This is a genomic window from Vulcanisaeta sp. JCM 16159, from assembly GCF_001316265.1.
In the GTDB taxonomy this organism is placed as follows: Archaea; Thermoproteota; Thermoprotei; order Thermoproteales; family Thermocladiaceae; genus Vulcanisaeta.
In genome coordinates this window covers 1-53,934 of the sequence record NZ_BBDN01000006.1, presented here as the reverse complement: position 1 = coordinate 53,934, position 53,934 = coordinate 1, and the positions used below count along the sequence as shown (strand labels likewise).

Sequence of the window (53,934 nt, the reverse complement as noted above, 5' to 3'; positions counted from 1 at the left end):
ATTTATGGCGGTAGTAAGCACCTAGGCAAATTAATCATTAAGTGCATGAATGTGAACCCGAGATACAGGTCTGTGGCTAGTATTAAATATGATAATAAGATAGAGAATGCACTAAGGGAGTTGGGCATTCGTTACGCCAAGGCTGGTCCTCACGAGAGTTGTAGCGAGGATGATGTCATAAATGCCGTGGCAAACTCACTCAATAAAGACCCGACAATAGAGGCTGTGATTGACCTTGGAGGTTATGCCCTGGAACCCGTCACCTACGTGTTTGGTATTGACTCGATAGACGTAGTATTAAAGGTAATAAAAATAGCCTCAAGGATTTCCTAAGCCTTTACCTTACTGACCAGGTAATTCACTATGTACCTAGCGGGGTTAATGCCGGTGGCCCTCTTGAACCCCTGCCAGGACATTGTTGGGTTAACCTCAAGTATGAAGTAGCCATCTTTAGTCTCGGCAATATCAACGCCGCCATAGTCAAGTCCGAGGACCTCAATAGTCTTCAACGCTAACTCACTTAATTCATCCGTGACCTTAGCGGGCTCAGGCTTAGCACCTTGAGCCACATTGCTCTTCCACGTAATGCCCCTCCTAAACTCGGCGCCTATCACCTCATTACCAACAACCACAACCCTGTAATCACCATTACCAACCTTATCAAGGAACCTCTGCACATACATAGGCTTGTTTAGGTTCGTTAGGTAACTGAATATGTGCATGGCAACATCGGCATCATCGACCTGAAAAACTCCGAATCCCATGGCACCCCTAATCTGCTTAATAACGGACTTACCAAACTCCCTGACCGTATTGTAGGCAACAAACATGTTCTCACTAACCACAGTATCGGGGACAGGCAACCCGTGCTTAGCCAATAGCATTAATGATATGAATTTATCACTGGCCATCATCCAATTCATCACAGGGTTCATTACATAAACCCCACTAAGCTCAAGGGCCCTAACAACCCATAACCTATGCACGAACTGCTCAAAATCCCTAATTATACCGATATGCCTAAGTATCGCACCTGATACACTCAACTCTTCATAATTAGACCTACCAATTAATTGATAATAATTAATGCGGCCCTTACTGAACCTGACACCAATCATGTCGATGTAAATCCTCCTAACCCTATGACCCAAGGACCTAATAGCGTCCTCTAAGTCAACCACGTCCTCAGGATTATACTCAACCTCGTAAGGTCTGATAATTCCAATATCCACAAGTACGACACAGTAAAGTCTCCTTTTATTAATTTAGCCCAGGTATTAATTACAAAGGAATTATAGAATTAAGTATACGTAAAGTAAACGTATACCTACTTAAGCTTAATCTTGCTTAAGTCAACAGAGGCAGGGATAATTCCCTTTCTGAATCTACTTACATTTGAGTGAATCGGCCTTGTAGCATCAATACCAACCTTTGTGGTTATGCCCTGCGCAGGATCAATAGCCACAGGATCAAGCGTGGAACCCCTAGCATACTTAATGATCACTAGATCTTCATCAGCCCTGAACCTAGTCGCTATTGCCCATTCAACCTCACTTGGTTCATCTATGTTTACGTCATCGTCGACGACCACCACGTGCTTAAGGCTTGGGTGGGCCGCGAAGGCTGCCATGATCGCGTTCTTGGGATCGCCATCACTCTGCTTCTTAATGGCGATAACTGCATGCAGCCATCCACAGCCGCCGTCAGTGAGCCTGACAGCCCTAACCTCAGGGACTACGTTACTAACGAACTGCCAGATCTTAGCCTCCTTTTCAATACCCATTAGGAGCTTATGCTCGGAATAACCAGCCACGAGGGCTTGGGCAATTAATGGGCTGTCCCTCCTAACGTAAATCCTCGTGATCCGGACAACCGGCTGTTCCCTAACCTCGTCATACGTACCAGTATGTCCATGCATGGCCCCTCCCTGGCGGTCTCCTTGGCCGATATATAACCCTCCATCACGACCTCCGCATAAGCGGGTGCAGGCACTCCATTGTCTAGGACCTTAACCTTAAGTGAACCATCAAGCAGTGCATTTGCCATATTCAATTCAAAGACGCCGAAGGGTGGTGATGAGGCCGCTGCCACGAGAATGGCTGGATGTAGGCCCCATGAAATCGATATTGGCGTGTCCTTACCGATCTCCCTATTCCTCATGTAAATCCTGTAAAGGTGCCTGGGTACAAGCCTAATAACGAACTTATCAGGGCCTATTGGGGTTAACCTATGGATACTTGCATTCAGTATGCCATCCCTTACATCCATGCCTATCACCACCGCGCTCGTTAGACAGGGCCCCGGTTCAAGTTCGAAGTACCTTGGTATGGGCATTTTAGTTAAGTCGGTGTTAGGTAATGGTTCATAAACGGCATCGCTTACCTCAACTGGCTTGTAGGATGGCGCGCATTCTCAGCCCAAAGAAGTCTCCTGTAAAACTCAGTATCGCTTTTTACATTGAGTGCCTTATACACCTTATCCCTGGTATTAACTACATTGCCAATTACGTGAACATGCCTAAACTCACGTACGTTGGTGAACTCTAAAGTTGGTCCTTTATCGAATCGTGTGATTACATAAGGTATCTCGTAATTAATGCTTAACTCCTCATCGACGAACCTTAACATATCTGAATCTCTTAGATCGACCAAGTACTTTCTTAGGTCCATTGGTTCGGCACTAATTTTTTTAGGTAAATAATTTTACTGCATCGTTAATGAATACGAAATATTATTTAATTGGCATGTTTATCGTGCCTTAACCTGCTCAAATATTGTATAACCGCACTTACCACATGAATAACGTGGCACTGGGACCTTGTGATAAGCCATTACTGAGCCGCACCTCGGACAAATTCTCCTAAGGAACTTTATGGTGCCCTTCTCATAATCAACCTCATACCATGTGTGCGCCCTGGCCTTTACTTCCTTTGGCATTCAGGCATGGGCTTAATTCATCCCTTATAAGATTTTCCTTTATGGTCATGAACCATAAACCCTTATAAGGACTTACTAATTTACTGCTTGCGATGATTAATGTGGCCAGGCTGAATGATGATGTAAGAATCGTTTTATGATACGTGAAGGGTTGTTGTTTTCTTATTGAATAACATGGGCGCTTATTCATATCTTTACATATGCTTATTACTTTATTTCTTAGCGCCTGGTTTAGTGGGCTTAAGGGTTCTTGTCGTGTTGCATTTATTTCCTAGGGTGTGTTTGTTTAATGTGTGAAGATTAATGATGATTGGATGCAGTGAGGGTTTTGGAGCAACTTCAAAAGACTGGTTACAGGGAGGTTGGGCTTGAGTGGGTAGGGCGGGAACTACGTAGTATGCATGTGCATGGATGCAATCAGGAGGTACCCCGAGCTTGCTGGTAAGGTCTGTGAGAAGCTAAGGAGGATACTTGAGGATACAAATAAATGAGGGCAAAGGCAATAGTAAAGGCAAAAAAATGGCGAACTAAACTGCCCAGGACCCACGGGCTTAACAAAATAAACCTAGCTCAAAACCCACGCAAGATCCTATGCTCAAGATCCTAAGCCAGCTCATTAATAAAGATATTATACCTACCTTAATTAGTGACATTGCTAAGTCCATGTAAGTTTAAAGTTTCACAGTTCTCATTAATTTCAGAATTAGAGTAGTGTCGGTTCCGCCCTCGTTGAGGTACCTATTAAGGGTCTAGGTCTTGAGAACCGTGGTCAGCGGCCCAACGGTCCCGACCTAGCCACGTATAAAGAAGCCATACCAATACTGAGGAATAGGGTCTTTGGGATAACTCAAGCCCTTAATAGGTCTCCCTTTCTGATAATCACCATAGTGATACCCACTTCGTGCTTTCACTTTCCCTAAGTACGTCTTGATAAACCTTCTTTGTCCAACGAGCAATAGACTGCCAACTATACCACCGATTCACGGAGTCCCTCGCATTCCTCGCTATGTTTCTCCTCAACTCATCATTGCTGAGTAGTATCTTGGCCACGTTTATTATCTCATCAACGTTATTAGGCGCTACCTTAACACCATTGTACCAGTCACGCACTATCTCATCGGGTCCGCCAACTCTGGTTGTGATCACGGCTAGACCCGCGGCCATTGCCTCGAGTATTGTTATTCCAAAGGCTCATACCTACTTGGTAGTATTGCCAAATCCGAGACCTTTAGTATTGAGTAGAGCGTTTCGTCATCGACCCTGCCCGTGAAGTATACCTTGCTCCAAATGCCCCAGTCATGGGCCAGACCCATTAGGTATTCCCTCATTGGTCCATCACCAACGATCAGAAGCTTCAGGTTCCAATCCCACTTCAGCAATTCCTTAAATGCCGCCAATACTAGGTCTGGTCCCTTCTCATGGACTAGCCTACCAACGAAGACTATTATCTTCTCACTGGGCATTGCATATAGATCCCTGAAGCCGGGCCTTACCTTAATAGAGTCTATGTAGGACACGTCAATGCCGTTGGGTATCATTATCAGTTTGTCCATTGGTAACCCATGCACCATCGAGACCTCACTCATCATATAATTACTACAGACAATTACCTTCCATGCCTCGTATGTTGTCCTCCACTCCCATGAGTGAATTATGGATTGTTCCTCACTATGAATACCACCGCGCCTACCGGTCTCAGTGGCGTGTATTGTAGCAATCAAGGGCTTATGAAGCAGATGCTTAAGTGCGATGCCCGCAGGTCCCGTTAACCAATCATGGACGTGAATCAGATCAAACTCCCACTCATCATAAAGCCTGAGGGCTTCCTCGATCATTTCCTCATTGAAGTTCAATACCCAGGTGATGAAGCCCGTGGACCTAAACCTGAATGGGTCAACCCTCCTAACGTGAACCCCCTCGACCTCCTCAGAGGGCTGTGAGCCAGGTAGTGCTATGCTCATTACGGTGGTATCAACGCCATCCCTGGCCAGATGCCTGGTAATGTGATAAACATGTCTTCCTAATCCACCAACCATATGAGGCGGGTACTCCCAGCTGAGCATTAGTACGCGTATTACCACAGGAACGCATCTATGTACTTATTTAAAAGTAAGATTCTATGGCAAATGGTGATTTAGGTAGCCGTGTAATAAAATTTAAAATTAATGAAGATTTAGCTTTATCACGTGAAGATCGTACTTGTCGCTGTGCCGGGCAGTGGTAAGTCAACAACGCTGAAATTCGTTAAGGAGCTTCTCCCTGACGTAACTGTCGTTAATTATGGCGATTACATGCTCGAAATCGCCAAGAGACAATACGGGATTACAAATAGGGATGAGATGAGAAGGAAGTTGCCTGTGGAGGAATACAGGAAGGTCCAGGAACTTGCTGCTGAAGAGATTGCTAAATTGCCTGGTGACGTTATTATAGATACCCATGCCAGCATTAGGGTTCAGGGTGGGTTTTATCCAGGCCTTCCTGACAGGATAATGGTAAAGCTTAGGCCAGATGCAATTGTGCTCATGGAGTTCGACCCAAAGGATATACTCGAGAGGAGGGCTAAGGACGTGGGGCTCAGGGATAGGGAGCCTGATTCTCCTGAGGAGATTGAAATGCATCAATTGGCCAATAGGTATTACGCATTCGCGGCTGCCAATGCCGGAGAGTGCTCGGTATACATCCTAGACTTCAGAAGGAAACCTCAGTCAAGGCCCTTTGAGCATGCTGAAATCGCTGCTAAATTTATCGTTGATTTAATAATGAAAAGCAGGGGTGCAGGTAATAATAAGTAGTTTCATTATCAAGGCGCGAAATGCTTAAAATAATATGGAATTCTTCGAAGGGTTGTATGAAGGCGTTAATTATTGTTGCTGATGCATCATACAAAGGAGAGTACTCAATGACGGTACAGGCGCTTAGGCAGTTGGGTATGGAGGTTAGTACGGGACTGGTAAGTAAGGCTGTAAGTATTAACTTTGACGTAGACTTAACAGATAGGTTGGGTGAGGGTGTCCTTGATGGCTACGACATTACTGCTTCATAGGTGGTTACTGGGCGTACTACGCCGTTACTGGTAAGGAAATGCCCGGTAAGACCAAGCCAATAGTGAATAAAGAGGCCTTTGAGAAGTTACTTGTTCAATCAATAAGCACTGGTAAGAAGACGATATTACCCCTGGCAACGCCAGCTTACGCGGCTAAACTTGGTCTATTGAAGGGTAAAAGGGCAACTGTTTACCCAACTACGGACCTAATAAGCGTCCTTAAGGGCAATGGTGTTGAGTTTGTTAATGGGGATTTCGTAATTGACGGTAATGTAGTTACCATGAAAAGGGTGACTGTAGATTTGCTTACCAAGGCACTTAGTAAGTAATTGACCTTAGGTTCCATAGATTAAATTAATTTCGTTAATATAAGGGTAAAGAAATAGTTTAAATTACCAATATGCCTGCCTTAATTGGTAATGGCATCACCACAGCGTAAATCGCTGGAGATGTATGAGATTCCTCGGATTGTGGTATTCGGACCTAGTGCCATTAGTAAGGTACCCGAGATATTAAGTAAGTTGGGGCTTAATGGATTAAGGGGTTTAATCCTCATTGGTCCTCACTTCGGTAAGCACCTCATCGATAAGATTGAGTGCAGGATATGCGATATTGAGGAGGTTAATGAGGTAAGTCCTGAAAGGATAATTGAATTGTCAAATAAGTATGTTCATATTACCGACTATATAATAGCCCTGGGCGGTGGTAGAATAATTGACTTTGGTAAGGCCATGGCCCACATAATGAATATTCCATACCTATCCATACCAACGATAGCGTCTCATGATGGAATAGCGAGCCCCTACGTTTCCCACATACTTCAATTAGACCTTAATAGGTATGGAGTCGGTAAGGTCCAGAGATCCCCCATAGCCATCATTGCCGACACTTCGATAATACTCGAAGCACCAAGGAGGTACTTACTGGCCGGCATTGGTGAGTTGGTTGGTAAGTTAATAGCCGTTAAGGACTGGGAATTGGCGGTCAGGGTTAAGGGTGAGGAGTTCAGTGAGTACGCGGCGGCTTGCCAGGGATAGCGCATTAATAGTCCTTAGGAATAGAGATAGGTTGAAGATTCATAATGAGGAGAGCATTAGAATAGTGGTGAAGGCGTTACTTGGTTGTGGGGTTGCATGGCAATCGCAGGTAGTTCGAGACCATGCAGCGGCTCTGAGCATTTATTTAGTCATGCAATAGATATACTGGCAAGGGAGAAGGGATTTAGGCCTGCGCTGCATGGTGAGCAGGTGGCGCTTGGCGCGATAATGATGGCTTACTTACATGGCATGAGGTGGAGGAGGATAAAGTCATTCCTACAGGGCTTGAACATACCGGTCACAGCCAAGGAACTCGGTCTCGATAAGGAGATAGTAATAGAAGCATTAACAATGGCCCATAACATAAGGCTGATAGATTTACCATATTGGGGGCGGGCTTAACGCGTAAGGCTGCTGAAAATCTTGTTGAAATTACGGGTATTGCCTAAATAACCCTGATTAATATATAGCTAAGTGCAAGGCCGATGATTATTGATACTATGAACCCAAGTATTAACTCATTGAAGTATCTAAGGTTTATTATCCTAAATCTATGCGCCGCACCAACACCCACTAGGCCGAAAGACGTGGTTATAGTGACGGGCATCGGTACAGAGAATAGTGTCCCTATTTCCATGGCAATGAATGAGAATAACTGTACTGTGAAGCTGGTCAGTGAGCCTATCGTAAATAAGCCAGAGCTAAGCCTATACAGGGTTCTCCAGCCGATCAATAGTACACCCAGTATTGAGCCAGCAATGACTAGAAGCATACCCTTATAACTAAAGCTTAGTAACGCCCATATTAATCCAAGGTTATTCGCACCAAAGGAGAATGACAGTAAGAATACGGTGATTATCGATAGTGCGCGATAAATCCCGGCATATTTAAATGATATCCTTGAGAACACGCTCAGGGATTTATAAAGGAGGTATGAAAAAAAGCATCACTATTATAGGTAAAGATAACCAGTAACCAAGCACAAAGGCGGCATTTCCCATAATATGACCTACAGCCAGTGAAGCACCAACAAGGCTCGCATATAGTGAGCCTGTTAACGACATTGGAACTCTCATGCTCTCGCCAATTATGAATATCACTATGGTAACGGCCATGGCCACCATGCGACATCGCCACTCACCACATTAGCCTTCATGTAGGTACCCTGCAACCATAGGCCAAGTACATAACCGAGCAATGCAATTGCTATGGCATACTTATAATCAATAGACCTGGACCCAACGGCAGCCCCTGCGTTAGCTGATAGGTTATTCCCAGAGACTAGGAACGATAGCAGGAATGCCAATACGTAATTTATGACCAGCGTATACGCCATATTAAGCAGGTATGACCCTTTAATAGCTTTTAAACCCAACCCACGTACTCATCATCGCTTCAAATCGCTAATTATTAACTCAGCTACCCTCTTACCACTCATTATCATTGAGCCGAATATAGGCCCATCCTCGGCAGCCCATACACGGCTGCGACTGCCATGCCAGTCACGTAAAGACCCTCCATAACCCTACCCGTATACTTAACAACCAAGTCCTCGGCGACCGAGGCATACGCCGACTTCTCACCGGGCACCTTTAAGCCAAGGTCTGGGTTCTTCCTCGCGGCCACCGCCACGACCTCCGCATCATGCCCTGTGGCGTCGACTACGGCCCTAGCCTCTATGAAGAATGGGTCTGTGTGTATGTTAGCCATTTGTATTGATGACCAGTAAACGGCGAGACCCGCTATTCTTGGGGGATTATCCCTAATTATGACATCCTCAACATTAATTCCAAGCAAAAACTTAGCGCCTGCATCGATGGCCTTAGTCGCGAGTTTCGCCATCATTTCGGCAGGGTCAATGACGAATAATCCATCACCCACGTCCTGAAGCCTAACGCCGAAATCCTTACTAAGAATCTCAGAGGCCGGCGTCTCAACGACTATGCTCGGTAAGTGGCTTGCGGCACCGCCAATACCACCACCAAAGGAAAACCTCCTCTCAAGCACCATGGTCTTTAAGCCCGCCTTAGCTAGGTAATAAGCCGCGGTCATGCCCGAGGGACCGGCACCGACAATAGCCACATCAACACTCGAGTACTCATCAAGTATTTTCAGGGCACTCCTCATTATTGCACGGGTTATGCCCGCCTCCGATATTGATGCGCCAGCCATATAATCACCAAGTTATTGATCATTAATAAAAATGTTATGCCAAAAACTAAACAAGGTAGTCAGTGGCTGTGCCTTTATAAATATTGAGTAAGATTAAGATAATGAATTAATGCTTTTTATACTAAACAACGTGTCTGACAATTAAGGTGCTCAAACTGTGAGTGGTTAAGACATGCTGTGTAAATAGACCGTGGGTTTCTGCTTTGAGGTATGTTAATAATGAGTTCTTATTAAAAACAAAGCCAAGCATTGGAATCTCCCTTTCCATTATTGCTTCGTGAATCGTGACCAAATCATCAGTAGTATCTGGAACATTACCGAGGGAATTATCCCTATTCTCCACGAGTTTCGGAGTCTCCGGCATCCTCATTAAGTTCGTATATCATGTATTTTAGCATGAGTAAAGTGTTCATCACCTATTGACTTCTCATTATCCGTAGCTATTGCAATCCTTACCATACAATTTCCACCAATAATCACGCCTAAAGAAGAAAACTAAACCATTCTTATCCAAGGTCCGCGGGCCCAAAACATAATCCCAACAAACAAAAACATAATCATCAATAACCTGCGTGGAGCCCGGCCGGGATTTTGGACCCGGGACCTATCGGTCTTCAGCCGGTCGCTCTTCCAGCTGAATCTGCTGTTTCGTGGTATATGGAAAACGTGTGATAAACCTAATGGGCTGGGTGGCGAGGCTTCGGCTCAATCGCCGACCATCAACGGCTCGACCATGTGCCTCATTGCCTTGCTTGGGGCTCTCTCCACGATGTACACGAACTGCATTGACCTATCGATCACCTTTCAATCAAGTGCTTAAACCGGCTCAGCACCGATTCGGCAGTGGCTTATTAGCCCCGTTGAGGATTAGTCCTATGGTGGATGATTCATGGCTCTAGGGATTTGTGGGGGGCGTTGAAGTCAATGGCTCTAACCGACTCGAGTGCGGCGAATCCGTTGATGATCCAAGAGTCATTAAGGAAACCATGAGACTAATCAACGAGTTCCTTAGTCGAGTAGAGAGGCATAAGAGTGTATTGCTTAGTGATTCGGCGACTCCGTTTGATGAGCCAATAAGGGCGCTAAGCGATTGGCTGCCAAAGATTGAGGCAAAGATTGGGGAGGGCAACGACGAGGATGTAACCAACCTGAGGAGGGCGATGCTCGACATAGGCAGGAAGATGCTTGGGCTCCTAAGCCAAGCCAGAGAGAAGTGGCTAAGCACCTACAAGCTAGAACTTGAGGAGTTGGTTGAGAGGTTAAGGAGTAGCAAGGCGAGGGTAATAATTACGGGAGAACCGCTCAATAAGGACGAGAGCTTCACGGCGCATCTGTACACGAATCACTTGGCGATAGAGATTGAAAGAGTCGCTAGGTCGGAAGGCGTAACAATAAGTATATCGTTTACTGGCCTTGGTGGTGACTATGTTGTTGTGCCTAAACTCTTTGGCGATGGTAAGCTTAGGGCAATGCAGTGCGGCTTACTACTGACGGATGGCTCGATTGATGAGGATGGTTACCCAGAGATGGGCACTAACCAGCTCTGGCAGGTCTCTGCGTGGCTGCTGGCTTGGCCAGGGAAGAATAGCATGTATATAAGTGGCTTGACTCTCAATGATGGTGATATAAGTGTCGTGTGGCAATTAATGGCTGTTGATCACAGGGATGTGTTCAAGGACAAGGCTGAAGTCGCCGAGGAAGCGAGCAGGCTCGGCGATGAGGAGTTCCCAACGTTTATACTATACGTAGTACTCAGCGATGGCGATGCGGATGTTGAGGAGAAAATGGTCAGGCTCACCATGGGTCATTCAAAGCTCGGTTTGTGGAATGGTATAATCGAGAAACTGGAGAGCATGGGATTTAGGATGGATAACGATAATGGGTATACCGTAGTTTATGTGGTTTGGACCTCAAAGGCAATTGAGCTAGCCAGGAAGATGCTCAGTGACCCGATGATTGAGACATTAGTTGAGGACTTAGCCCAATTGCCGGACGCGGATAAGCTTAGGCAGTTAATCGAGCTGGCAAGCATGGAGCCCAAGCCATTGGGCCATTCATCAATCGAGGTTGTTGATGGTGTTTGGATGAATGTTAATGTGAATAATAGCCGGCTCTGTTGAGCTCAGGACCTGGCGTAAGGGGCTTGAGGATGCGGTGGCGATTCAAGAAGCGCTGAAGAGGGTCGGCTACGACGCTGGGATGAGCCGTTGAAAGGCGGATTCGATGTCTACATGGGCATGAGTGAAGTTAAGAAAGACCAAGAACTCACGAAGAAGGTCTGCGGGGTGTTAAGAAGGATGTACGAGGAAGCAATCGACAATGGCAAGGAGAGGAGGGCAAAGGCGATAGCCAAGCTATGGCGAGGTTGAACTGCCCCGCCCAAAGCCCACGGGCCTAAACAAAGTACAATTATTATCAATCTTCGAGGCGCCCCGGCGGGATTTGAACCCGGGTCTGCGGCTCGACAGGCCGCCATACTAGACCGGGCTATACCACCGGGGCTACGTAAATGATTGGCTTTGTTGAGAATTTAAGTTTTTTTGCCCTGATTGTTTACCAGCATTGTGTTAGGAGACTTCCTATGATTTAAGTGGGATGCGGCGTCTTCTCATTGCTGTATTTCCTGTCTAATTATTGACTGAGTAAACGCTTTAAATTGGCAGTTCCCCGCCTTAGGTATGGCGGTAAATAATATGAATAGTAACATGGGTGATAAGGAGGATGAGGAATTGAGCAAGTTGTTGGAGAGGAAGGCTAGGGAGTTGGCTAAGGCCGTGGGTAATGAGCCTGTTGAGTTGAGTGCTGATAATTTTGACGATTTCGTAAGGAGTAGGAAGGTTGTGGTTGTGGATTTCTGGGCGCCTGGTGTGCACCGTGTTTCCTACTTGAGCCAATCCTAAAGGCGTTGGCTAAGGAAATGCCTTGCGTTGGTTTTGGTAGGTTGAATACTCAGGAGTGGCCTGACGTTGCGGCTAAGTACGACGTAATGAGCCTACCGACCGTGATAATATTTAAGGATGGTGAGCCCGCGGATTTCGTGGTTGGTGCAGTGCCTAAAAAAAATAATTGCTGATAAGATAAGGAGGGTTCTTAACGAGAATTAAAAGCAACAAATTTTTTACGTAGGTAAAATAACCCAAATTACTTAATATTCTCCTCCCTCTCAACCTCACCAAGTGACTTGTCAAGTACGTCTATGGCCTTATCAATGTGTTCCTGCTTAACGGTTAATGGCGGTGCAAACCTAATAACATTGCCATTCCAACCACTGGTCACGAAGAGGACACCCCTCTTCAACGCCCTGTTAAGGCATATGTCGCTAGTCTCCTTGGTCGCCGGCTCCTTGGTCTTCCTGTTCTTAACGAGTTCAATACCAATCATGAGCCTAGCCCCCTAACCTCACCGATGAGTGGGTGCTTGTCGTAGAGCTCCATTAACCTCTTCATTGCGTACTCACCCATCCTCTTGGCATTGCTTAACAGCTCCTCCTTATGCATGTTGTAGTAGTCAACGGTTGCCTTAACGGCAGCCATGATCAACGCTGAGGCTCCAAAGGTCGAGTGCTCATCATTCAATTGCATTGCTGAGGCAATCTCCTTCCTAGTCACGACAGCCGATGCCGGTAATCCGCCGGTCATGCCCTTAGCCGCAACAACGATGTCAGGCCTAACATTGAATTGCTCGAAGGCCCAGGTGGTGCCTGTCCTGCCCATGCCTGTCTGGACCTCATCAAATACCAGCAATATCCCGTAGGTATCAAGGACCTTCTTTAGCCTCTCAAAGAAGTCCTTCGGTGGCACTACTATGCCGCCAACGCCCTGTATTGGCTCAGTGATTAGGCAGCATACGTCCTTAATGGCCACGTAATTAATGTAATACTCGATGGTCTCAACAGCTGCCTTACCGCACTCCTCAGGTGGCATGTCACCAAATGGGCACCTGTATGGGTATGGGAATGGGGCTATCAAGGTGCCTGGTGGTAATGGTCCATACTCCTTCCTCCTCATTCCATGGTATGAGCCGGTTAGGTATGTCCTACCGTGGTAACCACCCATTAGGTACATCACATAAGTATTCTTCGTAAACCTCTTCGCAATCTTCAATGCCAGCTCAATCCCCTCGGAACCACTTAACTTGAAGTGAACCTTGTTGTACATACTCTTATCAGGAAATAGGCTCAACACGGCTTTTGCAGCATTCAGTAATTCCTCGGTGTACCAATTATAGCCGTTACCAGCAATTAGTCGCTTAGCTGTTTCAGTAATGGCGTCAGTGAGCCCCGGTGGGTTATGGCCGAGTAATGCCGTGGTTACGACGGTCATGAAGTCCAGGTAAGTATTCCCATCGACATCATAGACATAGATGTCACGGGCCTCCCTAACAACAATCCTATGAGTTGGGTACAGGTTCGTCATTAGGTACTCATCTATTTCCTTAAGGATTTCCTCGGTCTTTCCCATTAAGTTAATTAAGAATTCGTTCCTTTTAAGCTTAATCTATTAATTATTTTTCTGGCATAAAGAATATAATATTTTTACCATAGATTTTTCAAACTTTTTTGAATATTTTTTTCAATACGTTCATAATCTATAAAAATAAATAGATTATTTATTCATTTAGAAAGGTTTTTAAGAACCAAGGTTAAAGGGACGTTGATTCTTATGGAAGAACAAGAGACGCAGCCGCAGGAGGTTAAGGTCGTCTCTGAGGCGTCAACGACCTTCTCACCGCTTGATTTATTATTTAATCCAAGGTCAGTTGCCATAATCGGAGCCACACCTAGGGAGAATAGTGTTGGCGGTGTCATTACAAAGAACCTCCTCACTAAGTTTAAGGGTAAGGTTTACCTGGTCAATCCCAAGTATGATGAGGTTAATGGTATTAAGTACTATAAGTCAATACTGGACATTCAGGATAATATTGATCTGGCAGTCATAGCCGTACCGGCGCCCGCCGTGCCTAAGGTTACGGAGGAGTGCGTGAAGAAGGGTGTTAAGGTCGTGATTATCATTAGTGGCGGCTTTAGTGAGGTTGGTGAGGAGGGTGCGAGACTTGAGGAGGAATTGAGGAGAGTTGTTCAAAATCGCATTAGAGTTCTTGGGCCGAACTGCATTGGTGTTTATAATGCATTTAACGGCCTGGATACGTTCTTTCTCCCCGAGGATAGGATGGGTAGGCCAAGGCCAGGTCCTGTGGCATTAATTAGCCAAAGCGGCGCGGTGGCTGGCGCAATACTTGATTGGGCTGCTAGGAGGAACATCGGTGTTGGATTGGCCGTGAACTACGGGAATAAGCTCGACATCAGTGAAGCCGAGCTTCTTGAATACTTTGCCAGAGATAATAGGGTTAAGGTCATTGTGATGTACATGGAGGGATTGAAATACCCAGGAGAAGGAAAAAGAACGCTCGAGGTTATGAAGGAGGTAACCAGTGTTAAGCCAATAGTTGTTTACAAGGCAGGCAGGACCAAGGCAGCAACGGGCGCTGTTAAGTCCCACACGGCGGCTCTGGCCGGTAATTACGAGGTGTACAGGGCAATGCTCAAACAAGCCAATGTCATAGAGGCTGATAACCTGACTGACGCCTTCGATATGGCCAAAGCCTAGCAACACAACCACTGCCAAGGGGCAACAGGGTACTGGTGCTAACAGACAGCGGTGGAATGGGTATACAGGCCGTTGATGCCCTTGACATGCGTGGCCTACAGGTTCCAGAATTATCCGAGAGTCTTCAGGAAATACTGAGGAAGCAATTACCGCCTCTCGCCGTTACCCGTAACCCCATTGACCTGACGGGTAGCGCCACGGACGCCATGTACAAGTTCGTACTGGACACGGTACTACCAACGAGCTACGTGGACATGGCCTTAATAATAGCCCTGATGCAGATACCTGGCCTGTCAATAAACCTAGGTAATTACATAGTGGAGGCCAGGAGGTTTGGCAAGCCAATAGTTGTTGTCAGCTTTGGTGGCAATGAATATGTGGCTAAGTTCGAGAGCAACCTGGAGGAGAACGGAATACCGGTGTATCACGCGCCACATAGGGCTGCTAAGGCGTTGTGGGCTCTCTATGAATACGCAAAAATTAAAGGTGCGGCTAAGGAGTGGTGGTGGGCATGAACCCAATAATTGCGAAGGCCCTTGAGGAGGGTAGGTATAAACTACTCGAGCATGAGTCCTTTGAGTTGCTTAGGCAGTATAACATACCCGTACCTGACTTCGCACTGGTTCAGGATGTTGATGAGGCGCTCAAGGTGGTTAAGGACATTGGTTACCCAGCGGTACTCAAGGTCGTTTCCCCAGATATAATCCATAAATCCGATGTTGGTGGTGTTATACTCAATATAAACAGCGATGACGAGCTCAAAAACGCCTGTGAGAAGATCAGGAATAATATTAAGGAAAAGGCGCCGTATGCCAGGATTAGCGGCTTCCTGCTACAGAGAATGGTGCCTGAGGGTCTAGAGACGATAATTGGCGCAACCAAGGACCCAATTTTTGGCCATGTAATAGCTTCGGCTCGGTGGAGTAATGGTCGAGGTACTGCAGGACGTGAGCTTTAGGATTGTGCCTATCACCGAGGAGGATGCCAGGGCAATGGTGAGGGAGATAAAGGGGTATAGGCTCTTCAATGGTTATAGGAACATGCCCGTGAGGGATGAGGAGGCGGTCATATACATAATAACGAAATTCTCAGAACTCCTATCCGATAACCCAAACATTGTTGAGGCCGACCTAAACCCAGTCATTGTGCTTGAGAGGGGTAAGGGCGCGTACGCAGCCGATGCGAGGTTTATAATTGGGTCTATGTAATGTACGTGAGTTAGGTTTAAAATTAATACCGTGGTTTTCGCCTTGTATGAACAAGGCATTACTGGTGTTTAGGTTGAAGATGTCACTTGCGATAATAGCAATATTACTACTGGGCGCTGCGTTTACGTACGGCATCATGTGGTGGTTGACGGGAGGGTCGATAGGCGGTATTGCGCTTGTCACTAGTTTAGTTGTTATGGCGTTTTTCCTAACGCTGTTCCAGTGGTTGATTGGCCCATTTTTGATTAATGTCATGTATAGGGCTCACGAGGTTAAGCCTGATGACCCAACCTATGGCTGGGTCTATGACATGGTTGCCGACGTTGCAAGGGCTAATGGCTTTAAGGATGTGCCCAAGGTCTACATAGCCGATGTACCGTTCCCCAACGCCTTCGCCTATGGAAGTCCAATAGCCGGTAGGAGGGTTGCGATAACACTGCCCCTACTGAAGATACTGAAGCCTGGTGAGTTGAAGGCCGTCCTTGGCCATGAGATTGGCCACCTAAGGCATAGGGATGTGGAGGTCTTAATGGCCGTTGGTTTACTGCCCACGGTCATTTACTGGCTTGGTTGGTCACTCTGGTGGGGTGGTTGGTGGGGAGGTTGGTCTGAGGGTAGGGATAACAATGGAGGACTACTGCTCCTGGTAGGTTTGGTGTTAATTGCCATCAGCTTCCTATTCCAGTTATTTGTCTTATATATAAATAGGTTGAGGGAGGCCTACGCGGATATTAACGGCGCATTGACCGTGGAGAATGGCGCCCGTAACCTACAGAGGGCCCTTGCAAAGATAACGCTTTACATGGATCCAAACGTGGTGAAGAGGACTACGAATGGCACATTGAGGATGCTATTCTTCGCATCGCCAGTCAGTACTGAGTATATTGAGAGTAATGTTGATGATTTAATAGAGTATTGGAGCATTATAAGCCGTCAATTTGGGAGGAGCTGTTCATGACGCACCCACACCCAGCAAAGAGGATACAAATGCTTGATAGATTGGTTGAATATTCACCGTAATTCTTAGTTTTTAACTAAGTCTTAGGATTTGAATTTAAACATACAATGGAATTCTTTATTCCTCCTTTATTGCTGATTGAAGATAAAGAACTCTATACTTATTCCTGAACTTAAGCAAGGCAAAGGTAAATATTTGTTCACCACTAACGTCATCGATTGTTGCTGTGACCCTCACGTATCTAGCGCTGCCTAGGTCCTTAACGATATTACCATCTATATCGAAGAATATCAAATCCTTAACACTAAGTCCAATACTCGCCAATGCGTCCTTAATGCAACTGATCACTGATGGTTCATCAATATCATAGCATTTACCACCCATGAACTCACTCATCACTCTGCCATGCAATTCATACACTCGCTTATTCAAATTGCTCATCCAAATGCTATCGCCATACCACTAAATATATCTTATCTGCCATCTCACTATAAGGCAATCATAAGTATTCCCAATGATAAACAGGGATACTGCGGGTTAGGTAATGCTTATTTTTTAACTAAGCATTATTCAAATTTGATGGAGGTCTTAAACACTGGTAGGAATGTCATGGACATGCTCAATGAGCTCCTCAATGACTTAAATAGGGATGATTTATCCCTCATTGAGAGGCTGCCCTATGTGCGTGAGTATGAGAGGTATAGGGACGTGATCACAAACATACTCAGGGAATTTCACATAGCGCTGGTTCTCGTTAGGATAACCTTCAACGATGGTTCTCGCAAGGGCTATGTATTCCTAATAAGAGGCGAGGGTGGTGAGTTGGGTAAAATACCCACGTCCGGCGTTGTCGAAGGTTATGTAGTGAGTGTTAAGGGTAATGATAGAAAGAAGCTTCTATATAACCCTGTAAACTTTAGTAAGTCTGACGACGTGGCTGCTAGGATTATGGAATTTGCAAGTATGTATAGGAAGGCTGAGGAAAGAATATCGCAGCTTCAATTACTCCGCGAAGCCGAGAAGGACTACGCATTATTCTATGAGGAGGCTGGCGATTAATGACTTAAATTACTAGGTATTATTAATTAAGGGTGGTGAGGAACACGCCCTTACCTGAAGGTATCAAATGATGAGTACCGCAGACTGAGTTTACCTATCTACCAATTGCGACTGCGACCTTAACCTACCCTTTATTTCCTTAATCATTAGGTAGGTCTCTTCGGGACTTGGTATCTTTAACCTAGTCCTGTAATACCTATAAACCTCTTCTTCAAAGTTCAGTTCGGTCATTACTCCCCTGCTATTTAGTATCTTCATGGCATCCCAAGGATCCTTTGCATTAATTATAAGGTTAGCCAGTGGTAGGTCGTTCATTGCCTTCTTTAGGTCCAGGTAGTAAGTTATTGATGATGATATGTCCAACCTAACGTACCTGGTGTTCCCCCTTATGCTAACATTCCCATAATGGCCCCTTGCGGCCTTAAAAACTAAGGCACTGGCCTCGGTTATTGCCCTATTGAGTATGTCCTCGAGTATCGCTAAGTCATCCCTCGTCGGCCCATAGGCACCCAGAAATGCGCCCTTGCTGGCTAATTGGCTTATTCTTGTTAATACATAGTCCCTATCTAACTCCCCGTCTACGCCAGGGCCCGTAATACCGAGTATTGTCGGGACACCCGTGATTTCCTGAACCTTACTTAAGACAGCGACTGAGTAACTATCCGTAAGTGGGCTGTAGAGTCCATCTTCATTACCTAAGGCAAGCACATCACCGCCGACGTCTATGCCTATCACATCAATGCCATATTTATTCACGTAGTCGCTAAGTTCCTTAGCCACGTTATTTACAGACCCTGAGATGCTTATTCCCAATCCATCATCCTTAATTACACTTAGTACATTGGCTATTTGAGGAATAACGTGCTTACCCTCCCTAACTGCGTAGGTGTCTCCATTAACAATGGCCAGGTAATTACCAATTGCTTCAGCATTTTTAAGCTCCTGAATTCTGATGGGCCCTGGTACAATATCGTTCACATACCTTTCCCAAAGCACGGCACCGAGTACGGCGTTCTTATCCTCATTAATGGCCAGACTATAGGTAATTGTTGAACCAACAACATCACCCCCACCGCCAATACCAATCACTAGGACACTCCTTATATTAATTCCAATAATTTCATCAATCACGAGTAAGGTTCATATTCAATCATTTAAATGCATTAGCCAAGTCTTTAAAGTTCGTGGAAATCACTGCTCATTATTAATTATACCATTAACCGTGAAATAATACGTATTATTCACGAACATATTAATTAACACCACCACGTGAAAATTACCATTTATTACAGTCACTACATTACATAGTCTGATGCTTGGTGATGCATATAATGTATAATCTATTGTACCCTTATAAACTGTATAATTATGTGCCTGCCTAATCATTTGAAAAACACCAACATAGTAAAGCGTTATGTTTATATTGTTGGGTTCATGATTAACTTTACCCGCTAGGTACCTATTAATGTCTCGCACGGCCTCTGTTATATTATTGGCTTGGATAGTCACGTTGGTTTTCATGCCGCTGGCGATGCCATTAATTACCTGTGCATAGTAGCATAAATTGAATGGATATGTAACAACGACGGTCCCCCTAATATTATTAGATTGAGTGGTTGCCTGGATGATTGCGCTGTACACGGTCTCATTATCCTTGCCGTAAATCTCATAATTAATTATTTCGTACCTTACGGCATACCCAGTCCCATTACTAATTGTGTTGAGAGTATCATTTAATGTATTCGTTAGGTTCTCAGCAAGGGCGTTGCATGAGTAATTCATGGGGTTTACAATAACTTGGCATGCATCGTTGTGTAGTATCTGCGGTAACGTATTATTTAATTGCTTAAACACGTTTATGGATAATAGGTAGGTATTCTCGAGGGTTAATGCTCTCGACGTCTCATCATTCACATAACTTATTAAGTATGTAGTTAGTACGATTATAACCAGTAATGTTATGATTATTGACAATAATGACTTATAGATCATTCATTATCACCTTACGTATGCCACGTACACGTTAACCTCAAGCTGCGAACCATTACTTAATATCCTCGGGCACATGACTAAGTAATTATCCATTGTAACTTTATTCGTTATTATGACATGGTCTAGATACATATTGCCGGTGAAATTACCTAATTGGCATTCCGTGAATAGGTAAGTTCCCATCGTTGCTCTGTAGTCGATAATCGATAACCTCAGTAGTTGGTTTGTTAGGTATATGGTGAGGATGAATATTGCGACTATTAGCATTATTGAGATTAGTAGGTCAGGGAATACCAAGGAGTCTGCGAGTGCCATTAATGATCACCATGGCATAATTACTCACGGAGTTTACTAAGTAGAGCGTTTTTATTAGGAAGCCTCTATAGTGATTATAATCATAAATATCATCAATATGAGTATTGACGTTAATATGTACCTAATCAATGTAATCACCTAATCACTGAATTAATCCATTTAATTATTGAGTTAAGTTCACTGATTATTTCGATATTATTCCGTAATAACTCTACATACATGGTTATCACGGTCATTGAAAGTACAATGGAAATGGCCGTGAGTATTAAAGTCCCATACTCCTGAAATAATATATTCATTAGTTCCTCAAGGAACTTCACAATTACTAATTACCAACCCAATATATAAGCCACTACCATAGTCATTATTGAGTAAATAACCGTGTACTACTAATTACATGACTTATCAACCGCTTAACCTCATCAGCCAAGTATTTCCTGCATTCAACCTCAAGGACCTCACCCTTAACATGCCTCTCCTCACTAAGGGCCTCCTCAATCGTATTTCTAGCCACTACCTCATATACCCTCGCCTCAACCTTGTCATCACTAGCCCTTACAACACGTCCAACCCTCTGAATCATCTGCCTCTGGGAACCAGTCCCCGACAGGATGATCGCCACATCCGCATCGGGCACATCGATACCCTCATCAAGGACTGTAGTAGTCACAATAACCTTATACGTACCTCTAGCAAAGGCCCTGAATATTGAGTCCCTATCACTTGTCTTGGAGGTTATCAATGCAACGATAGGCCCCAACTCCTCCTTAAGGACCTTATATAACTCCTCGGCCTGCCTTATTAACTGCGTAAAAACAATAATCTTACTACCAATACCAACCTCCGCCTTCACTATTTCCCTGGCAACGTCTATCTTGGCGCTCGCCATACTCGCAATGTTCCTCAGTACAATGGCATTATCACCAGCCTTCTCATAACTCCTCCTCTCCTCAGGCGTTAGGTCAACATAGATCCTAAAGTGCCTAACTGGAACAACCAACTTAGCCTCAACCATGTCCCTATAATCAGCCTGGTAAACAATATCACCGGCGCTCAGGAAGATCAAGTGCTCATTACTATCGCTCCTCCTCGGCGTAGCAGACAAAGCCAACCTAAAGGGCGCCCTAAGCTTAAACGCAACCTCTTTAAAGGTATCGGCAGGAACGTGGTGCGCCTCATCAAATATAACCATGTCAAACCTATTGCTTATCTCCGCAATCCTATTAACTGCCGAGTTATAGATCGCCACAGTGACCTCCCTAACATCATCAAAACCACCACCCAACCTACCGGCCTAATGCCCAGATACTTCATTACTCTCTCATACCACTGATTCATTAATTCCTCCGTTATGACGAGTATTATCGCTGGTACCTTAACCGTGGCCAGTGCTTTAAGGGCTATGAATGTCTTACCACCGCCAGTTGGTACGACAATCGTACCCCTCTTACCGGCCTCAGCCAAGCGTCAAGGGCCCTCTCCTGGAAGGGTAGGAGCTTTACCTCGTCCTTAGGGACCTGTACCTCTCTCGGGCTCCATGGTAAGTCAACAACCTTATAACCACTCTTTACCAGTAATTCTCTGATGGTATCCCTAACGAATACGGGGAATCTAATCATAACCTTACCATCATTTCTAACAACATCATCCTTACGTACGAGTCTCAGATCACGCCTATTCAAGTTTCCCTCCTTATCGGTGATGTAGTACGGAATTGTTAACCCCATTAGCCTTTCATAAAGCTCCTTTGACAGAAAGTGAAGCTCAGCAGTATCAAGGCCAAGCCTAGCGGTCCACCACTCAATCCTCCTCATGAACAAGTCTCTCAACTTATTATTAGCCAAGGCAAATTCCCGAGCTCTTTTCAGTGCGAGCTCCATATCACCAATCACTGCCTTACCAATGAGCAACTGCCTAATGTTCTCCACAGCCTTATCAACGTACTCTTCATATGAAGATACACTGCCTATATAGTTCCTATCATTCTTAATAAAGTCCCTGACCAAGCACGATAGTGAAACAATGAATAAACCACCCTCCTCACCCAACACACAATCACTGGTATAGAACCGAGGCTCCCCAAATCCTCGACACCGATAACACCGCCTGATGAGTTTACTAGAATAGTCTTCATCAATTTCTCGGTCTCCTCGCTAGTTAGTTCGAGTAATTCCTTCAACTCCCTAATTAATGAGACGGAGTAAACCTTACCGGACCAATACTCACCATTCCACCTAAAGCCAAGTTCCTTTAGCCTGTCCTTAACCCTCGATACCCTATCCCACGGCCACTCCCTCCTAATCTCAACATCACTATTTATGACAACCCTAAATAGCACTAACCATGTACTAACTGCACAGTACTTAAAGCTTACAAAGGTTTAAGCTTCATAATCCATAATGAACCTAATTGACTACCCAAGATGGCCATCACTCGCAAGGGAGTCAATACTTAACGTTCCCATGAATTTAAGAAACATTAGATTGAACATCGACGGTAAGGTCATAGATTACAATGAAGAAATAGATTCAGTGGTCATCACTGGTATGGGTGGTAGTGGCGTTGTTGGTGACATAATCAATGACCTGTGCTGGTTCTGGGATTGTAGAGTACCCATAATCGTGAGTAAGAACATGAGGTTGTCAAGGAGGTTGTCAAGGCCGTTGGTCATAGCCATCAGTTACTCGGGCAATACTGCCGAGACTATAATGAGTGCTAATGAGGCCCTATCCAGGGGATACCCAGTGATCGGTATTACGACGGGCGGCAAATTAAGCGCAGTACTTGGCAGTAAGGGTGTACCCGTTGTCCTAATACCAAAGGCCTCAGCACCCAGGTATGGATTACCAGCACTGCTATACCCGGCGTTAATAATCCTTGAGAGGTTCGGCATTGCTCAGTGGCTAATGAGTTGGAGAGTGGTATTGCTGGGATTGAGAATGCCCTTAAGCATGTTGATGATGCCGTGAACCTAGCCAGGCAGTTGTTAGGTTCAATACCCGTGATTTGGGTTACGGAGAGTAGACGTGGTGTTGGTATTAGGTTTAAGAACGACCTTAACGAAAACGCCAAGTACTACTCGGTGGTTTCGGTGGTGCCTGAGGGTGCTCATAATGACATAGCCGCAGTCACGACTAAGCAGGTTGGCCTAAGGCATGTTGCGATAATGGGGCCTAATGACTATGAGGGCTTGTACGAGGAGGTCCTCATTAACGTAATATCCTCGTTTGGGGCGGAGCCAATAATCGTTAAGCTTGAGGGCAGGACTCCACTGGAGGCTGAGATGTACGGTGTGACCTACCTAGGAATAGTGACCTTGGCCCTAGCGGAGTTGCTGGGCGTTGAACCGGTATCTACGGAGCCAATTGATAGGCTTAAGAACCTACTTAGTGAGAGGAGGGTATTCCAGGTCTGAATTGTTCAAGGCCTGAGTTCAAGTAAAATCTCGTGAATGCAATGGCTATGGTTATTACAGGTATTAAAAGCAGGGCCATTGACAACCTAATACCTATTAGGTCTGCTGAGATGCCGAATAGTGCTGGTACTATTATTCCTAAAACGCCCTGGAACGCCGCGAAGTAGGAATTCGCGGCGTTCCTCTCCTCGATACTAGTACCCCTACTAATCATTAAGGTTGAGAGTGGGTATGTCGAACCGTGGGGTATGCCGAGTATTGACATTGAAATCGTGAATACCATGTAGTTAGGCGATAGGTAAAGCAGTGTAATGCCTGTCATGGTTAATACTATGGAGATCAGCATTGGCCTGAATAGGCTACTTGGGACGTGAATGGTTAGGTAAAGCCTGGTAAGGAAGGAAGTAAGGAAGAATGGTACGAATGAGAAGTAGGCCAAGTACTTACTAACGTGGTACACACTCTGTGCGTAAATGGCGACAAAGGCTGTGAAGACCACGAAGGGTATACTGTACGTGGAATTCGCAAGTAATGCCGATATTAAACCCCTATTTCTGAGTATCCTGCCCGTATTAATTACCCTCCTCGTTTCCTTGGGGTCTGGCGGGAACCTTACCTTGAATGATAAAGCTAGGGAGAGTATTGCCAGTGGTATGAATAGTAGGAATACATACCTATAACCAAGGCGGGTTAGTAGGTAGGTCTCGAATAATGGACCGACAACAAGACTAGTGCTTAGGGCTAGCGTGTAGAGTACGAGTATTCTCTCCGCAGTAAGTTGATCACCGACTATACTCGCTGATGTGAGTATGTTGGGCATTATTAAGCCGTAGGCAAACCCCGTGAGTATTGAGACAATCCAAATACTAAGTGAATTGGCTAGGAAGTACATGGGCAGTAAAGCCACTATTAATGCGTTTGAGGCTATGAAGAGCAGTCTCCTTGTTGATCCAGGTAATCTAGCGTTTATAAATACTATGGACGCTAGATTTACGGCAGTAACTGCCGATGCCAGAAAGCCAACCAGGTAGTTGGGGAATAGTAAGTCATACCTAGCAAGTAGGGGTGCGGTTGTCCCAATCATGTTATTGGTTGCGCGGGTAGTAAAGGTTATCAGGAATATTATTATTGCGTAATGGGTTATTTCCCGATTAATACGCACGATCATAAACGAAAAACCACCGTTTAAAAACCATTCCCATCTTATACATCGATTTTAACGATGATAAAACCCTTAGTAAACAGGCGTGAGCCAGCTCATGTATTTACTAACTTTACCGTGAACTGCGTCTATGTAGTAACTCCTTACCTTAAGGGTTATTGGGCCTGGTTCTCCATTGCCAATGACCCTACCATCTATGTTCACCACGGGGGTTACCTCAGCGGCCGTTCCTGTGAAGAAGACCTCATCAGCAGTGTATAGCTCCTCCCTGGTTATCCTCTTCTCAATAACCGTTAGCCCCAGGTCTCTGGCTATGGTGATTACCGTATCCCTAGTGATGCCCTCGAGGATTGAGTCGTAGGTCGGCGGTGTGTAGAGTACGCCGTCCTTAACAATGAATATGTTCTCCCCACTACCCTCGGCTACGTAACCGTCACGATTAAGCAAAATGGCTTCATCAAACCCAGAGACCTTGGCATCAAGCAGCGCGATTACTGAGTTTACGTAGATACCACCGACCTTAGCTTCATTGGGAACATGGAGTTGTGAACCCTCAACCAACTAACGACCTTAGCCCTAACGCCCTTGGGCTCCAGGTAATGACCGAAGGGTATGGCTATTATGGCCGTAGACGTATCCAAATTCCTGATATCCAGGTTGACAGTACTAGCCGATACAAAGGTTATTGGCCTTATATAGACGTTTTCATGTACCTCATTAGCCTTTAGTAGCTCCACGGTTGCTTTGATAAGTTCGTCAATGCTATAGTTAATCTTGATGCCCATTATCTTGGCTGAATTATGAAACCTAGTGTAGTGATCCCTAGCCCTAAATATGTACAGGTTATTACTATCAGAGCTCCAATAGGCCCTTATGCCTCGAAGACCGACGTACCGTAATGCAGGGCATGCGTAAGTATGGGTATTACAGCCTCCTTCTCAGGGATTAACTTACCGTCCACCCACACATACTTCATTGATTAATGCACAATAGGTTCCTTATTAAGTATTATCATATATATAGTGTATTTGTGCATTACTCATGAACTGGGGCTGGGAATGTCCTTACCATGCGGGCATTTACTTGGTTTCCCTAGGTATTCATAGAGCCTATCCACGACCTCCTCGGGCAAGGCATAATCGAACATCTTAGCTAATTCGCAAGCCTTGTCTGGGTCTATCCCTGCCCTAACTAATAATGTCTCCACGACTCTATGAGCCCTAACTAATGAGTTCATCTCCCTAATGCCCTCATCAGTTATGAAGATACCACCATCCCTCTTCTCCACGAACCCTTTCTTAATTAGGTGATTTATCTCCTCATACGCACTTGCGGTCGAGACGCCAAGTGCTTTCGCAACCCCAAATATTGTTGCGCCAGAGCCTTATCATTCATCCCCTTAATCACCAGCAAATATAGGAATTCCCTACTGGATATTCTCACATGTAGCCCCATACTACACTTAGTAAAGGTCTAATTAAACCTTATTCCCAAATAATGGTTCAAACCGCCGTTACTACCGCATAGGCCCCAGCAATAATTAACGCCGTTGTAACTATATATAACACAATAGCCCTAGCCCTGCCTATTGCATAATCACCAACGACGTCCTTCCTCGAAGCCAAGCCTATCAATAAGTAGGTGGGTATGGCCAGGGCTATTGCGTTGAATATCATTATACCCAGTATTAAGTTAACGAGGTCCCTCATGAAGAGTATAATTAAGGCGGCGGGCACGATCTCAACTACATAAAATGCGTAGAAGCCCTTGGCCTCACACATCCTCCTACTAAGCCTGCGGGCCAATTGAAGTACTCACTAAGTCCATAGGCGAAGCCTAGGCTTATCACGAATATGGCAAGTAACGCAGCGGCAATCATGCCCACGGCAGCCACCACGAACCAATACGGGCTAATGACCATGCTTATCGAGAGAAGTGCTGATTGAAAGTTATCAATAACCCCACCCCTGACCCTAAGCCAATAACCAACCAATAGGCTACCAATCATCAATGTCTCACTTATTACGGCGCCCATCGCTGTCTCAAACCTCTCGTGAGTGTAATGCTCCCTCCTTAAGCCCTTATCAACAATCGCCGACTGCTGGTAATAAAGCATCCAGGGCATTATCACTGCGCCTATGTTCGCCGCAAGCAAGGTCACGTATAAGGAATTGGCGTATGAACTTGGTAGGAAAATCGATAATAACGTGCCATAAACCTCCTGGGGCTTGATGGGTACTATGACAAAGGCCGCTAGGTACACTAGTATGAATGCGGAGATCGCAAGCAGCACATTCTCAACCCTCTTATACGAACCACCCATTAGTATTATCGCTGTGTGAAATGCCAGGACTAAGATCACGGAAATAACCACGGGCACACCAAAGAGAAGCCCAATTGCTGAGATTGCTGCGTACTCACCGATGTAGGCGGCTCCATCTATTATGAGCATGGCGATCAGCGATACTGCCGCAACCTTATCTCCATAGACCTCCTTAAGCAGCGTTCCCATGCCCTTCCCACTACCCAGCGCCGCTCTAATGGTCAATTCCTGAATAAAGTACAGAGGTACTGTCAGAAGTATTAGCCAGGGAATTATCGCAAGCCCAGCATAATAACCACTCTGCATTGCCGTTAGTATACTTGGCGCATCGACATCGGCAAGCATCGTCAACCAACCCGGACCAAGTAACACCCTAAGTGAGTCACCAACTTCCTTAATACTCCTCGATACTCTCTCCTGAAAATTCACGTCAGAGTCACAGATGGCCTACTTAATTAACATTTTTTCTTGTGACAAGTAAAGGAGCAGTATATGTACTATGTACCGTGGACAACCCTAATCTTATTCTCAATGCTCCTGAGCAATACGTAGAATAGTACCACAGCGATGGCGTAAAGCATAGACGTTATGTACAAGGGCAGGTCTAAGTAGCCGGTATCCATCAAGTAACCACCAATGCTGGGACCCACGGCTCGCGGTATTGAGGATATCATATTCCAGATGCCAAATACCCTTCCTCGTTCCTCCCTAGGTGCTAGCTCATTAATGAGCGAGGTTAGTAATGGATTTGCCATGTTCATGAGAGTGTTCCTAATTATGAATAGGACCAGTAATAGTGGTAGGTTGTATATTGATGGCATTATTGCTAGTACTCCCGTAGCCAATCCCTCAAGTGTCACCACGGAAATTACTCTACTATGTAGAAATCTCGATATTGTCGGCGCCATTAATGTACCCAGGGCGAGCGTGGCATTGGATATGGCGTACACAATACCCAGGTTTGCAATGTTTATGTGGAACTTAAGGTAGAACCAGAGGCTGAATAATGGTATTATCACCCCAGCTCCAAGGCCAATTATTGCCTCCGGCATAAGTCTCTTTATTAACCACGATGAGCGCAGCTCACCTAGGTCCTTAAGGCTGATCCTCTCGATCTTGGCATTAACAATGGCTGGATCCAAATGTTTAATCGCATTGAGCACTAAGGGTATTGTTAAGTATACGGCGGCTGCCTCAATGACGAAAATTAGTTCATAACCAAGATGTCCAAGGTAACTGGGTAACACAGTAATTGCTGATCCAACAACACTAAAAATTACGTTAAAGGAGGATGATAAACTAAATACCTCGTCAGAAATACCTCTTTGCTTGGCATATTCACCGACTATGGCTGTTAACACTACGTACCTATTAAACAAAGCCGACATTAGGTATGCCGCCGACACGATTATGGGCACACCAGTAACCATTAGGAGTATTAGGGATCCGCTGATTATTGATAGCATTGCGAAGAGCCTAATGCGATCCATGAGGTCCGTTAGATATCCAACAATTAATGAACCGAGGGCGTTCATTAATGAGAAAAGACCAAGGATGATGCCGATTAACGTGGTTGACATACCAATACCTAGCATGTATATTGATAAAATGACCGAATTAGCACCCCAAATAATTCCGCTTAATGAATTGGCTGTTGCCAATAACAGTCCAATGCGATCAACTCGTCTTAATGACATCCCGGTTAAATTAGGAGGAGGCGGTATTAATAAGGTGTATTTTTCATTTAGAGATAGAAAGCTCAAAGTAAATAGGCATGTAAATTAATTTGGTCAAAGTATAGTATGAAAATGAGGGAAATATTTAAAAATAAATAGGGCTATCAATCGCTCAATATGGCAGGTAAAAACCCAGTTAAAACCCTGGTAATAATCGCAATAGCCTTACTAATTCTGGCAGCATCAATAGCTTATGCGCAGCAGGTGTCGCCTCAATACCTCACATGTACTGAGGTTATTCCCGGTGTTCCTGGTTCGACGCAGAGTCATGTGATTGTTTGGTTCTGGCTTAGTAATGTCACAACGCCTAACGGGCTTGACTACCTCCTTTATCAAGTGTATTATAACCCGTCGAGCCCCTACTTCCACAGTTTCATCACGCCTCAGGAATTCGCCAGTTGGTACTCGCCACCAAGCAGCGTTGTTAGTTACGTGGTTAACCTGGCCCAGCAGTACGGCTTAACCGTTAATTACACCTTCCCAATGCTCATGGAGGCCACGGGCAGTGCATCGGCAGTGGACAACTTCCTAACAGCCCTCGAATCAGCACCAAGTAATATACAGCAATGGATAATAGCCGGTGAATGCATGCCACTCGGTTACTTCACGGCTAATTCCAAGGCGCCTGCCTATAAGCCGCAGTATACTGCCGTGCGTTTAAACACCACGGGCATAAACACGATACTAAAGTCAAGCGCCATAAAAATAAATGGAAAGCCAATGCAGATAATGCAGAATCAGGTAGAGATATGGCTGCCCCAGGGCTTGGAATTCATGTATGATGAATTGCCGCTCTTCAATAATGGCTACTCTGGCCAGGGCTTGACCATAGCCATTGTTGATGCCTTCGGCGACTTTAACCTAACCCTAGCCAACCAATACATCTACCAAAGTACTGCATGTCAGGACTTGGCAACCTTCGATACCATATTTGGCTTGCCGCCAGCCTCGTGCCAGGTCATCTACCCAACAGGTACGCCAGTGCTCACTCCATATGACTTAAGCACTGCGGAGGGCTGGGCCGTGGAGAGTGCCCTCGATATTGAGTATGCCCACACAATGGCTCCTGGTGCCAATATACTCCTCGTTGTATCGCCTACGTCGGGTGATGACTTGTTCGTCGATGTGGAGTACGTGGTCGCTAACCACTTAGCCAAGTTCATAAGCCTGAGCTGGGGTGCCTACGAAGACATGTTCTACTACCCACCGCCAAGCTACAACCTACTCTATGGCTATGACGAGATATTCATGCAAGCAGCCGCGGAGGGCATTGGGGTATTCGCCGCATCCGGCGACAGCGGTGCCTTCGACACTGACTGGCTTTATCTTAACATGACTATGGAACCCAGTGTATTATACCCAGCCAGTGATCCATGGGTGACCGGCGTCGGTGGCACAACACTTTACGGAAACATCACAAACACGGTGACCATTCGCATCGAGTACGCCTGGAATTGGAATAGCACTTACCTATGGGGTAGTGGCGGTGGTTACTCCTTCACCTTCCCAGAAACCCCTGGTCAGTCACTGATAAACATAATCTATGAAAGAGTGCGTGTACGTGAACCTGACCTGGGCGTTGTCTTCTACACGGTTGGGCACAGGGGTGTGCCGGACATTGCGGCTGACGCTAATCCATTCACGGGTGTTATAATAGTCCTTAACGGTACAGTATTCCCATACCTAATCGGAGGCACCAGTCTAGCCACGCCATTGTCGGCGGGCATGACGGCGACGATACAGAGCTACCTTGGCAGTTCATTTGAGATAGGTGACTTGGCACCAACCCTATACCTACTGTATTACTACTACCCGTATGAGTTCTATGCATTAAGTTCCGTGTATCCAACTAACGAGTTCTCCACGGGCATATCTGGGGCGATGTTCCTAACACTCTTTGGCCAAAATGGGCTTTACTACGTCATACCAGGTCAATGGAACCAGTTGATGGTCTTGGGCAAATAAACACCTACGGCCTAGCCTACCTACTTCAGCAATTAGTTGGTTAATCACAAATAGGGTGAGTTGGCCCTTTAAAACTCATTTTTGCTTATGTTTCATGTTTAATAAGAAATTAAACCAATAATGCGTCCTTGGCCCCCTCTATTATTAGCGATACGGCCCAAGCCATTATGATTAGGCTCATGAACCTACCAATGAACCTGAGCATGTTACTGCCCATGAGCCTAATTATTGCGAAGCTAAACCTAATTATTAAGTAAGTTATTAGGGACGCAATGAGTATACTTATTATGACCTCGGGAATTCCGTAGTACGTGGTGAAGAGCATCACGGAGGTTATCGCGCCAGGCCCGACAAGCATTGGCGTCACTATTGGCGTGAAGATGAAGTCCTCAGGGCTTAGGCCCATGGTCCTTGGCGCGCCTTCCCTGAGTGTGTCAATGCCTATTACGAGGAGTACTATGCCGCCAGCTATCCTGAAGTCAGCAATACTTATATTAAAGGCGGTCAATATGTATGGCCCAGCCACTGCAAAGGTTATCAGTAATGATGGGACAGCGATGGCAATTATCCTAAGGGCCCTCCTAAATATCTCAGGTTTATCTATACCCGGCATGCTAATCATTATTGGCAGCGCACCAACTGGATCCACTATTGCGATTAGCTGGGCGGTCATTATTAATACGTCAATTGCGATACTCATCGTTCAATAATAGTGACTAAGTCCTTTAAAAGAGTTCACCATGTATGTTATTCAACACATACGCATTATAATTCTAATTTTCTGGACTTAATTAGAAACTTTAATAAATTAATTTAACAACCATGCTCTTGATATGGCATCAGGAATTTCTAGGATAAGGAGAGTTAGGAGAAGCATGGTAATTACTAAACTACCATATGTAACGAATATATACATAAATTATCAAGTCCTGATACCGGCAAGCTTAGTTAAGTCTCTCAATATCGAAAATGCCCTATATGCAAACATAACCATTGAGTACTTCGGCCAGGAGATAATGCTTGAGAGGGTTAAGTTGCTGAGGACTCGTAACACGGCCAGTAGGCAATTCACAATTCCAAAGGAGGTGAGGGAGAAGTACGGGATAAAGCCTCTTGACGAGATTAAGATAAAGTCCATAGTGATTGTTGGATAAGTGTGATTTAATGAGGTAAAAATATAAAAAGGCCCTTAACTCCATAGGCACGTATGCCCATTAGCGACCCTGAGAAGCTTAGGATAGCCGTTGAGCATAGGTTCAATTACTGGATATGCAGGGAGTGCGGGGCCAGGAACCCACCGGGTGCTGAGAAGTGCAGGAGGTGTAAGAGTAAGAACCTAAGGCCCAAGAGATTTAAGAAATAAGCATGCAGTTAATAAATTCCTAAGGTATTTTAAGGTATTACTGGGTTTACGTACTTATACCAAGGGTACTTTAAAGGACTTAGATAAAAATATAAAGAGGTAGCCTAAGCTTTATGTAATGGAAGACGAAGATAGATACGAAGAGGAGCCTGAAAATGAGGAAATTAATGAGGAGAGTGATGGAGGGTCCATTGGCAGTGAAGATTACTTATCACTTATTGATAAGGCGCCTGAGTGGAGTGTTGGCGTGATACTTTACAACGGCAACGCCTACCCACTGGCTAAGTCCAAGTACAAGAGAAGTGAGTACTACTTTTCACCGAGTTGGAGACCTGTGGCTAAGAACGTGAATGGCGAGGTCGTGGTACTCAGGGATGGCAAAGTAAGCAAATACAAAATAAGTAGGCGCGGAGACAAGTATCTGCAGGTTGTTTTGGTCTGATAACGCCTTATCCGGCATTATTAAAATAGAGACCTCTCGTTTTGCCGTAACTTCGCGTTCAAAGACCTCAATTCATTAACTGATTCCATCGGTTCAATGTAAAAACCATACTATTTTGAGGAACCTAAATGTGATTGAATGCACTTTATCCCCTAATTTTGGGCGTTGATGAGCATGGCTCCTGCCCTATCTTCAATGTTGCTGTTGTTTCCCATAAACATGCCCCAGTATCGCCAGTAACTTACTAATAACCTCCGTTGGGCTTCTACCGAGTATTACGATCTCTGGTTCCTTACCCCAATCACCAAGGTGGTAAATAATGTCGGGGACCCTGCCCCCGTTCTTTATGGCTTGTTCAGTGCCCCAGGGTATTGAAGCGCCCTCCCTAGCCTTAACGTCCGGTGCTCCTGCCTCCTATCATAACCACTAACCACATAGCCAAGCTCTCTCGCGGCCTCTATCACCCTATCATCATACTTAATATTCATTGCAGACCTGATCTCCGGGTTGTACTTCATTGCTGTGAGTATGTAACTAGCGACGTGAGAGCTAACGCCAAAGGTTGGTGGGCCACTTGGCCTGGCCCTTCCCATGTACCTAACTATCCTACCCGGCACCGCGGCGACGTCATTTAAATCCCTGGCATAGAAGGCAGGTAATGAGTAGCCCAGGTTTGACTGGACCTCGGGTATGTAATTCCCAATTATGTCGGCATTCTCTTCAATCATTCTCAATGCCTTGTTCATCTCATCAATAACGTCAGCCCTATAGGCCTAAGCTCAAGCCATGCCATTGGATTGACGGTCCATGGCCATGCCCAAGAGGTAATGAGTACTTAATGGCCGTGGTTATTAACTCCTTAGCCAACTTAATCGCCTCCCAGGGATCCAGGCCCCTTGCTAGGCCGGCGGCTATGGCTGCTGAAAATGAGCAGCCAGTCCCGTGGGTGTTCTTGGTATCGATCCTCGGAGCCCTCAACTCTCTATACTCGCCCGAATCCCTGAAGTAAACAATGTCAATACTCTCATTGCCTGTTAAGTGGCCGCCCTTAACAATGACAATCTCTGGGTGCAACTCCTCAGCGATGGTCTTGGCAGCCCTCTTAGCTTCGTCAAGGGTATCAACATGAAAACCAGCTAGATGCGATGCCTCGGGCGCATTTGGGGTCACAACCTTGGCGATGGGTATTATAACGCGCTTCAGGGTCTCCATTGCCTCAGGTCTAATTAGTGGGTCACCACTTTTGGCGTACATGACAGGATCAACAACCAGCGGGAATCCCCATCTTCTTACTGATCGAGCTACCGCCTCCATGATAGGCGAACTACTTAGCATGCCTGTCTTAGCGGCATCAACGCCTATGTCCTCGGCGACCGCGTTTATCTGGGCCTCGACTATTGATGGGTCGATCTCTTGAACGGCCCTGACACCTAGGGTGTTCTGAGCGGTAACTGCTGTTAGGCTACCATGCCATAAACACCGAGGGCGTGGAATGTCTTTAAGTCCGCCGTAATACCAGCGCCGCCGCCGGAGTCCAGTCCCGCTATTGTCAGTGCCCTTGGTATCTTCATGCAAAATAATTCACTTATTATGATTTTATAAAGCTTTTATCAGTGCTAGCACCACGTGAGAGTAGGCTGAAAGTAATTAATTAATCGAAATGATAATTAAGGTATTGGTGAAGGAAATGAGGAAGGCCCTGGAGGTATTCCTCGTGATATTAATCACGGTGGTAACTCCATTAATAGCGCATGCATCACAGAGCATAGGCGACATTAATAATGCTGCGAGTAATGTAACGAACACGATAAATAACTTCATGAATTCAATAACCAACAGTACAGAGAACGTGATTAATGATGCACTTAATAACTTAATATCCTTCACCAACTTTCTTAAGAACGTGATATATAATGCATCGACGGTACTCGCACTACTCTTCGGTATTATCGGAGGCTTCCTATGGCTATCAGGCATTAGCCCTACCGTGGACGCAGGCTCGTAATATCTGCAATATTACTTGCGTTATTGGCTATTGTAATAGTCCACATATGAGTGAGCAATTAATATATAGTGAATTAATAAATCAGTGGTGCATATGTTCATAGACCTCCTCAAGAGCATGGGTTTCAGGAAGAGTAATAATGATAATTCCTGGCTTAAGGATTATGGAAACAACGTGACGCTTAAGGTCATGCCCACCGACTTAAATGAGGTAGAGATTGAACTTAACATGCCAATACCAGCAGATCTTAACCCAGATTTGTCGAGTGATCCTAAGGACTTGGTATATTTAATAATGAGCATGCCAATCGACAAGGACCTGCTACAATCACTGCATAATGCATTAAATGATTTAGTGAGCCTGAGACTAATAATGGTTATGAGCAACTAGGTGCCTCTCCCCTGCTGCGTGGATTGCCTAACCCTTATTAATTCCCTGGCTATGATCATGAGTAACCTTCTCTTATTTATCGAACCAAACCTCCTAATCGCAGAGTCCTTCCTCACTGCGACGTAGCCATAAGGCCCCTCAAACCAATTACTCGGGTGTTTCTTATCGCTGTAAACCTCAAACTCAAGGCCAAGGTTACTAACTGCCTTTGTTAACTCATCAATTGTCGGTGACTTCACGGCCACACTACTAGGCACCTTCCTACCAAGGCCCCTACTCTTGCCAGCGTCAAAGTAGGCAACCCAAATAATCCAATAATCCTTCTTATCCACGATTAAGCAGGAGAACCACTAATTAATAATGCTTTACCTAATTACTTCTCAAGGAGTACGGCATTTACCACACCGTCTTGCCCAGGCCTTGACGTGACCACGGCCCTACCCCTCTCGGTCTCGATAATCGTGCCCTTAACAATGATATCCCTCTTAGCCAATTCCCTATTCGCCGGCGTCTCGAGTACCCTAAGTATCTTCACCTTAACGGCCTTACCCTCCTTGGGAATGTATAGGTTAGCATATTGCGCACTGACGACCTTAACCTTAACATTACCACCAAAGACCCTAAGCACGTTCCTAACATCGCTATTGGATAATGTGGTATTGGTCGGTGGGCCACCACCAAGCGCCTTCCTCTTAACCTTATACGGCCTAGCCTATAACCACCACTGGGCTTCTTGGAATCCCTGTCCTGGTAAAAACTCAGTAGCTTAACCACGAAGTCCCAACGCGGGCATTGCCTTTAAAAGATTTTGCCTCGTGGAATTAATGGTGATGATGCGTCCCGTTGCGGAATAATGACGAACCTAACTCCTCGCTGAGGTGCAGATTTTGCACATACAATAATGAATTAAGGCATTGATAAAGCAATGAAATAGGCAATGGGTAGTGCCTCAATTAATGAGTATAGGCATGAGAAGGCCTCTCCAGACCTAATTGAAAGGCTCCACAGTAGGGTTAGTATTAGGCTAAGTGGGCAGGGCATTAATGGGTTTAGGGAATTGCTGAGGAGGAGGTTGCGCGAGAATAGGAACCTAGCTATCTCGCTAAGCCTATGCATGGGCTGCGGCGCATGCCTAACGGTATGCCCCGCGTACTTGGCAACGCATAATATCAAGAATTCACCACTCGGTAGGATAGCCCTGGCCAGGTCATTAGTTCGTGGTTCCATTAATGAAAACTCAATAAACGAGGCATACACGTACTTCTGGCAATGCCTAACATGCAGGAGATGCGCCTGGGCCTGTCCCTTCGGCGTCGATGTTGCTGATATCTCGAGGACCATTAGGTCGCTACTCTACGAAATAGGCCTGGCGCCTAATTACGTAGCGGGAGTAATAAACAACCTTGAATCCATGGGGAATTTCCTCGGCTTACCTGAGGACGTAATTAAGGAAGTAATACTAAGCGTGGTCGATCAAATCAAGCATGAGAAGGGCGTTAACGTCAAGGTTAAGGTTAATGAACCCGCCTACGCCATGCTTCTCCCATCGGCCTGTGCGGACTACACGGTTGCCGTAAACACGCTTAAGGGCTACATACTACTACTCAATGAGCTGGGCATAGACTTCACCCTAAGCACTAGGGTGCCTGACATAACGAATTATGGCCTATTCATGGATGAAAGACACATGAGACTCATTGCGGAGAGAATAGTCGAGGAGTCGCGTAGATTAGGCGTGAAGTTAGTGATAGCCGGTGAGTGTGGTCATGGTTGGAGAGTATTCAAGAACTACGTGGTACCAAGGCTTAAGGAGTACGGTATCGAGGGGACGCACATACTCTATATAGCCGCAGACGCCATAAGAAGGGGTTTAATTAAACTGGATGCGTTGGTCAATGGCGACTTGACTTACATGTACATGGATCCATGCCACTACGCCAGGGGCGGTGACCTTGTTAAGGAGCCGAGGTTCATATTGAGTAATACCGTGATGCGTTATGCGGAATTGAATGATAAGCCGAACTAGCCATATGCTGTGGAGGAACAAGTGGAATGCTGGCTAAGGAAATGGAGGAATTATCCATTAAATACGCGGAGCTCTGGTACTTAAAAGCCATTAATAAGGGCGCGGATTGTATTGTAGTACCATGCGCAGCCTGCAAACTACAGATGGATAGGGTATTACCAAGACTAAATAAATTGTACAACCGTAAATTAACATTCACAGGGCTAATGGACCTAGTGTATAAAGCCATGATACCGAAAAGCATCGAAAGGCAAATCACCTCTCCCTAATCCTATGGACAACACCTTTAATTAAACCCCTCTATCCCAGCCCAATGATTGACTACGCGTTTTATAAACGCGTCATGGAGTTTCTAGCCAGGTACCTAGGTCTTGAGAATGAGCCATTATACATGAAGGTTCTTCGCTATGACAATGTATTAAACGGTGTTAAGGTTCTAATTGCCATTTACAGAGTAAGAACGAATGAATTAATTACCTGCTGCGCAGTAAGGTTTGACAATACGATGGGTAAGGCCGAACGACGTGCAATGAGGATAGGGAGTACGTGGAGAGGGTGTATGAGGAGATGGCTTAACGAAAGAAGCAATACACTGAAAAGCTTAAAATTGCTCATGGAATGATAACTACGGGGGCCGTAGTCTAGCCTGGCTAGGATGCACCAGGTAAACCTGGGTCCAACGGCCTGGGGAACAATCCCCGTCCAGCACGCCGGTGAACCCGGGTTCAAATCCCGGCGGCCCCACCACAAATCGTTCATAATTAAATACGGGTTCATTGTCATTATTAATGACATGAAAGATCATGATCATTGCTCATGGCTGTGGGTCAGGCGCACGTTACATACTCATTTCCTGAAAAGATTCTGTGCTTTTTGGCGTATCCTTTAGGATTATTCCTCAATGCATTATAGTCTCCTTAAAACTCCTTGCTTATTTGGGTCTTTAAATGATTCTAGGTCTCTTCACTCACCATAATTATATCAGGATTATATCAGGTATTTTGAAAGATCATTAATCCCCTGTAAAGTTCTGCATCTATAAAGTCATCAGCATTTCCTTAAAGGAGTTTAAAACCTCATTATTAAAACCCTCTTGAACTCCTCATCATAGTCCCTCCTAACCTTATAATACAGACCGGCGCTCATTATATTAAATCGCTCATCATTTATTACTTACATAATTTATTGCTCGGACAAGTTGAATATTGATTCGTTTATCGTCACCACCCTACCATCATAATCCTCAACTCTTATGTTTCTTTCACCACCATTTATGGAAATGAGCACGGTCTTCACCCTGCCAATATTGCCTATCGCGATAGCCCTCTGTATTACCCTCCTAAACTCCTTATAATGGTCTCCACAACAAAAGTATAGCTTGGCACCAGCGACTTCCTGGTAGGTCCCACTCCATGGCTTACCGCATACCTTACACCTAAGTGTTCCATCAATACTCAGGTAGGTGCCTGTCTCCCTATTGTCACCACATAATGCGCACCCGGTGTGCTCATCACCAACCTCCCTGCCATTAATTAGTACCCTCATAATACTAAGTCGTTAGTTATCCTGATTTATTGTGTTTGCGGCTTCTAATCTTTTATGAACAGTTATATTTATTAATATTTATTTCAATACAAATAAATATATTACACACAGCCAAACATTTAAACCCGCCCCACGTATTTCTAACCGTGATGTTAGGGAGTACGGCTGAGGGTTGATGACGTGGTCCTTCGCTGACGACTTAGTAAAGTTTTTAATTTGTGTCTTTGACCGTTGGTTGTATGGTAATGCTTGATGTCTTGGCGAATGCGTTGACGATGATTAAGAATGCGGAGGTTAGGGGTCATAGGGAGGTAATTATTTGGCCGTCTTCCAAGCTAGTGGGTAATGTTCTCAGGGTTATGCAGAGGTATGGCTATGTTGGCGAGATTGAGTTTATCGAGGATGGTAGGGGTGGTAAGTTCAAGGTTCAACTCCTCGGTAAAATAAACGATGTTGGGGCCATAAAGCCCAGGTTCAGCGTTAAGGCCTCTGAGCTAATGGAGTGGGAGGAGAAGTACCTACCTGCCAGGAACGTAGGCATACTAATACTCAGCACCTCGAAGGGTGTGTTATCACACCTTGAAGCTAGGCGGATGAATATTGGGGGTGTGCTCATCGCCTACGTCTATTGATGGTAGTAAATTTAAAAAGGGCATTAACAAGGTGCTTCTGCGATGTCTACGGAGGAGAGTAAGCCAACGGGGCAGGAAGTACAACAGCAATCAACGAGTGAGCAAGCCACCCAGCCGGAGACTCAGGTGCAGTCTCAGCAAGCCCCTGAGCAGGCGGTGGCTAAGCCCGAGGTTAAGGAGGTTAGGTTGCCTAGGCCCAGGGTTTCACTGGGTGGTAAATTGAGGCAGTTGTTGAGGCTTAGGTTGTTGATGGAGAGGAGGGAGCCACGTTGGATGAGGATGGATGAGTGGAGGTACTTGAGGGTTGCCCATGGTGAGCATTGGCGTAGGCCCAGGGGTGATGATAATAAGATTAGGCTTGAGATTAAGGGTTACCCGAAGAGGGTTAAGGTTGGTTATGGAAAGCCAAGGCTGGTCAGGAACCTACACCCAAGTGGTTTTAGGCTTGTGATTGTTCATAGGCCTGAGGAGGTTGATAGGGTTGACCCAACGAGGGAGGCGATAGTTATTGGTAGGACCGTCGGCCTTAGGAAGAGGATCGAGATTGTAAAGAGGGCTATTGAGAGAGGTGTGAGGGTCATTAACGTGACAAAGGACGTTATTGAGGAACTAAGAAGAAGCCAGTAATCCTCAAGTCTTTAACTTCTCATTGAACCAATCAACGATAGTCCTTAGCCTAACTATCCTGTGGCTGGGCTTACCGGATCTAGAAAGGTCATGGTTCTCCCCAGGGAAAACAACCATCCTGACCTCCTTGCCAAGGTACTTGAGTGCTGTGTATAGTTGTATTGCCTGTTCGAACCAGCATCGGTAATCCTCGAGTGAGTGTATTATCAGTAGCGGTGTCTTGACGTTCTTCACGTACATAATCGGTGACTTAGCCATGTAGCTCTCGAGGTAAGTCCAGAAGTCCCTATTCTCACCGCCGCCTATTTGGTCATTGGCGAAGTAGGCCCTATGTCACTGGCACCAAAGAAGCTTACCCAATTGGATATTGACCTATCGGTGATGGCTGCCCTAAACCTATCCGTATGCGTTATTACCCAGTTGGTCATGAAGCCGCCGTACGATCCACCAATGACGCCCAGCCGATTTGGGTCTATGAAGTCGTAATTCCTAACTACGTAATCAAGACCTCCATTAGGTCCTCATAATCCCTCTCACCATAATGCCCGCGTATGTCCGCGAATTCCTCATCATAACCATCACTACCCCTAGGATTCATGAAAATCACGGCAAAACCCTCACCAGCCAATAGCTGGAATTCAAACATGAATGAGTAGCCATAGGCCGTCTTTGGGCCACCGTGAATCTCCAGGACCGCTGGGTACCTAATTTCCTGCCTAAGCCCCGTAGGTCTCATTAACCAGCCCTCAACCTCCCTACCATCACTGGCGCGGAACTTGAAGGTTCAGGTCTCGAGAGCTCTACCGAGTTGACCCAGTCATTGAAGTTCGTTACTCTCTCCTCACTGCCATTGAACCACCTATATAGTTCAGTGGGCCTCAGTGTCCATGGATATTAAGTAGATGGTGCCGTCCATCATGACCACGAAATCCTCAATACTCCTTTCGCCGCCAACCACGGACTCGACACCGCCATTGACGCTAGCCCTAACGAGCTTTGTTGACCCACCATCCATCATTATGAAGTAGACCCAGTCATTAACCCACTGAAGCTTTATTGGCGGTGGTGATCCCCTAACATCACTATTTAGGCCGTTACCAACATTCCTATCAATGCCCCTCATTAAATCAATAACCTCACCACCCTCGGGTCTCACAAGTAATACGTGGTTATGAGTTGCAAGGCCCCTATGAAGATCATTACCAACAAGTGCCAGGTACTTACCATCCAGTGACCACCTAATTGCCGATACACTATAATTACTAAGGATGGTGTGTCTCTCATTGGTTTCCAGGTTTATTACCCAAACCTCATTCCTATAGGGCTTAAACTTATCGGTGCTCACGGCTATGGCCACCCTCCTACCACCAGGCTCAACATCGTAGGAAACAACATCAAAGTCTCCATTGGTTATCTGTTTAACAGAGCCGCTTAAGTCAAGCGAGAACAGGTGCGACCTAAATGTGTGTATGAATCCCCTGCCATTAAACCAGAGGGGCCAATCATCAACGTATTTAACATCTTCCTGGACAGGACCCACATTACTAATGAAGTACATGACACCATTAATAATACGTAAATCATTAACTCCACCACTAACATAGGCTATTTTCATGGCCTCACCACCATCGAATGGCAGGTACCAAACCTCAACACCAGGCTTGTCCTTACTAAGTCCTCTCTTGGATAGGAACACCAAGCCCTTACCGCCTAAAATTCTTGGTGAGAAGTCACTATTACCCCTAGTGACTTGTCTCAGGGACTTACCATCAAAGATCCAGACGTTCCTTTCGTAATCCTCCATGGAATCCGCGATTTTAGAGACCGTGAAGGTGAGGACACCACCATTAACATCCGCATTTAAATCATGGATCATCCTTACCAATCTTAAGTCCTCAAGCATCAACTTCCTAACCATTAATAATACGAGAAGTCCTTAAGCTATTAAGATTTCACCCAGGGCAAAGATCAATGAGTGAATACACTGGTCATAACGATTATTAGAAATACGAGTTCAGAGAGTTCGTAATAACCATAGTACTTAAGATTGTTGCGGTTACGTGATAAGTAACTTAATGCGCCATTCACGTATAGGTAAGCTCCACCGACATGTATTACTAGAAACAACGTGATTATGCCCAGCAACACCATACTGTAGTGGCTAAGTAGTGCGTAGTTTAGGAGTATCACGTAATAGGTGCTTTCATAAAAAGCTATTGGCAAGCCAATAGGCCTTGGCACGGTTAAGTACCTCAGACTAATTAATGCAAATGCCGCATGTATAAGGGCCATGGGTACTGTGAGAATAAGCATTAAATCTGTGGGTGACACATTGCCATGCAATACTGCGGTGTTAAATCCCTTATTTACGTGGTTAGGCATGGTTTTACCACCGTAATTAGTACCGAGAAGTCCAATGGGAATGAGAGATTAGGTCGTGGTTTAACAAATAATAATGAATATAAACAATGTTTATTTAACCGTTAGCTTCCTGGCCTCTCTCTCGGTCTCCCTCAACATCACAATGTCTCCAACCCTGACCGGCCCCTTCACGTTCCTAGTTATTACCCTACCCTTGTCCCTGCCCTCGAGTATCCTAACCCTAACAATACTGACCTCGCCGGCAATACCGGTCCTACCCAGTATTTGAACTACCAACGCGGCGACGGAATCCTCATACGGACTAAACCTCTCGGCCTTCGTCTCCTCACTCACTTAGATTCACCCTTCCTGGCAGCCCTCTTGGCTGGAGCCTTCTCAGCAGGTGGTGCGGCCTGTGGTTGCGGTAGTTGTATTGGGTTGAGGCCGGCCTTAACCCTAACATCATTTATCTGCCTAACAAGGTTATCCAACTCAGCCGATGCTTGGCCTGGGTCTATGATCACGGCAGATGCCGCCGAAGTGTTCTGCAATCCAGCGGCCTTGCCAAGTCTCTCCTTACTCGGTACATAGACGTACGGCACGCCCTTCTCCTCGCAGAGTATTGGTAGGTGTGCAACAATCTCCGGTGGGTCAACGTCCTCGGCAATCAGGACCAACTTAGCCAACCCTCTCTCGACTGCCTTTGTCACTTCGTTAGTACCCTTCTTGATTTTACCGGTTTCTCTGGCAGCTGACAATACCTCATAGGCCTTCTCAGCTATTTCCTGCGGTACTGCGAATCTAACGTAAAATGGCTTCCCCTGCGGTGGGTTCGCGTAAAATGTCTTCGGGTCTACACTTACTGTTGCCATACTCGTCTAAATCGTGAAATTGGCATTTATAAGTATTTTTCAATACGAAGTAATGAAGGGAATTACTTCGAGGCTATGTGCAGCGTACTCCTCGTAGCCTTGAGACCAGGTTCACCGTGCTGCACTATCTTCGACGTTATCGCGTACTCACCTAGGTAGTGGCCGACGTGCCATGGGCTGATCGTGACTGGTAGGTACGTAATGCCGTTGTAGACGGCAATCGTTAAACCAACCATCTCGGGTAGTATTATCATGTCCCTGGCATGGGTCTTAAGGGTTACCTTCTTGCCCTCAGCCATGAGTTTTTTTGGCTCTCCTAACCTTCTCGAGGAACTTCCTATGCTCAGGCTTTAAACCTCTCATTAATGACCTCCTCTGCCTAGCCGGTAATAACTTAATGAACTCCTCCATGGACATCTTAGAGATCTCCTCAAACGTATAGCCCCTGTACCTAAATCCCTTCCACTCCTCCTGTGGTATCACGGCAGCGGTTAACCAACCCTTCCTACCAGCCTCTGCACCTTCCTCTTCCTCCTTAGTTGCCGCTGCGGCGGCTGGCGCGGCCGCCGGCTTCTCGGCAGCCTTCTCCGCCGCCTTACCAGCAGCCTTGGCTCCAGCCTTCTCCTCAGCCTTACCCGGTGCCTTTGTCTCTGGCTTCTTCGACATTCAAAACCGCAGTAATTACCTTATTTATAACTTTTACTCGTTACGTGATTTAGGCTTTGTTCATTATTTTACATAATTAAAGCGATAACAAAATGAATTAATTTTAATAAGGTATTAACTCTATACAATACCAATATGGCGGAAGAGGTAAAAACTCTTTGGCAGCCAATCAAGAGATAATTAAGAACTCAAACATGTTGAGGTTTGTTAATTGGCTTGGTGAGGTTTTTGGCCTTAGGTTTGAGGTTTCCATTGATGACCCTTTAAGGAATGTGGGTAATTATGATAGGCTTTGGAGGTGGAGTGTTGAGGATCTCGAGAACTTCTGGGTCAGTATTTGGCGTTACTTCGGTGTTATCCCCCACTCACCCTATACTAAGGTTCTCGAGCCAAAAACCATGCCTGGGGCCCGCTGGTTCACTGGTTCTAGGCTTAATTATGCGGAGCACGTGTTTAAGGCTGCCCGTTGGGGCGAGGAGGCGGTGATCTACGTTAGGGAGGATGGGCTTAGGAGGAGCCTTACGTGGGACCAGCTGTATAGGGAGGTTGCTGCCTTGGCTGATTGGCTTAGGAGTGTTGGTGTTGGCAGGGATGATAGGGTCGCTGCGTACGTTAGCCAGGTCCCGGAGGCCGTGGTGGCATTGCTGGCCACGGCAAGCATTGGGGCCATTTGGGTTGGGGTTGGTGCCGAGTTGGCGCCTAGGGCCGCAATTGATAGGTTTAATCTCCTCCAACCCAAGGTGTTGATTGCGGTGGATGGCTACCCATACAGGGGTAGGGTGTTTGATAAGTACGGTGACATTAAGCAAATAGTTGACTCGGTACAGAGTATTGAGAGGGTCGTCGTGGTACCGAACACGGGGGACTCAGTGAAGCTAAGTCTTGGTAAGCCAGTGCATGATTGGAGGGAGGTCACCGGCAGGAGGGGTGTTGGGCTTTCCTTCGAACCCATGGAGTTCAATGAACCACTATGGGTGTTATTCACGTCGGGGACTACGGGTATACCGAAGCCCGTGGTCCACAGCCACGGTGGCGTCCTCCTCGAGGCGTATAAGGTTGGTCTTCACATGGATTATAAACCAAGCGATAAGTTCACTTGGTACACGACACCTTCGTGGATGATGTGGAACTTCACGGTTAATGCCCTGCTCTTTGGTACGACAATACTATTCTATGATGGTGATCCAACGGCCAGGAACTTCGAACCTACTGGGAGATTACGGAGAAGGAGGGTCTCACAATACTTGGTCTCAGTGCGCCCTATATTCATGCCGCCATGAAGTCCACCATAGAGCCTGGCAGGCAATTCAACCTAAAGACGCTTAGGGAGATTGGCTCAACAGCAGCGCCACTATCGCCTCAGGGCTTTGAATGGGTTTACACCAAGGTTAAGGAGGACGTGTGGCTGGCGCCAATAAGTGGTGGTACGGATGTTGTCTCGGCATTCGTTGGGGGCTGCCCAATACTGCCCGTGTGGAGGGTGAGATGCAGTGTAGGTGGTTGGGGGCTGCGGTCAATGTGTATAATGAGGAGGGCAAGCCCGTGGTTAATGAGGTTGGTGAGTTGGTCATTGAGAAGCCAATGCCGTCAATGCCCATCTACTTCTGGAACGACCCAGACTACAACTGGTATAGGGAGTCCTACTTCAGCATGTTCCCGGGTGTGTGGAGACATGGTGATTGGGCCATGATAACGGATAGGGGCACGATAATAATCAGTGGGCGTTCAGACTCAACAATAAAGAGGAAGGGTATTAGGATTGGGACCCTTGACATATACAAGGTCGTTGAGTCCCTGCCTGAGGTCGTGGGTAGCCTAGCGGTTGAGGTCAAGAATAAGTTAATACTCTTCGTAGCCCTGAGACCTGGCCTACAATTGACTGAGGAATTGAGGAGGAAGATAAACGACGCACTCAGGAGTCAGCTGGGGCCTTACTACATCGCAGACTACATAATACAGGTCCCAGACATACCAATGACGAGGAACTACAAGAAGCTTGAGGTCCCCATTAAGAAGGTCCTAATGGGCTGGCCCATTGACAAGGCCGTGAACATAAACGCCGTGCTAAATCCCGAGGCCTTTTACGCCGTTATTGAAGCGTTAAAGCCGTACATGGACGAAATAATGAAGGAGTGATGCCCCTTAAACCTTAGCTATTTATTTTATAAAATATCATGGAAATAACCGAGTAGTTAATGGACCAAGGCTCAGGAGGGTATATGCAAAGTGCGTTGTCGAGGTCGAGCGCGGGACCCTACCAGACCTAGTCAATGACAGGTATGATTATTTAATGATAGACCTGGCGAGCATAACCTACGGCCTCAGGGACCCAAGGACATTCCTAGTGAACGTTAGGCTTGCCCTTGATTACGACTACCTAAGGCCAAGCGTGGTATTCGTGATTGATTACTCAAGGCCTGAGCATAAGGCCGTCGCCGAGGTCAGGGTTAAGTGGCTTAGGGAGTTAAGTCTCGATTACATACTAGCGGAGGACGAGCCGGCCGAGGTTAGGGCCGCCAAGGAATGCTTGAGGAGGGGTAGGTGCATAGTCCTGAGTAGGGACTATGACCCACTTACCGTGATGGATGAGATGATACAGCCAATAAAAATAACCGAGAGGGCATGGATAAACAGGAGAATAGCGATAAATAAAGAATGCCTAAGTAATTATTTAAAGGAGAAAAATAATTAATGGCTAATACTGAGTATTTTTATTTACTCATTTAAATAAATATATATGCTTAATTCTCGTTAATTTTGTTTCCTATAGGAATTAGGCTGTTTCCTGTTTTTATATTGAATTCACGGCATGAGTATTGAAAGTGTGCTTAGGGAGGTTATTGAGGAGTGGTGAACGCTTAGTAATTATCCCAAGTACCTGGAGGAGTCTTACTACGTAATGCTTATTCGAAGGTTTAGGTTCTCAAGTAGGGAGATCATTCAACAGCCAAGGAAGGTATACCTAATAGATACTGCGTACTTCAGGAGGAGGCCCATTGGAACGATGATGGAGAGCGTGGTTGCAGTGGAGCTAATGAGGAGGGGTTTGGTTATAATTACCTGAAGGATAAATAATTACGAGGTTGATTTCATAATTAATAAAGAGCTTAGGGAGTACGTCCAAGTCGCCCACGCCTCGGCAATGGACGAAATCAATAAGAGGGAGTTCAGGGCCCTGGTTAGGACTAGTGAAGTGCTTAGGCGTGGAGTGGCTAGGGCAATTAGTTGGGACTTGGAGGATGAGGTCGAGGGACTCAGAATAAAGATAACGCCACTCTGGAGGTGGTTACTCACGGGCTAATGCTTAAAGCCCACGGCCATAATGCCAAACCGGCAATGCGGGAATTGATGTGTGAAGCGGGCAATGACGAGTTGTTGAGGACAATGAAGGCCATTGAGGAATTAAGCCCCTACTGGACATTAATAGGGATTAGGGTTGAGGATGTGGGTAGGGACTGCGCCATAGGCCTTGTGGAGGTGGACAGGAAGCACCTACAGGTACTGGGTACCGTGCACGGAGGAGTTCATGCAGCGCTAGTCGACGCAATGGCCTGGGTAGCCATAATAAGCCATTACTACCCAAGGTACGTGATCGCAGTGACCACAGACCTAACCGTGAAGTACCTAAAGCCAATAAACGAGGGTGTGCTGAGGCAAAAGCCAGGATAACACACATTAAGGAACCAATGGCGCTAATAACAGCGGAACTAAGGAACAGAAACAACGAATTAATAGGGACGTCAATAATGACGTACTGGATAACACCAACAAACAAGACACTAAGCGACTTAATAAATGAATTAAGAAATAAGTCATGAACCACATTGGAAGATTTTCGGAGGTTTTTCCTTAGGTTGTTCCGTGGCAAAAATTTTGCCACGGAATGATTCAGGGAATAAGTCTCTAAATTCTTTTTCATGGTTTGTTTTTCGTGGTTTGTGCGTTGTTTTTATATTGGCGTTTGTTGATTGTTGTTGGTGTTTGTGGGTTTTGATTTGAGGGATGTTGGTGGTGTTAGGACTAAGTTGTTTTATCTTGAGGCTGCCTCAATAATGGGTGTCGATGTCGTTAATCTTGAGGCCTGTGGCGGTGCTCTCTGCGGTTCTGTCGTGGTTAGGGATTTTGGTGAGCCTTGGTTTTTCGTGGATGTTGTTGGTGAGGGTACCTGAGGGTTGATGATCTTCAGTTCGCCGTTTTTAACTACGGTGATGAGGGTGAGAGTAGGTGGGTTAGGGCGTCCCCAGGTAGGCACTCCCTGTCGCTTGTTTTATCCCCTGTTAGGATGTTTGGTGAGCGTAGGGTGAGCTTCAACGGTATGTACATTGTTTATAGGGAGCCTTCACTGTTCAACTTTGTCCTGAGGCTAAGCTCCTGCTTGATGTTGCCGAGGCCTTCGAAGACTTGAGGACTGACTACCTCAGGGTGCTTAATGAGGCCCTTGACGTGGTTCCCCTGGACTCCGTGGCCAATTGGCAGTTGGAGTTTGCGGTTAGGGCGCACATTGTTGAGCCTCCCGGCTTCGTTAGGGCATTGTTTAATTATTACGATATTAAGGAATTGACGCACCTGAGGCCGCCGGACTTCAATGAGCTTGGTAGGGCTGCCAAGGAGGGTTTGAGGGTACTTGAGGAGGGTATTGGGGAGTTGAGGGTTAGGAGGGGCCACAGGGGCGTCGTGTATGTGGCGGGCCATGCGCACATTGATCTTGGTTGGTTGTGGAGTAGGGATGTGACTAGGGAGAAGGTTAGGAGGACTATCATCAATGTCCTATCACTGCTCCAGTCCTACCCAGAGCTCACGTTTCTGGTATCAAACATGGCGTACCTAAGGTGGCTTGGTGAGGATGGGGATTTGTGGGCTAGGGTTAGGGAGGCCGTTAGGGCTGGTAGGATAGTGCCAGTTGGTGGTATGTGGGTTGAGAGTGATGTTAATTTGCCTGGTGGTGAGTCTTTGGTTAGGCAGTTCCTCTATGGACAGAGGTTCCTCCTCAGGGAGTTTGGGTTTACGACGGAGATTGGTTGGTTGCCGGACACCTTCGGATTCCCAGCCTCACTACCACAAATACTCAGGAAGGCGGGGATCAGGGTTTTCTTTGAGCATAAGATGTATTGGAACACGGTTAATAGGTTCCCATACTCCGTATTCCTGTGGGAGGGTATTGATGGTTCGGTGATACCCACGATTAACTACGCAACCTACGGCGCTGACCTAACGCCTAGGCAAATAGCCAGGGCTTGGTCGGACCACACAAGCCCTGAGCTGCCGGCCTTCCTACCCTTCGGTAAGGGCGATGGTGGTGGGGGACCAACGTGGTTAATGCTCGAGAGGTATAGGGCCTATAAGGACTTACCCGGCATGCCAAGACTCGTAATGGGCAATCTAAGGGATTTAGTTAATGAGGTTGTTAAGGATAACTCATTACCGAGGTGGAGGGGTGAACTATACCTTGAGATTCACAGGGAGTCTACACCAATGGCATAAGGCTCAAGCAGTTGGTTAGGGCCCTCGAGAATAGGCTCAGGGAACTGGAGACCTTCAGCGTAATCGCCGGCATCAGGAGGAGTTATGAGGAGCTTTGGTACCCACTACTCGAGGCTGAGTACCACGACCCAATGGGGGCCACATCGACTAAGGCGGTCTATGAGGAGGTAATTAACGAACTTGAGGAGGACCTGAGAAGGGCCTGTGAGGAGTTAATGAGTGTGCTAAGGAAGGCCCTTGGCACGGGCCACTCCGTAACTATCGTAAACCCACTGCCCTGGACCCGAAGGGAGTTGGTCATGGTTAAGGAGGAACTGAGCGGTGTACCAACGCAGAAAGTCAACAATGGTTACCTAACGCTAATTGAGGTCCCAGCCCTTGGTTGGAGGTCCTTTGAGAAAGGCGCGGGGAATTCCTCGGGCGATGTTACTGTTGGTAGTAATCTTGTTGAGAATTCCGTGATTAGGGTCGTCTTTGATGGCTCGTTGAGGATCTACGATAAGGAGGCGGGTAGGTGGGCTGTTGAGGACGGTACCTAATGGCTTGTGAGGACATGCCCAGTAGGTGGGATGGTTGGGACATAGATGCCTACTACAGGAGGGTTTGTAGGAGGTTGGAACCCACGGGCTTCAACATCGTGGAGAGTGGGTCATTGAGGGGATGCATCGAGGTTAATTACGTGTTTAGGGAGTCGAGTATTAGGCAGAGGATTTGTGTGGGCGCCTTCAGTAGGCGTGTTGATGTGGAGAATGAGGTTGACTGGAGGGAGAGGTTAACACTACTCAAGGCAGTTTATAGACTGGGCATATTCGGGCAAAACGCATCCTTTGAGATACCCTATGGAGTGATCAATAGGCCAACGAGGCCCAGCAATACCTGGGAGGTGGCTAAGTTCGAGGTACCTGCCCTGCGCTGGTCGATGTTTGGGACCCGGACTACGGCGTTGCCATACTCAATGATGGTAGGCAGGGCTACTCGGTGGAGGAGAATACCATTGCAATAACACTGCTCAGGTCGCCCATTTACCCAAACCCATTCCTGGACTACGGCCATAACGAGTTCACCTACGCCATATACCCACACCCAGGTGATTGGAGGACCGCTCAAGTGCCCAGGAGGGCCTACGAGTTCAATCAACCACTAATTGTCGTTGAGGATACAGCAGGCGGTGAATCCTCATTCCTCGAGATTACGAACCCGGCAATAATGCTCGAAGCCCTCAAGTGGGGTGAGGACTCGGGAATTACCCTGAGGCTTTACGAGACCTACGGGGTAAATGCGTGCACCGAGATCAAGGGCTTCATCGGGGGTGATGGCATTGAGACGGACCTCCTCGAGCTAAATAATTACGGCAATGCAAATTTAGGCAGCCTATGCTTCAAGCCCTTCGAGATAAAGACCATACTCATCAAGTCATGAGGTTGACGGACTAATAAAAAGCACGGTGTCACCCCTAATAATCATCAAGCCACTCTTAACACCACCCTTCGGATTAATCTCCTCCGTATTCGTAAGCAGCAGGTTAAGGTGCTGGTCATAACCAACGAGGACACCCCTAATCTCGGTACCATTCCTAAGCTTCACTAGAATCACCTTATTCAAACTCTTCTGCAACTCCTCATTAACAATCTCCATACAGCGAGGCATTGGGACTAACTCAAAAAAACAATATTTTAAAGGTTAATCTTCACAAAACAACCCGCGAAAAGTATGTACGTGATTAATTAATGCATAATGTACTTATAACGAGCAATAGATTAATGAATCCATGAACTATGATAATTATGATGAGGTGAGTATTGATTTAGGCATGAATTCTTTCCATGCTCATTAATTGATATGAATATAGCCACTTAACATAAATTATGGGTTGATTATCGGGCATCTTATAACCCTTAATATTGTGGCTAAGTATGGTGTTGCGGTGACCCTAACCTGGAGCTTTAAATCATTTATGCGAATCTCCACGATTAATTCAGCGGCGTCAGCACCCTTTATAGGTATTAGGTCCCAGGGTTCAGACTCAATGATACCTCCCATAAGGACTTGCCATTTACTAACCTCATTAATGACCTCTTGCGGACATTGAAGCTTTGAAAGAAGACCATTGATTAAGATATTAAAGTCTGGGTACCCACCAACGGGTGGGCCCATGGTGACGTCAAATACGAAAATATTTATTTCTGCTTCACAACCATTAGCCAGCACTATATGTCCTGGCTTCGCCAGTAATGTTCTGAATTTCATCTAATAATCACCAACTTCATAGTCTCTTTAATGTGTTGCCATTATAATGATATCGGTATTTCCGTATAATCCCTGCCTCAATGTATGTACAGGGCTTTAACGAAATAATCGGGACAACCCGTTTAACTCTAAATTTAAGAGTAAATATCATTAGCAATTGAATTTCCAACTCAGTCTCTTCATACCTTTCCGACGGCATTTAAAACCAGCACCAAGGTGCCACTTCTCGAGGCATAGGCTGTGTAGAATTCAATGTTTGAACCATTTTTCCTAACTAGGTGTATTTCATCATTTACGCTTACTACGTAGAACACGCCATCCCTAAGTTCCTTAATTTTAACCTCATTATCATTGGCAATATTTGGATCGTAAGTGAGCAGGAGGGCATTCCCCACCTTTACTTCATAATTTTCAGGTTCTATGATTATCGCATCATGATAAATAAAGCCAAGATTCGAAGCAGAACCACTAGTCCCAAATGCAATACCTGCGAGATAAGCGACATGATATGGATTCTACCCCAAAGAAGTTTTAATTCTTTACTCGTTTACTCATCAAGCTCAAACACGAGCCGAGGAAGCGGCAACCCCCAACACGCAGAAACCAAAACAACACAAACAATGAAGAAACAACAAGAATTAAAACCAAAACACAAACCATAAACAAAGTCCACCCACACCTAGGGCGTGTGGCAACGGTTCTTGTGTATGCGTGTTTGTTCGTAAATCATTTAATTATTTAATCATTTAATTAGAACTTTATATTTGCCTAAAATGGCCATTAGGACTGTATTTAGTGTTTAATTTCTTAAGGATGTGAATTTGGAGTTGGGGTTCCTCCCCATGCCCCTACTTAAGGGCATGGATCATCGGTTCCCCCACTTGGATTTTGAGTAGAGCCCTCTTTTCGATGTCTAGAATCGCAATTGAGTCTCTACCACCCTCAAAGCCACAATGGGTATGTTAAGTGTTGGATATGACTTAACTCGGTAATTCGTTGGTTGGTTTGTCTTGTCGCTAAAACGTGTTTGTGATCTTTAAAACCAGGCTTAATGGTGCCGTGGATTGCGAGGGAGGTCCTCAATGGTTGGGGATTAACCCATAGCCAGCACTCATGAATCCCTAAACAACTCGTCTAAGTACCTCATTGCCTTGCTTAAGACTACCTCTCGCTCGTTTGCTTCATCCCGCATGCGTACCTAACCTTGACTATTCTCGGCTCGTTGCTTGTTATGATGTACGTGAGTTTGTACCTTGGCTTGAGTAGGTCACTGCTCAACGCCTTTACCTACCTAATCATCCTGACTTCCCTATTCATGGCCTCGAGGTAATAGTCTCCGTCGTACTCCATGTTCATGCCCCTCTACGTGGACCAAGGCCCTCTCTTCAATTGCCTGCTTAAGCCTGTTTAGTACTGGTTTGGTAGTGATTCATTAGTCTCGTTGGGAGTTAAATTCATGGATGTCTCCATGGCTCTTGAAGCCGTTAAACCAAGGATTTGCTGGGGAGTCAAGGTCAGGGGGTGAGAAGAGGTTAAAATGCGGTGAGGAGATCAATGAACCAAGGGTCATTGAGGAAGTAATGAAGTTAATCAATGAGTTCATGAATAGGGTCGAGAAGCATAGGAGCGTGTTGCTGAGTGGCGAGAACACGCCGTTTGACGAGTCAATCAAGGCGTTGAGTGATTGGTTGCTAAAGATTGGGGAGGAGATTAATGAGAGCAACGACGAAAACATAGCCAGGCTAAGGAAAGCGATGCTCAAAAGCCTATAGGCATGAGCTTGAGGAGTTGAGGAACAGCAGAGCCAAGGTATTAATTAGCGGTGAGCCGTTTGACGGCAATAAGTCATTCATGGCGCACCTATACACGGAGAACCTAGCTATTACCATAAACAGAGTCGCCAAGTCGGGTAGTATAACGATAACGCTGTACTTAACTGGCCTCGAGGGTTTTCGCGTTATCACGCCAAAACTGCTCGATGATGGTAAGCTAAGGGCGACGCAGTACGGGCTATTGCTGACCGACGGCTCGATTCATAAGAGGGCTACCCAGAGATGGGTACTAACCAGCTCTGGCAAGCCATCGCCTGGCTCATTACGTGGCCTGGGAGGAACTACATGTACATTGATGGCGTGAGCCTCAATGATGGTGATGCAAGCATTAAGTGGCACTTAATGGCTAATGACCATAGGGGTGTGTTCGAGGGCAAGGTCGAGGCTGCTAAGCGAGCCAGCGAGTTAGGCGATGATGACTTCATGGTCTTCTTGTTATTTGCTGTGCTCGGCGATGGCGACATCAGCGTTAGGTGAAAGTCAGTTAGGCTTGCAATGGGTAAGATGAAGCGTGAGAC

Annotated in this window: 70 protein-coding genes, 2 tRNA genes and 13 pseudogenes (1 of these 85 only partly in view); 42 read left to right on the top strand and 43 right to left on the bottom strand. The window is 45.9% G+C overall.

Annotated features, from left to right (window positions below; all coding sequences use genetic code 11):
- Nucleotides 1-333, top strand: partial view of a thiamine-phosphate synthase family protein gene (locus JCM16159_RS06850; RefSeq protein WP_054857353.1) — the final stretch only. 594 nt of this gene lie to the left of the window's left edge; only the last 333 of its 927 coding nucleotides appear in the window; the start codon falls outside the window, past its left edge; the stop codon is at nt 331-333.
- Here JCM16159_RS06850 and JCM16159_RS06845 read toward each other — a convergent pair.
- The 6 genes and pseudogenes from JCM16159_RS06845 to JCM16159_RS06830 all read right to left on the bottom strand — a co-directional run bounded on the left by JCM16159_RS06845 (nt 330) and on the right by JCM16159_RS06830 (nt 4,972).
- Nucleotides 330-1,232 carry a RimK family alpha-L-glutamate ligase gene (locus tag JCM16159_RS06845; protein ID WP_054857352.1) on the bottom strand — a complete coding sequence of 301 codons (903 nt, stop codon included), beginning with the start codon at nt 1,230-1,232 and terminating at the stop codon, nt 330-332. The genes JCM16159_RS06850 and JCM16159_RS06845 overlap by 4 nt on opposite strands.
- A gap of 95 nt (nt 1,233-1,327) precedes the next feature.
- A complete protein-coding gene (locus tag JCM16159_RS18950) occupies nt 1,328-1,918 on the bottom strand; it encodes a hypothetical protein (protein ID WP_367834368.1) in 591 nt (196 codons plus the stop codon).
- On the bottom strand, nt 1,828-2,334 hold the full coding sequence (locus JCM16159_RS18945; protein ID WP_367834367.1) for a UbiD family decarboxylase domain-containing protein: 507 nt from the start codon (nt 2,332-2,334) through the stop codon (nt 1,828-1,830). Before JCM16159_RS18945 ends, JCM16159_RS18950 begins: the two co-directional genes overlap by 91 nt.
- Before the next feature lie 44 nt (nt 2,335-2,378).
- The gene (locus tag JCM16159_RS18940) at nt 2,379-2,669 is read right to left on the bottom strand and encodes a hypothetical protein (RefSeq protein WP_367834366.1); all 291 of its coding nucleotides are present in this window, start codon (nt 2,667-2,669) and stop codon (nt 2,379-2,381) included.
- A gap of 78 nt (nt 2,670-2,747) precedes the next feature.
- The gene (locus tag JCM16159_RS06835; protein WP_054853353.1) at nt 2,748-2,936 is read right to left on the bottom strand and encodes a 30S ribosomal protein S27ae; all 189 of its coding nucleotides are present in this window, start codon (nt 2,934-2,936) and stop codon (nt 2,748-2,750) included.
- An 879-nt stretch (nt 2,937-3,815) separates the two neighbouring features.
- Nucleotides 3,816-4,972, bottom strand: a pseudogene (locus tag JCM16159_RS06830) (glycosyltransferase family 4 protein).
- Nucleotides 4,973-5,122: 150 nt separating this feature from the next.
- Here JCM16159_RS06830 and JCM16159_RS06825 point away from each other — a divergent pair.
- The 4 genes and pseudogenes from JCM16159_RS06825 to JCM16159_RS06815 all read left to right on the top strand — a co-directional run bounded on the left by JCM16159_RS06825 (nt 5,123) and on the right by JCM16159_RS06815 (nt 7,418).
- Complete coding sequence (locus tag JCM16159_RS06825; RefSeq protein WP_054857351.1) at nt 5,123-5,728, top strand: adenylate kinase; 606 nt, start codon at nt 5,123-5,125, stop codon at nt 5,726-5,728.
- Between the two features lie 56 nt (nt 5,729-5,784).
- Nucleotides 5,785-5,979 (top strand): hypothetical protein, encoded by a 195-nt coding sequence (locus JCM16159_RS15710; RefSeq protein ID WP_243666212.1) that lies wholly within the window; start codon nt 5,785-5,787, stop codon nt 5,977-5,979.
- Between the two features lie 38 nt (nt 5,980-6,017).
- A complete protein-coding gene (locus JCM16159_RS15705; RefSeq protein ID WP_243666211.1) occupies nt 6,018-6,308 on the top strand; it encodes a hypothetical protein in 291 nt (96 codons plus the stop codon).
- 90 nt (nt 6,309-6,398) lie between these two features.
- Nucleotides 6,399-7,418 (top strand): annotated as a pseudogene (locus tag JCM16159_RS06815) (iron-containing alcohol dehydrogenase).
- A 43-nt stretch (nt 7,419-7,461) separates the two neighbouring features.
- Here the strand turns inward: JCM16159_RS06815 and JCM16159_RS06810 are convergent.
- The 4 genes and pseudogenes from JCM16159_RS06810 to JCM16159_RS06790 all read right to left on the bottom strand — a co-directional run bounded on the left by JCM16159_RS06810 (nt 7,462) and on the right by JCM16159_RS06790 (nt 9,552).
- Nucleotides 7,462-7,926 carry an inorganic phosphate transporter gene (locus JCM16159_RS06810; protein ID WP_054857350.1) on the bottom strand — a complete coding sequence of 155 codons (465 nt, stop codon included), beginning with the start codon at nt 7,924-7,926 and terminating at the stop codon, nt 7,462-7,464.
- A gap of 189 nt (nt 7,927-8,115) precedes the next feature.
- Nucleotides 8,116-8,352: a hypothetical protein gene (locus JCM16159_RS06800; protein ID WP_054857348.1), complete on the bottom strand. Its 237-nt coding sequence runs from the start codon at nt 8,350-8,352 to the stop codon at nt 8,116-8,118.
- 51 nt (nt 8,353-8,403) lie between these two features.
- Nucleotides 8,404-9,143 (bottom strand): annotated as a pseudogene (locus JCM16159_RS06795) (sulfide-dependent adenosine diphosphate thiazole synthase).
- A gap of 166 nt (nt 9,144-9,309) precedes the next feature.
- Nucleotides 9,310-9,552, bottom strand: coding sequence for a hypothetical protein (locus JCM16159_RS06790; protein WP_243666210.1), 243 nt, complete (start codon nt 9,550-9,552; stop codon nt 9,310-9,312).
- A 541-nt stretch (nt 9,553-10,093) separates the two neighbouring features.
- Between JCM16159_RS06790 and JCM16159_RS06780 the strand changes: the two genes are divergently transcribed.
- Together JCM16159_RS06780 and JCM16159_RS15700 are read left to right on the top strand one after the other, a co-directional pair.
- Nucleotides 10,094-11,308, top strand: coding sequence for a hypothetical protein (locus tag JCM16159_RS06780; RefSeq protein WP_243666209.1), 1,215 nt, complete (start codon nt 10,094-10,096; stop codon nt 11,306-11,308).
- Between the two features lie 87 nt (nt 11,309-11,395).
- A complete protein-coding gene (locus tag JCM16159_RS15700) occupies nt 11,396-11,557 on the top strand; it encodes a hypothetical protein (protein WP_243666208.1) in 162 nt (53 codons plus the stop codon).
- A gap of 59 nt (nt 11,558-11,616) precedes the next feature.
- On the opposite strand, the gene JCM16159_RS06775 is transcribed toward JCM16159_RS15700, so the two are convergent.
- A tRNA-Asp gene (locus JCM16159_RS06775) sits at nt 11,617-11,690 on the bottom strand.
- Nucleotides 11,691-11,866: 176 nt separating this feature from the next.
- Between JCM16159_RS06775 and JCM16159_RS15695 the strand changes: the two genes are divergently transcribed.
- Nucleotides 11,867-12,088, top strand: a complete 222-nt coding sequence (locus tag JCM16159_RS15695) for a hypothetical protein (RefSeq protein WP_243666207.1) — start codon at nt 11,867-11,869, stop codon at nt 12,086-12,088.
- A 5-nt stretch (nt 12,089-12,093) separates the two neighbouring features.
- Nucleotides 12,094-12,261, top strand: a complete 168-nt coding sequence (locus JCM16159_RS15690; RefSeq protein WP_243666206.1) for a thioredoxin domain-containing protein — start codon at nt 12,094-12,096, stop codon at nt 12,259-12,261.
- A gap of 68 nt (nt 12,262-12,329) precedes the next feature.
- Here the strand turns inward: JCM16159_RS15690 and JCM16159_RS06765 are convergent.
- A pseudogene (locus JCM16159_RS06765) lies at nt 12,330-13,603 on the bottom strand (aspartate aminotransferase family protein).
- Between the two features lie 246 nt (nt 13,604-13,849).
- Here JCM16159_RS06765 and JCM16159_RS06760 point away from each other — a divergent pair.
- The 3 pseudogenes from JCM16159_RS06760 to htpX all read left to right on the top strand — a co-directional run bounded on the left by JCM16159_RS06760 (nt 13,850) and on the right by htpX (nt 17,022).
- Nucleotides 13,850-15,309, top strand: a pseudogene (locus JCM16159_RS06760) (acetate--CoA ligase family protein).
- A pseudogene (locus tag JCM16159_RS06755) lies at nt 15,306-16,002 on the top strand (acetate--CoA ligase family protein). Before JCM16159_RS06760 ends, JCM16159_RS06755 begins: the two co-directional pseudogenes overlap by 4 nt.
- Before the next feature lie 46 nt (nt 16,003-16,048).
- Nucleotides 16,049-17,022: pseudogene (gene htpX / locus JCM16159_RS06750) on the top strand (zinc metalloprotease HtpX).
- A gap of 55 nt (nt 17,023-17,077) precedes the next feature.
- On the opposite strand, the gene JCM16159_RS06745 reads toward htpX, so the two are convergent.
- Nucleotides 17,078-17,401 carry a hypothetical protein gene (locus JCM16159_RS06745; protein ID WP_054857346.1) on the bottom strand — a complete coding sequence of 108 codons (324 nt, stop codon included), beginning with the start codon at nt 17,399-17,401 and terminating at the stop codon, nt 17,078-17,080.
- A 138-nt stretch (nt 17,402-17,539) separates the two neighbouring features.
- Here JCM16159_RS06745 and JCM16159_RS06740 point away from each other — a divergent pair, with 138 nt between their 5' ends.
- On the top strand, nt 17,540-18,019 hold the full coding sequence (locus JCM16159_RS06740) for a hypothetical protein (RefSeq protein WP_054853356.1): 480 nt from the start codon (nt 17,540-17,542) through the stop codon (nt 18,017-18,019).
- Between the two features lie 90 nt (nt 18,020-18,109).
- On the opposite strand, the gene JCM16159_RS06735 is transcribed toward JCM16159_RS06740, so the two are convergent.
- The 8 genes from JCM16159_RS06735 to JCM16159_RS15670 all read right to left on the bottom strand — a co-directional run bounded on the left by JCM16159_RS06735 (nt 18,110) and on the right by JCM16159_RS15670 (nt 22,664).
- Complete coding sequence (locus JCM16159_RS06735; RefSeq protein ID WP_054857345.1) at nt 18,110-19,150, bottom strand: DUF1152 domain-containing protein; 1,041 nt, start codon at nt 19,148-19,150, stop codon at nt 18,110-18,112.
- Nucleotides 19,151-19,210: 60 nt separating this feature from the next.
- Nucleotides 19,211-20,011 (bottom strand): hypothetical protein, encoded by an 801-nt coding sequence (locus JCM16159_RS06730; protein WP_054857344.1) that lies wholly within the window; start codon nt 20,009-20,011, stop codon nt 19,211-19,213.
- A gap of 6 nt (nt 20,012-20,017) precedes the next feature.
- On the bottom strand, nt 20,018-20,326 hold the full coding sequence (locus tag JCM16159_RS06725) for a hypothetical protein (protein ID WP_054857343.1): 309 nt from the start codon (nt 20,324-20,326) through the stop codon (nt 20,018-20,020).
- A 134-nt stretch (nt 20,327-20,460) separates the two neighbouring features.
- Entirely contained in the window at nt 20,461-20,646 is a 186-nt protein-coding gene (locus tag JCM16159_RS06720; RefSeq protein ID WP_054857342.1) for a hypothetical protein, read from the bottom strand.
- Between the two features lie 44 nt (nt 20,647-20,690).
- Nucleotides 20,691-21,611: a DEAD/DEAH box helicase gene (locus JCM16159_RS15685; RefSeq protein WP_367834365.1), complete on the bottom strand. Its 921-nt coding sequence runs from the start codon at nt 21,609-21,611 to the stop codon at nt 20,691-20,693.
- Nucleotides 21,533-21,790, bottom strand: coding sequence for a DEAD/DEAH box helicase family protein (locus tag JCM16159_RS15680; protein ID WP_367834364.1), 258 nt, complete (start codon nt 21,788-21,790; stop codon nt 21,533-21,535). The genes JCM16159_RS15685 and JCM16159_RS15680 overlap by 79 nt, the downstream gene beginning before the upstream one ends.
- Nucleotides 21,727-22,377 (bottom strand): hypothetical protein, encoded by a 651-nt coding sequence (locus JCM16159_RS15675; protein WP_243666204.1) that lies wholly within the window; start codon nt 22,375-22,377, stop codon nt 21,727-21,729. The genes JCM16159_RS15680 and JCM16159_RS15675 overlap by 64 nt, the downstream gene beginning before the upstream one ends.
- Entirely contained in the window at nt 22,293-22,664 is a 372-nt protein-coding gene (locus JCM16159_RS15670) for a hypothetical protein (protein WP_243666203.1), read from the bottom strand. Before JCM16159_RS15670 ends, JCM16159_RS15675 begins: the two co-directional genes overlap by 85 nt.
- A gap of 61 nt (nt 22,665-22,725) precedes the next feature.
- On the opposite strand from JCM16159_RS15670, the gene JCM16159_RS15665 reads away from it, so the two are divergent.
- Together JCM16159_RS15665 and JCM16159_RS15660 are read left to right on the top strand one after the other, a co-directional pair.
- Nucleotides 22,726-23,295, top strand: coding sequence for an SIS domain-containing protein (locus JCM16159_RS15665; RefSeq protein ID WP_243666202.1), 570 nt, complete (start codon nt 22,726-22,728; stop codon nt 23,293-23,295).
- Entirely contained in the window at nt 23,226-23,741 is a 516-nt protein-coding gene (locus JCM16159_RS15660; RefSeq protein WP_243666201.1) for an SIS domain-containing protein, read from the top strand. The genes JCM16159_RS15665 and JCM16159_RS15660 overlap by 70 nt, the downstream gene beginning before the upstream one ends.
- Here JCM16159_RS15660 and JCM16159_RS06705 read toward each other — a convergent pair.
- The 7 genes and pseudogenes from JCM16159_RS06705 to JCM16159_RS06685 all read right to left on the bottom strand — a co-directional run bounded on the left by JCM16159_RS06705 (nt 23,713) and on the right by JCM16159_RS06685 (nt 28,923).
- Nucleotides 23,713-24,909 carry an MFS transporter gene (locus JCM16159_RS06705; protein ID WP_367834363.1) on the bottom strand — a complete coding sequence of 399 codons (1,197 nt, stop codon included), beginning with the start codon at nt 24,907-24,909 and terminating at the stop codon, nt 23,713-23,715. The genes JCM16159_RS15660 and JCM16159_RS06705 overlap by 29 nt on opposite strands.
- 66 nt (nt 24,910-24,975) lie before the next feature.
- Nucleotides 24,976-25,464: an aminotransferase class IV gene (locus tag JCM16159_RS18935; protein ID WP_367834362.1), complete on the bottom strand. Its 489-nt coding sequence runs from the start codon at nt 25,462-25,464 to the stop codon at nt 24,976-24,978.
- Nucleotides 25,404-25,688, bottom strand: a complete 285-nt coding sequence (locus JCM16159_RS18930) for a hypothetical protein (protein ID WP_367834361.1) — start codon at nt 25,686-25,688, stop codon at nt 25,404-25,406. Before JCM16159_RS18930 ends, JCM16159_RS18935 begins: the two co-directional genes overlap by 61 nt.
- Before the next feature lie 254 nt (nt 25,689-25,942).
- Nucleotides 25,943-26,358, bottom strand: a pseudogene (locus tag JCM16159_RS18925) (metal-dependent transcriptional regulator).
- Between the two features lie 47 nt (nt 26,359-26,405).
- A complete protein-coding gene (locus JCM16159_RS15650; protein ID WP_243666198.1) occupies nt 26,406-26,684 on the bottom strand; it encodes a hypothetical protein in 279 nt (92 codons plus the stop codon).
- Entirely contained in the window at nt 26,648-27,655 is a 1,008-nt protein-coding gene (locus tag JCM16159_RS06690; protein ID WP_243666197.1) for an NRAMP family divalent metal transporter, read from the bottom strand. The genes JCM16159_RS15650 and JCM16159_RS06690 overlap by 37 nt, the downstream gene beginning before the upstream one ends.
- 68 nt (nt 27,656-27,723) lie before the next feature.
- Entirely contained in the window at nt 27,724-28,923 is a 1,200-nt protein-coding gene (locus JCM16159_RS06685; RefSeq protein ID WP_054857341.1) for an MFS transporter, read from the bottom strand.
- 156 nt (nt 28,924-29,079) lie between these two features.
- On the opposite strand from JCM16159_RS06685, the gene JCM16159_RS06680 reads away from it, so the two are divergent.
- Nucleotides 29,080-30,927, top strand: a complete 1,848-nt coding sequence (locus JCM16159_RS06680) for a protease pro-enzyme activation domain-containing protein (RefSeq protein ID WP_243666196.1) — start codon at nt 29,080-29,082, stop codon at nt 30,925-30,927.
- A gap of 109 nt (nt 30,928-31,036) precedes the next feature.
- On the opposite strand, the gene JCM16159_RS06675 is transcribed toward JCM16159_RS06680, so the two are convergent.
- On the bottom strand, nt 31,037-31,627 hold the full coding sequence (locus tag JCM16159_RS06675; RefSeq protein ID WP_054857340.1) for a MarC family protein: 591 nt from the start codon (nt 31,625-31,627) through the stop codon (nt 31,037-31,039).
- A 133-nt stretch (nt 31,628-31,760) separates the two neighbouring features.
- Here JCM16159_RS06675 and JCM16159_RS06670 point away from each other — a divergent pair, with 133 nt between their 5' ends.
- The 3 genes from JCM16159_RS06670 (at nt 31,761) to JCM16159_RS06660 (ending at nt 32,732) form a co-directional block, all read left to right on the top strand.
- Complete coding sequence (locus JCM16159_RS06670) at nt 31,761-32,081, top strand: AbrB/MazE/SpoVT family DNA-binding domain-containing protein (RefSeq protein ID WP_054857339.1); 321 nt, start codon at nt 31,761-31,763, stop codon at nt 32,079-32,081.
- Nucleotides 32,082-32,134: 53 nt separating this feature from the next.
- A complete protein-coding gene (locus JCM16159_RS06665) occupies nt 32,135-32,290 on the top strand; it encodes a 50S ribosomal protein L40e (protein WP_054857338.1) in 156 nt (51 codons plus the stop codon).
- 118 nt (nt 32,291-32,408) lie between these two features.
- Nucleotides 32,409-32,732, top strand: a complete 324-nt coding sequence (locus JCM16159_RS06660) for a hypothetical protein (RefSeq protein WP_054857337.1) — start codon at nt 32,409-32,411, stop codon at nt 32,730-32,732.
- 192 nt (nt 32,733-32,924) lie between these two features.
- Here the strand turns inward: JCM16159_RS06660 and JCM16159_RS06655 are convergent.
- A pseudogene (locus tag JCM16159_RS06655) lies at nt 32,925-34,303 on the bottom strand (bifunctional hydroxymethylpyrimidine kinase/phosphomethylpyrimidine kinase).
- Between the two features lie 107 nt (nt 34,304-34,410).
- On the opposite strand from JCM16159_RS06655, the gene JCM16159_RS06650 reads away from it, so the two are divergent.
- On the top strand, nt 34,411-34,737 hold the full coding sequence (locus JCM16159_RS06650; RefSeq protein WP_243666195.1) for a hypothetical protein: 327 nt from the start codon (nt 34,411-34,413) through the stop codon (nt 34,735-34,737).
- Between the two features lie 93 nt (nt 34,738-34,830).
- On the top strand, nt 34,831-35,127 hold the full coding sequence (locus JCM16159_RS06645) for a hypothetical protein (RefSeq protein ID WP_054857336.1): 297 nt from the start codon (nt 34,831-34,833) through the stop codon (nt 35,125-35,127).
- Here the strand turns inward: JCM16159_RS06645 and JCM16159_RS06640 are convergent.
- Nucleotides 35,124-35,459, bottom strand: coding sequence for a signal recognition particle subunit SRP19/SEC65 family protein (locus JCM16159_RS06640; RefSeq protein WP_054857335.1), 336 nt, complete (start codon nt 35,457-35,459; stop codon nt 35,124-35,126). The two genes, JCM16159_RS06645 and JCM16159_RS06640, sit on opposite strands and share 4 nt — an antisense overlap.
- 41 nt (nt 35,460-35,500) lie before the next feature.
- Nucleotides 35,501-35,901: pseudogene (locus JCM16159_RS06635) on the bottom strand (30S ribosomal protein S8e).
- A 163-nt stretch (nt 35,902-36,064) separates the two neighbouring features.
- On the opposite strand from JCM16159_RS06635, the gene JCM16159_RS06630 reads away from it, so the two are divergent.
- The 4 genes from JCM16159_RS06630 (at nt 36,065) to JCM16159_RS15640 (ending at nt 37,900) form a co-directional block, all read left to right on the top strand.
- Nucleotides 36,065-37,153 carry a (Fe-S)-binding protein gene (locus tag JCM16159_RS06630; RefSeq protein ID WP_243666194.1) on the top strand — a complete coding sequence of 363 codons (1,089 nt, stop codon included), beginning with the start codon at nt 36,065-36,067 and terminating at the stop codon, nt 37,151-37,153.
- A 26-nt stretch (nt 37,154-37,179) separates the two neighbouring features.
- On the top strand, nt 37,180-37,422 hold the full coding sequence (locus JCM16159_RS15645; protein ID WP_367834360.1) for a hypothetical protein: 243 nt from the start codon (nt 37,180-37,182) through the stop codon (nt 37,420-37,422).
- A gap of 44 nt (nt 37,423-37,466) precedes the next feature.
- A complete protein-coding gene (locus tag JCM16159_RS06625; RefSeq protein WP_243666193.1) occupies nt 37,467-37,775 on the top strand; it encodes a hypothetical protein in 309 nt (102 codons plus the stop codon).
- A gap of 8 nt (nt 37,776-37,783) precedes the next feature.
- Nucleotides 37,784-37,900, top strand: a tRNA-Pro gene (locus JCM16159_RS15640).
- A 435-nt stretch (nt 37,901-38,335) separates the two neighbouring features.
- Here JCM16159_RS15640 and JCM16159_RS06620 read toward each other — a convergent pair.
- A complete protein-coding gene (locus JCM16159_RS06620; protein ID WP_054857334.1) occupies nt 38,336-38,698 on the bottom strand; it encodes a TA0938 family protein in 363 nt (120 codons plus the stop codon).
- Between the two features lie 239 nt (nt 38,699-38,937).
- Between JCM16159_RS06620 and JCM16159_RS06615 the strand changes: the two genes are divergently transcribed.
- Both JCM16159_RS06615 and JCM16159_RS06610 read left to right on the top strand, forming a co-directional pair.
- On the top strand, nt 38,938-39,330 hold the full coding sequence (locus JCM16159_RS06615) for a 30S ribosomal protein S8 (protein WP_054857333.1): 393 nt from the start codon (nt 38,938-38,940) through the stop codon (nt 39,328-39,330).
- A gap of 42 nt (nt 39,331-39,372) precedes the next feature.
- On the top strand, nt 39,373-39,957 hold the full coding sequence (locus JCM16159_RS06610; RefSeq protein WP_243666192.1) for a 50S ribosomal protein L32e: 585 nt from the start codon (nt 39,373-39,375) through the stop codon (nt 39,955-39,957).
- 3 nt (nt 39,958-39,960) lie between these two features.
- Here the strand turns inward: JCM16159_RS06610 and JCM16159_RS18920 are convergent, their stop codons facing one another.
- The 7 genes and pseudogenes from JCM16159_RS18920 to JCM16159_RS06585 all read right to left on the bottom strand — a co-directional run bounded on the left by JCM16159_RS18920 (nt 39,961) and on the right by JCM16159_RS06585 (nt 43,856).
- On the bottom strand, nt 39,961-40,215 hold the full coding sequence (locus JCM16159_RS18920; protein ID WP_367834359.1) for an alpha/beta hydrolase family protein: 255 nt from the start codon (nt 40,213-40,215) through the stop codon (nt 39,961-39,963).
- A 44-nt stretch (nt 40,216-40,259) separates the two neighbouring features.
- Nucleotides 40,260-40,693: pseudogene (locus tag JCM16159_RS18915) on the bottom strand (alpha/beta fold hydrolase).
- Between the two features lie 132 nt (nt 40,694-40,825).
- Nucleotides 40,826-41,875 carry a hypothetical protein gene (locus JCM16159_RS15630; RefSeq protein WP_243666191.1) on the bottom strand — a complete coding sequence of 350 codons (1,050 nt, stop codon included), beginning with the start codon at nt 41,873-41,875 and terminating at the stop codon, nt 40,826-40,828.
- A 50-nt stretch (nt 41,876-41,925) separates the two neighbouring features.
- A complete protein-coding gene (locus JCM16159_RS06600) occupies nt 41,926-42,339 on the bottom strand; it encodes a hypothetical protein (protein ID WP_054857332.1) in 414 nt (137 codons plus the stop codon).
- Nucleotides 42,340-42,429: 90 nt separating this feature from the next.
- A complete protein-coding gene (locus JCM16159_RS06595; protein WP_054857331.1) occupies nt 42,430-42,672 on the bottom strand; it encodes a 30S ribosomal protein S28e in 243 nt (80 codons plus the stop codon).
- Nucleotides 42,669-43,190, bottom strand: a complete 522-nt coding sequence (gene rpl7ae / locus JCM16159_RS06590; RefSeq protein WP_054857330.1) for a 50S ribosomal protein L7Ae — start codon at nt 43,188-43,190, stop codon at nt 42,669-42,671. Before rpl7ae ends, JCM16159_RS06595 begins: the two co-directional genes overlap by 4 nt.
- 62 nt (nt 43,191-43,252) lie before the next feature.
- Nucleotides 43,253-43,856, bottom strand: a pseudogene (locus JCM16159_RS06585) (30S ribosomal protein S19).
- Between the two features lie 158 nt (nt 43,857-44,014).
- On the opposite strand from JCM16159_RS06585, the gene JCM16159_RS15625 reads away from it, so the two are divergent.
- The 12 genes and pseudogenes from JCM16159_RS15625 (at nt 44,015) to JCM16159_RS06545 (ending at nt 50,756) form a co-directional block, all read left to right on the top strand.
- Nucleotides 44,015-45,136, top strand: coding sequence for an AMP-binding protein (locus JCM16159_RS15625; RefSeq protein ID WP_243666190.1), 1,122 nt, complete (start codon nt 44,015-44,017; stop codon nt 45,134-45,136).
- A 121-nt stretch (nt 45,137-45,257) separates the two neighbouring features.
- On the top strand, nt 45,258-45,992 hold the full coding sequence (locus JCM16159_RS15620) for a hypothetical protein (protein ID WP_243666189.1): 735 nt from the start codon (nt 45,258-45,260) through the stop codon (nt 45,990-45,992).
- Between the two features lie 154 nt (nt 45,993-46,146).
- The gene (locus tag JCM16159_RS06575) at nt 46,147-46,548 is read left to right on the top strand and encodes a hypothetical protein (RefSeq protein WP_243666188.1); all 402 of its coding nucleotides are present in this window, start codon (nt 46,147-46,149) and stop codon (nt 46,546-46,548) included.
- A gap of 207 nt (nt 46,549-46,755) precedes the next feature.
- Entirely contained in the window at nt 46,756-46,920 is a 165-nt protein-coding gene (locus tag JCM16159_RS15615) for a hypothetical protein (protein ID WP_243666187.1), read from the top strand.
- A 78-nt stretch (nt 46,921-46,998) separates the two neighbouring features.
- Nucleotides 46,999-47,157, top strand: a complete 159-nt coding sequence (locus tag JCM16159_RS15610; protein WP_243666186.1) for a hypothetical protein — start codon at nt 46,999-47,001, stop codon at nt 47,155-47,157.
- A gap of 35 nt (nt 47,158-47,192) precedes the next feature.
- Complete coding sequence (locus JCM16159_RS15605; RefSeq protein ID WP_243666185.1) at nt 47,193-47,525, top strand: PaaI family thioesterase; 333 nt, start codon at nt 47,193-47,195, stop codon at nt 47,523-47,525.
- A gap of 17 nt (nt 47,526-47,542) precedes the next feature.
- The gene (locus JCM16159_RS18910; protein WP_367834358.1) at nt 47,543-47,674 is read left to right on the top strand and encodes a hypothetical protein; all 132 of its coding nucleotides are present in this window, start codon (nt 47,543-47,545) and stop codon (nt 47,672-47,674) included.
- Nucleotides 47,675-47,830: 156 nt separating this feature from the next.
- On the top strand, nt 47,831-48,025 hold the full coding sequence (locus JCM16159_RS06565) for a hypothetical protein (RefSeq protein WP_243666184.1): 195 nt from the start codon (nt 47,831-47,833) through the stop codon (nt 48,023-48,025).
- Nucleotides 48,026-48,257: 232 nt separating this feature from the next.
- Entirely contained in the window at nt 48,258-49,337 is a 1,080-nt protein-coding gene (locus JCM16159_RS06560; protein WP_054857327.1) for a hypothetical protein, read from the top strand.
- A gap of 11 nt (nt 49,338-49,348) precedes the next feature.
- Nucleotides 49,349-49,876 (top strand): hypothetical protein, encoded by a 528-nt coding sequence (locus JCM16159_RS06555; RefSeq protein WP_054857326.1) that lies wholly within the window; start codon nt 49,349-49,351, stop codon nt 49,874-49,876.
- Nucleotides 49,876-50,312, top strand: a pseudogene (locus JCM16159_RS06550) (glycoside hydrolase family 38 C-terminal domain-containing protein); the annotation flags it as partial. The gene JCM16159_RS06555 and the pseudogene JCM16159_RS06550, both read left to right, overlap by 1 nt.
- A 3-nt stretch (nt 50,313-50,315) precedes the next feature.
- On the top strand, nt 50,316-50,756 hold the full coding sequence (locus tag JCM16159_RS06545; protein WP_054857324.1) for a glycosyl hydrolase-related protein: 441 nt from the start codon (nt 50,316-50,318) through the stop codon (nt 50,754-50,756).
- Here JCM16159_RS06545 and JCM16159_RS06540 read toward each other — a convergent pair.
- From JCM16159_RS06540 to JCM16159_RS06530, 3 genes are all read right to left on the bottom strand, one after another.
- Nucleotides 50,751-50,984, bottom strand: coding sequence for an LSm family protein (locus tag JCM16159_RS06540; protein ID WP_243666182.1), 234 nt, complete (start codon nt 50,982-50,984; stop codon nt 50,751-50,753). The genes JCM16159_RS06545 and JCM16159_RS06540 overlap by 6 nt on opposite strands.
- A gap of 216 nt (nt 50,985-51,200) precedes the next feature.
- A complete protein-coding gene (locus JCM16159_RS06535) occupies nt 51,201-51,584 on the bottom strand; it encodes a hypothetical protein (RefSeq protein WP_054857322.1) in 384 nt (127 codons plus the stop codon).
- A gap of 179 nt (nt 51,585-51,763) precedes the next feature.
- Nucleotides 51,764-51,979: a hypothetical protein gene (locus JCM16159_RS06530; RefSeq protein WP_054857321.1), complete on the bottom strand. Its 216-nt coding sequence runs from the start codon at nt 51,977-51,979 to the stop codon at nt 51,764-51,766.
- Nucleotides 51,980-53,044: 1,065 nt separating this feature from the next.
- Here JCM16159_RS06530 and JCM16159_RS06525 point away from each other — a divergent pair.
- From JCM16159_RS06525 to JCM16159_RS06515, 3 genes are read left to right on the top strand one after another with little or no spacing between them, the layout of a single operon-like run.
- Entirely contained in the window at nt 53,045-53,356 is a 312-nt protein-coding gene (locus JCM16159_RS06525) for a hypothetical protein (RefSeq protein WP_243666181.1), read from the top strand.
- Between the two features lie 16 nt (nt 53,357-53,372).
- Nucleotides 53,373-53,720, top strand: coding sequence for a hypothetical protein (locus tag JCM16159_RS06520; protein WP_054857319.1), 348 nt, complete (start codon nt 53,373-53,375; stop codon nt 53,718-53,720).
- Nucleotides 53,702-53,893 (top strand): hypothetical protein, encoded by a 192-nt coding sequence (locus tag JCM16159_RS06515; protein ID WP_054857318.1) that lies wholly within the window; start codon nt 53,702-53,704, stop codon nt 53,891-53,893. The genes JCM16159_RS06520 and JCM16159_RS06515 overlap by 19 nt, the downstream gene beginning before the upstream one ends.
- Nucleotides 53,894-53,934 lie beyond the last annotated feature (41 nt).

What these genes read in the sequence shown, in the direction of transcription:
- JCM16159_RS18950 (WP_367834368.1), bottom strand. Translation starts at nt 1,918, where the DNA reads ATGCATGGACATACTGGTACGTATGACGAGGTTAGGGAACAGCCGGTT.
- JCM16159_RS18945 (WP_367834367.1), bottom strand. Translation starts at nt 2,334, where the DNA reads ATGCCCATACCAAGGTACTTCGAACTTGAACCGGGGCCCTGTCTAACG.
- JCM16159_RS18940 (WP_367834366.1), bottom strand. Translation starts at nt 2,669, where the DNA reads ATGGACCTAAGAAAGTACTTGGTCGATCTAAGAGATTCAGATATGTTA.
- JCM16159_RS06835 (WP_054853353.1), bottom strand. Translation starts at nt 2,936, where the DNA reads ATGCCAAAGGAAGTAAAGGCCAGGGCGCACACATGGTATGAGGTTGAT.
- JCM16159_RS15710 (WP_243666212.1), top strand. Translation starts at nt 5,785, where the DNA reads ATGAAGGCGTTAATTATTGTTGCTGATGCATCATACAAAGGAGAGTAC.
- JCM16159_RS15705 (WP_243666211.1), top strand. Translation starts at nt 6,018, where the DNA reads ATGCCCGGTAAGACCAAGCCAATAGTGAATAAAGAGGCCTTTGAGAAG.
- JCM16159_RS06800 (WP_054857348.1), bottom strand. Translation starts at nt 8,352, where the DNA reads ATGGCGTATACGCTGGTCATAAATTACGTATTGGCATTCCTGCTATCG.
- JCM16159_RS06790 (WP_243666210.1), bottom strand. Translation starts at nt 9,552, where the DNA reads ATGCCGGAGACTCCGAAACTCGTGGAGAATAGGGATAATTCCCTCGGT.
- JCM16159_RS15695 (WP_243666207.1), top strand. Translation starts at nt 11,867, where the DNA reads ATGGCGGTAAATAATATGAATAGTAACATGGGTGATAAGGAGGATGAG.
- JCM16159_RS06745 (WP_054857346.1), bottom strand. Translation starts at nt 17,401, where the DNA reads ATGAGCAATTTGAATAAGCGAGTGTATGAATTGCATGGCAGAGTGATG.
- JCM16159_RS06740 (WP_054853356.1), top strand. Translation starts at nt 17,540, where the DNA reads ATGGAGGTCTTAAACACTGGTAGGAATGTCATGGACATGCTCAATGAG.
- JCM16159_RS06730 (WP_054857344.1), bottom strand. Translation starts at nt 20,011, where the DNA reads ATGATCTATAAGTCATTATTGTCAATAATCATAACATTACTGGTTATA.
- JCM16159_RS06725 (WP_054857343.1), bottom strand. Translation starts at nt 20,326, where the DNA reads ATGGCACTCGCAGACTCCTTGGTATTCCCTGACCTACTAATCTCAATA.
- JCM16159_RS15665 (WP_243666202.1), top strand. Translation starts at nt 22,726, where the DNA reads ATGAACCTAATTGACTACCCAAGATGGCCATCACTCGCAAGGGAGTCA.
- JCM16159_RS06705 (WP_367834363.1), bottom strand. Translation starts at nt 24,909, where the DNA reads ATGATCGTGCGTATTAATCGGGAAATAACCCATTACGCAATAATAATA.
- JCM16159_RS18930 (WP_367834361.1), bottom strand. Translation starts at nt 25,688, where the DNA reads ATGGGCATCAAGATTAACTATAGCATTGACGAACTTATCAAAGCAACC.
- JCM16159_RS15650 (WP_243666198.1), bottom strand. Translation starts at nt 26,684, where the DNA reads ATGTGTGAGGCCAAGGGCTTCTACGCATTTTATGTAGTTGAGATCGTG.
- JCM16159_RS06685 (WP_054857341.1), bottom strand. Translation starts at nt 28,923, where the DNA reads ATGTCATTAAGACGAGTTGATCGCATTGGACTGTTATTGGCAACAGCC.
- JCM16159_RS06680 (WP_243666196.1), top strand. Translation starts at nt 29,080, where the DNA reads ATGGCAGGTAAAAACCCAGTTAAAACCCTGGTAATAATCGCAATAGCC.
- JCM16159_RS06675 (WP_054857340.1), bottom strand. Translation starts at nt 31,627, where the DNA reads ATGAGTATCGCAATTGACGTATTAATAATGACCGCCCAGCTAATCGCA.
- JCM16159_RS06670 (WP_054857339.1), top strand. Translation starts at nt 31,761, where the DNA reads ATGGCATCAGGAATTTCTAGGATAAGGAGAGTTAGGAGAAGCATGGTA.
- JCM16159_RS06665 (WP_054857338.1), top strand. Translation starts at nt 32,135, where the DNA reads ATGCCCATTAGCGACCCTGAGAAGCTTAGGATAGCCGTTGAGCATAGG.
- JCM16159_RS06660 (WP_054857337.1), top strand. Translation starts at nt 32,409, where the DNA reads ATGGAAGACGAAGATAGATACGAAGAGGAGCCTGAAAATGAGGAAATT.
- JCM16159_RS06645 (WP_054857336.1), top strand. Translation starts at nt 34,831, where the DNA reads ATGTTCATAGACCTCCTCAAGAGCATGGGTTTCAGGAAGAGTAATAAT.
- JCM16159_RS06630 (WP_243666194.1), top strand. Translation starts at nt 36,065, where the DNA reads ATGGGTAGTGCCTCAATTAATGAGTATAGGCATGAGAAGGCCTCTCCA.
- JCM16159_RS15645 (WP_367834360.1), top strand. Translation starts at nt 37,180, where the DNA reads ATGCTGGCTAAGGAAATGGAGGAATTATCCATTAAATACGCGGAGCTC.
- JCM16159_RS06625 (WP_243666193.1), top strand. Translation starts at nt 37,467, where the DNA reads ATGATTGACTACGCGTTTTATAAACGCGTCATGGAGTTTCTAGCCAGG.
- JCM16159_RS06620 (WP_054857334.1), bottom strand. Translation starts at nt 38,698, where the DNA reads ATGAGGGTACTAATTAATGGCAGGGAGGTTGGTGATGAGCACACCGGG.
- JCM16159_RS06615 (WP_054857333.1), top strand. Translation starts at nt 38,938, where the DNA reads ATGGTAATGCTTGATGTCTTGGCGAATGCGTTGACGATGATTAAGAAT.
- JCM16159_RS06610 (WP_243666192.1), top strand. Translation starts at nt 39,373, where the DNA reads ATGTCTACGGAGGAGAGTAAGCCAACGGGGCAGGAAGTACAACAGCAA.
- JCM16159_RS18920 (WP_367834359.1), bottom strand. Translation starts at nt 40,215, where the DNA reads ATGGCTAAGTCACCGATTATGTACGTGAAGAACGTCAAGACACCGCTA.
- JCM16159_RS15630 (WP_243666191.1), bottom strand. Translation starts at nt 41,875, where the DNA reads ATGGTTAGGAAGTTGATGCTTGAGGACTTAAGATTGGTAAGGATGATC.
- JCM16159_RS06600 (WP_054857332.1), bottom strand. Translation starts at nt 42,339, where the DNA reads ATGCCTAACCACGTAAATAAGGGATTTAACACCGCAGTATTGCATGGC.
- rpl7ae (WP_054857330.1), bottom strand. Translation starts at nt 43,190, where the DNA reads ATGGCAACAGTAAGTGTAGACCCGAAGACATTTTACGCGAACCCACCG.
- JCM16159_RS06575 (WP_243666188.1), top strand. Translation starts at nt 46,147, where the DNA reads ATGATAGACCTGGCGAGCATAACCTACGGCCTCAGGGACCCAAGGACA.
- JCM16159_RS15615 (WP_243666187.1), top strand. Translation starts at nt 46,756, where the DNA reads ATGCTTATTCGAAGGTTTAGGTTCTCAAGTAGGGAGATCATTCAACAG.
- JCM16159_RS15610 (WP_243666186.1), top strand. Translation starts at nt 46,999, where the DNA reads ATGGACGAAATCAATAAGAGGGAGTTCAGGGCCCTGGTTAGGACTAGT.
- JCM16159_RS15605 (WP_243666185.1), top strand. Translation starts at nt 47,193, where the DNA reads ATGCGGGAATTGATGTGTGAAGCGGGCAATGACGAGTTGTTGAGGACA.
- JCM16159_RS18910 (WP_367834358.1), top strand. Translation starts at nt 47,543, where the DNA reads ATGGCGCTAATAACAGCGGAACTAAGGAACAGAAACAACGAATTAATA.
- JCM16159_RS06540 (WP_243666182.1), bottom strand. Translation starts at nt 50,984, where the DNA reads ATGCCTCGCTGTATGGAGATTGTTAATGAGGAGTTGCAGAAGAGTTTG.
- JCM16159_RS06535 (WP_054857322.1), bottom strand. Translation starts at nt 51,584, where the DNA reads ATGAAATTCAGAACATTACTGGCGAAGCCAGGACATATAGTGCTGGCT.
- JCM16159_RS06525 (WP_243666181.1), top strand. Translation starts at nt 53,045, where the DNA reads ATGTCTCCATGGCTCTTGAAGCCGTTAAACCAAGGATTTGCTGGGGAG.
- JCM16159_RS06515 (WP_054857318.1), top strand. Translation starts at nt 53,702, where the DNA reads ATGTACATTGATGGCGTGAGCCTCAATGATGGTGATGCAAGCATTAAG.